Below are 55,491 nucleotides of genomic sequence, written 5' to 3'. Positions count from 1 at the left end.
GATCTTCGTCCTCGGGGAGCGGCGCACGTCGCCGTTGCACCATCAAAATCCCGGCCAAGCTTTCGGTTCCAGCGACGAAGCCGCGCAGGCGTCTCAGGCCGGTTCGGTCGCGCGCCAGTGGTCCATCCGACGCAGGAAGACCGCCGGATCCTTGGGCGTCACCAGATTGGCGGGATCGTGGAAAATGCGGTCGTGCAGCCGGGTCACGGTGAACCGCAGGGCCGCCGCTTCGCCCAGACGCGGCAAGGCCTCCCGCTCTGCGCCGTTAAGAGGCCGCACGGATTCATAGCCGCGCTGGAAGGCCGTCAGGGCGTCCGGCATGGGTCGCCCCTCGGCGTCGAAGCCCCAGGCGGACAGGGCGATGGCGAGGTCATAGGCAAAGGCGCCGGTGCAGCCGAAATAGAAGTCGATCACCGCTGACACGGCGCCGTCCTCGAACAGCACATTGTCGGGGAAATAGTCGGCATGGATCGCCCCGCCCGGCAGATCGTCCGTAAAGGGATCGCCCAGCCGCGCCAGCGTCACCTGGACCTGTCTCAGCAGCGCGCGATCTACCTCGGACGCCCGCCCTTCTCCCTCGACGCAACGATCGGCCAGCCCACGCCACATGGCCGGCCCGACCGGATTGACCCGTTTCAGGTGAAAATCAGCCTCCGTCAGATGAAGCCGCGCCAGCACCGCCCCCGCCGCCGCCTGATCGGCCGATGACGGCGCGCGCAGCCAGGCGCCGGTCTTCCATTCGATCACCGCCGCCGCCCGGCCGTTCAGTCGTCCAAGCCATACTCCCGACCGGTCCTCGATCGGCGTCGGGCAAGGAAAACCGCGCGCCGCCAGATGCGCCGTCAGCCCCAGACAGAAGGGCAGCGAGGCCTCGTCCGTCCGCCCCTCGAACAGGGTCAGCACGAACCGGCCGCGCGTCGTGTCCAGGCGATAGTTTGTGTTCTCCACCCCCTCGGCGATGGCCGTCAGTTCGACCACCTCGCCGATGTCGTAGCCGGCTAGGAACGCCTTGGCGTCGGCGATGGAAACGGGGGTGAAGACGGCCATGGCCTTAGTTTAGGCCCGCATCGGCGCGCCGTGCACGCACGATCTCGGCCAGGTCCGCCATGATGCTCTCGGTCGTGGCCCAACGCCCGGCGCCTCGGCCCCGGCAGCGCCACACGCGCCCGTCGGCGCCGTAGACCTTCAGCGCATTGCCCTCGCCGCGCAGGGTCGAGAACAGCGGATCGCCATGGTCGGCGTTCAGCGACACCGACGGGCGGATCACCCCGTCCTTCAGATGGGCGGCGCCGATCTGGCGCACGCCGCCTGCGGCTGAGGTCGCTTCGGTCAGGTGATCGCGCGGCACCTCGCCGTCGGGCGAACGGCCGAACGCTTCGTGGCACAGCAGCCGCACCTTGGCCGCCGCATCCAGACCTTCCAGATCCGAGGACGGGTCCTCCTCCGCAAAGCCTGCCGCCCGGGCGTCCGCCAGGGCTTCGTTGAAGGCCGCCCCGTCGCCGAGGCGTTCCAGCATGAAGTTGACCGTGCCGTTCAGCACCGCCTCGAAGCCGACCACCTCGCCGGCCGCGCGGGCGGCGCGCACCGTCTCGATCATCGGCGATCCGCCGCCGACCGAGGCCGACCAGAAGATGCGCCGTCCGTTGGCTTTCGCCAGTTCTTGCAGCCCGCCCGGATCGCGGCTGACCGCCTGCTTGTTGGCGCTGGCGACATCGCAGCCGGCCTCGAGCGCAGCGCGGATCACCGCGTGGCCCGCCTCGCCTTCCGACAGGGCCTCCAGCACAATGTCGGGCTTCTTGGCCCACAGGTCCGCCGGGTTGGAGGTGAACAACGAAGCCGGACAGTCCACGTCGCGCGCCTTTCCGGGATTGCGGACCAGCACGCCCACGACCTCGTAGCGAGGATCATCGAGCAGCTTGCCCAGCACGCCGCCGCCGACCACGCCGCATCCGGCGACCGCGACCTTCAGCGGCGGCAGGGCGGGCGCGGGACCGGGCGGCGCCGACTTGTCGCCGATGACCGTGCCGTCGGCGCGATCCAGCGCCGCCACCTCGATCTCGACCCCGCGGCTTTCGCCCAGGTCGATGGCGTCGTGCTGGACCAGAGCGCCGCCGAGCTTGCGCGCCACGTCCCACGATGCGCGGCGATAGCGCAGGGCTGGGGCCGTCTTGTCGTTGGGGTCGTGGTCGTAAAGGCCGTCCACGTCCTTGACCAATCGCACCTTCTTCAGCCCCAACTCGGCTGCGAGGAACACCGCCGTCAGGTCCGATCCGCCGCGTCCCAGCAGGGCCACCTTGCCGTCCGGCCGCACCGCGCCGAACCCGGGCACCACCACCACCTCGTGCCGATCCAGCGCCTGTTTCAGATGGTCGGGTCGCAGGCCGCAGGGGCGCGAATGCTCCGGCTCGCCCTCCGCCACGATGCCCAGTTCGCGCACCGACAGGGCGCAGGCGTCCAGGCCGATCCGGTCGCAGGCGATGGCCACGAGCGCGGCCGATTTCTCCTCGCCCAAAGCGACATAGCCGGGCAGCAGGTCGTTGGAATGGGCCAGGCCCAGCGCCCGCGCCTCGCCCAGCAGCCGGTCCGTCGCCCCGCCAAAGGCCGAGACCACCGCCACCACCTTTCGGCCCGCCCGCACGTGGCCATAGACGGCCGAGGCGACCAGCGGCGCCTCTGCCGGGCTGCGCAGGATGGACGACCCGAACTTCAGCACCACCACCTCGGGCCCAACCAAGTCGGGTGAAGGCTGACTGCTGGGATCGAGGCTTTCGGATTTTTCTACGACGGCGAGTTGGGCGGACATCGGGGTTCTCGGGAAAGGTCGGGATGGGGTGGGGTGAAAAGAAAAACCCCGCCTGGCGGACCGGGCGGGGTTCGGGTTCTGCGGTTGCCGGGGTTCGGCGCGCTAAACTCGTCCCGCCCGTTCGGGCATGGTGGTGGTGCCGGTGGTGCCGCCGATAATCGTGCCGCCGAGAGTCATGCCGAAACGTGTCGCGGCGAGGCCGGCGACGGTCGAAACTTCGGCGATGAGCGAGCGCTGTTGCACAGGGCAGGTCCGGTTGAAATCTGAGCCTAGGGTGATCGGACGACCATGACTCTGTCAAGTCGCATTGGATGATTTTTTCACGACACGTCGCTTATTGTGCGTTTTCACCCCCATCGCGTCGAGCCAAGCCGTCCATGAGGTTGAATTTTTCGCTTGACCGGCACCGCCTCGATCATCAACGTAAAGTCACTCATCAAGACCAGCCGAGGGATTAGGCCCTTTGACGCTGGGGCAACCATCGGGTCTCACAGCTCGAAACGGTGCCAACTCCTGCGGGGTCCTTCGGGGTCGCGAGAGATGAGTGGAGCATCGACGAGACGACGCTCCACGCTCTGTCACCGCATCGAGACTTGCTGAGCGAGAAGGATGCGGAACGACGATGACCCTGGCCGAAACCACCCTGCTCGAAGACCCCGACTGTCGCCGCGCGACAGCCCTTACCCCTGTCCGCGAACCGACGCGTGAGCGCGGCGGCGCCCGCGACGTCATCGTTCCCATTCCCGCCGACTTCCGCCTCGCCTCGGGCGAAAAGCTGAACCAGCCCAATATCGTCGGCCGCCTGCATGGCCGGATCGGCGCCCCTGTCGTCGTGGTCGCCGGCGGCATCTCGGCCGGGCGCTTCGTCCACCGGACGGAGACCAACGGCCTGGGCTGGTGGTCGGGCGCCGTGTCGGTGCGCGGGCCCATCGACCTGAGCCGGCTTCAGGTCCTGGCCGTCGATTTCGCCCCCGGCGCAGAGTTCCTGGACAAGCCCGTCACCATCACCACCCAGGATCAGGCGCGCCTGCTGGCCCTGGTGCTGAACCATCTGAAGATCGAGCGCGTCGCCGCCTTCGTCGGCTGCTCGTACGGCGGCATGGTCGGTCTGGCCTTCGCCGAACTGTTCCCCGACTGGGCCGAGCAGTTGATCATCGTGTCGGCCGCCCACCGCGCCCATCCCCAGGCCACCGCCTGGCGCGGCATCCAGCGCCGCATCCTGCAGTTCGCCGTCGCCGCCGGCCGTCCCGAGGAGGGCGTCGCCCTGGCCCGCGAACTGGCCATGACCACCTATCGCACGGCCGAAGAATTCGACGACCGCTTCGACACCACTGCGCCCACGGCTGTCGGCGGCGCCTATCCCGTCTGCGACTATCTGACGGCGCGGGGCCAGGCCTACCGCACCCACACCACCCCGGCCCGCTGGCTGTCCATGTCCGATTCCCTGGACCGCCACAGCGTGACGCCGGAAGCCATCACGACCCCCGTCACCCTTATCGGCTTCACCTCCGACCGGCTGGTGCCGATCGACGACATCCGTGAGCTGGCCGCGCGGTTGCCGACCCTGTGGCGCTTCGTCGAGGCGCCCTCTCTCTATGGCCACGACGCCTTTCTGAAGGAGGACGCCTTCGTCGGCGACATCCTCCGCGCCGCCTTGAAGGATATCAAAGCATGACCGCCCGTCCCGCCAATCCGCACACCATCGCCGCCCGCACGGGCGTGGATACGGACACGGCCCACGGCGCGGTCATGCCGCCGCTGTATCTGTCATCCAACTATTCCTTCGCCGGCTTCGACCAGAAGCGGAAGTACGACTACAGCCGTTCGGGCAATCCGACACGCGACGTGCTGGCCGAAACCCTGACCGAGCTGGAGGGCGGCGCCGGCTGCGTCATTACCGCCACCGGCATGGCGGCGGTCGACCTGCCCCTGACCCTGCTGGAGCCGGGCGACCTGCTGATCGCGCCGCACGACTGCTACGGCGGCACCTGTCGCCTGCTGAACGCCCGCGCCCGCAAAGGGCATTTCGAACTGTTGCTGGTCGATCAGGGCGATCCCGTCGCCTTCGAGGCCGCCCTGGCCCTGAAGCCCAAGCTGGTGCTGGTCGAGACCCCCTCCAATCCGCTGCTGCGTCTGGTCGATGTCGCCGACATCTGCACCCGCGCCCACGCGGCGGGCGCCAAGGTCGTGTGCGACAACACCTTCCTGTCGCCGGCCTTGCAGAACCCGATCAAGCTGGGCGCCGACTTCGTGGTGCACTCGACGACCAAGTTCATCAACGGCCATTCCGACGTGGTCGGCGGCGCCGTCATCTCGGCCGACGCCGAGGATCACCAGACCCTGGCCTGGTGGGCCAACTGCACCGGCGTGACCGGCTCGCCCTTCGACGCCTATCTGACCCTGCGCGGCGTGCGCACTCTGTTCGCGCGCATTGAGCGACAACAGGCCACGGCCGGCAAGATCGCCGAAAAGCTGGCCGCCCACCCAGCGGTCAAGGCTGTCCACTATCCGGGCCTGAAGTCCCACCCCAATCACGCCCTGGTCGCGGCCCAGCAGGCCGGACCCGGCGCCATGCTCAGCTTCGAACTGCAGGGCGGCACGGACGCCGTGCGCGATCTGGTCGAGACGCTGGAGATCTTCACCCTTGCGGAATCGCTGGGCGGCGTCGAAAGCCTGATCGCCCACCCCGCCACCATGACCCACGCCGCCATGACGCCGGAACAGCGCGCGACGGCCGGCATCGGCGACGGCCTGGTGCGCCTGTCGGTGGGTCTGGAGCATGTCGAGGATTTGATCGCCGACCTGTTCCCGGCGCTGGACGCCCTCGTGCCCGCAACCGCCGCGGCCGCGTAACTTTTTGCTTGCAGGAGGAGCCGAACCGGGGCAAATGCGCCGCCCCGGCCGCGGTCCCTTCGTCTATCGGTTAGGACGTCAGGTTTTCAACCTGAAAAGAGGGGTTCGACTCCCCTAGGGACTGCCACCGGCGGCGCTTTTTCAGCGCCTTTTCCCGACATCGTTGAGCGAACGCTCCGACCCCGGATTAAGATTTTGGTAACCATTTTGTCCGGAAACAGGCAGTAAGTCTTTCGATTCACGGACTTTTTTCGGACGCAGTCAGGAACTATCCACAGGGACTGTGGTTAACCCATCGTTAGCTCGGCGCAGAAGCGCCTCTCCCTCCTGCACCGAGATCCTCATGTTTATCGCCATCGCCCGCCCGGCGGTGGAGCCCAAAGGCCCCGACGCCGTCGCCGTCCCCGGCTCTCCCGCCATCGCCGAACTGTCGCCCCGCGCCCTGCATGCGCGCCTTCTCCAGAACGCCGCCCTGCGCCGCCTGCGCGGACTGGAGCGGCGCAGGGAGCAGCGTCTCGAAGACGCCGACTACTGGCTGCATGCCGCACCGATCGCCGTCCGGAAAGCCAGCGCCCTGCGCGAAGAGCGCAGCTTCTCGCCGATCCCCTGACAGTCGCCACACACCTCTGAATACATACGAGGGTGATTTGGGGTTGATTTACCGACCCTTGGTATCCGACAAAAGCGGATGGGCGAAGTCGGATCGGCGCTGACATCTGCGAAGGCGATCCTGGTCACGGGCGGCGCGGGCTATATCGGCGCCCATGTGTGCGAGGCCTTGGCGGCCGCCGGCTACCGGCCCGTAACCTATGACAATCTGTCGACGGGCCGACGCCGGTTCGTGCGCTGGGGGCCGCTGGTCGAGGGCGATGTCTGGGACGCGGACAAGGTGCGCCACACCCTGATCGCCCACGACATCAGCGCCGTCATGCATTTCGCCGGCTCGTCCGTGGTCCCTGAATCGGTGCGCGCGCCGCTGGACTACTACCGCAACAATGTCGGTGGTCTGTTGGGGCTGCTGGGCGGGATGCGGGAAGCGGGCGTGAACAAGCTGGTCTTTTCCAGCACCTGCGCCGTCTATGGCGATCCCGGCGGCGATCCGATCACCGAGGCCACGCCGCTGGCGCCCGTCACCCCCTATGGCCGTTCCAAATTGGGCTGCGAACAGATCCTGTCGGACGCCAGCGCCGCGCACGGGCTGAACGTCGTCGCGCTGCGTTACTTCAACGCCAGCGGCGCCTCGGCGTCAGGCCTGATCGGCGAAGATCGGCCGGTCGAGACCCATCTGATCCCGCGCGCCATGATGGCCCTACGCGGCCAGATCGACGATTTCGCCGTTCATGGGACCGACTATCCGACGCCCGACGGCACAGCGGTGCGCGACTACATCCACGTCTGCGACCTGGCTCAGGGTCATCTCGCCGCCATGACCCAGTTGCTCGGCGACCGACGCGGCTTCTTCGCCTGCAATCTGGGCGCAGGTCGCGGCCATTCGGTGCGGCAGGTGCTGGAAGCGATCATGGCGCACAGCGGCCTTCGACTGCCCGACGCAGCCGGAGCGCGCCGCGCGGGCGACCCGCCGCATCTTGTGTCTGACATCGCCCTGGCGCGTCAGGCCCTAAGCTTTGCGCCGCGCGGGTCGGATCTGGCCTCCATCGTCGCCAGCGCCTGGGCGTGGCACAGCCGGCTCACCGCAGTTCGGGCATCCGGCGGCGCAGCGAGGCTTTCAGCTTTTCGAACTTCTGCCCCGCCGACTTGGGCCTTACACGCCGACGCAGCTCAAGCCCTCCACCCCACAGCGCATGGACCGGCGCTTCAAGATGCGGATGGCGATCATGCTGATGGACGATGGGGCTGACGCTGGCGTCGGGATTGACGACCTTGCCGCCTTCGAACCTCAGCGTCTCGCCGGGCGTCAGGCCCAGGGTCGCCACGCGCCCGTAGTTGGGGCGCACGCACATCGCCGTCAGACCCTGATGGATCGCCATGTTGAAGGCTGCCTGATCGGCGCCGAACGCCCCGCCGATCTCGGATCGCGGCGTCGCCGCCAGCGACAGGATCAGCCGTGACAGGCGCGAGACCTCGGCGCGCGGCCCGACGATGGTGCCGACGCACAGACAGGCCTTGTCGGCCAGCTGCCGCGCCTGGGCCTCGCCGAACAGGGCGCGCAGATACTTCATGTTGAAGGCGTGATCGGCCAGCCGCGTCTCCGCCTCGACATAGACCTCAAGCCCCTCGGGCGCAGGATCGAAGGGCGGCGCCTGGAAGATCACGTCGCGCACGTCGCAGGCCAGGGCGGCGCCGGGCCGCTCGCCTAGCAGACCGGCGAAGGCCACGAACCGCTGCATCACCGGATGCGGTGCCCATCCGCGCCAGACCGGCGCATCGACGGCGGTCACCCGATGCTGGGCCAGAAAGGCGCGCAAATCCGGATCGGCGTCGACCACCAGGGCTGCCGGACCGTCGAACACGGCCCGCAGCGACAGGACGAAGGGCGCGATGTCGGCCGCGTCGTATCCGGTCGCATAGCCGACGACGACATCGCCGTCCGGCAGGGGCGTAAACCGGCGAGCGACCTCGAACGCCTCGGCCAGCCAGTCCAGATAGTCCGACCGAACCGCCCCCTGTTTCATGGCGTCAGCGATCGCCCATCAGATCGGCGAACCGGTCGAACAGATACAGGCTGTCGGTCGGCCCGGGCGAGGCCTCGGGGTGGTGCTGGACGCTGAAGATCGGCTTGTCCTTGACCGCGATGCCGCAGTTGGTGCCGTCGAACAGGCTGACGTGGGTCTCGGTCACGGCGTCGGGCAGGCTGTCGCGATCGACGGTGAAGCCGTGGTTCATCGACACGATCTCGACCTTGCCGGTGGTCAGATCCTTGACCGGGTGGTTGGCGCCGTGGTGGCCCTGATCCATCTTCACCGTCTTGGCGCCGAGCGCCAGGGCCAGCATCTGGTGGCCCAGGCAGATGCCCATCAGCGGCTTGCCGCTGGCGACCAGCTTCTGGATTTCAGGCACGGCGTATTCGCCCGTCGCGGCCGGATCGCCCGGACCGTTGGACAGAACCACGCCGTCGGGATTGCGGGCCAGAACCTCTTCCGCCGTCATCGTCGCCGGGACCACGGTGATGCGCGCGCCGGTCGAGGCTAGGGCGCGCAGGATGTTGCGCTTCACGCCGTAATCGATGACCACTACGTCCTTGCGGTCCCCCTTAGGATTTTCGGGGGTCTTGGGGTGCCCCTCCGGCCAGTCCCACAGACCCTCGTTCCATTCGAACGCCTGCAAGGTCGAGGCGGGCTTGGCTAGGTCCAGACCGACCAGCCCGGTCCAGCCCCTGGCCTGGGCGACCAGGGCCTCCAGGTCGAAGTTTCCGTCCGGGTCATGGGCGATGACGGCGTGGGGCGCGCCCTTGTCGCGAATAATCTTGGTCAGGGCGCGGGTGTCGACGCCGGCCAGGCCCACGACGCCGCGCCGCTTCATCCAGTCGTCGAAACTGGCGTCCGAGCGATAGTTGGCCGGATCGGTCGGCACGTCGCGGAAAATGGCGCCGCGCGCCGAGGTGTCGGACCCGCCGCCCATCTGTTCGATGTCTTCGACATTGGTCCCCACATTGCCGACATGCGGGAAGGTGAAGGCCAGGATCTGGCTCATGTAGGACGGGTCGGTCAGGATTTCCTGATAGCCGGTCATGGCGGTGTTGAAGACCACCTCGCCCAAGGCCGAGCCGACGGCACCCACGCCAATGCCCTGCAGGATCGTGCCGTCCGCGAGCGCGAGAACGCCGGTGGCGCCCGGAAGAATCTTCGTCGTCATGGGCGCGCTCCTAAAATCGAATCCGGCCGATACGAAGGCCGAAGGCAAACGGCGGCGTCGTTAAGCCCTGCCGCCTGCCCCGTCAACGTGGCGCGCGTCACCGCCCGTCGGTGATGGACGCCGGACCGATCAGCTGGAACGTCGCCTTCGCCCCGCCCTGGGCGTGCGGCGCCAACCAAACGTCGAACAGACCGGGCTCGATGCGCCAGGTCTCGTCCGCGCCGATGAAGCCCAGCTGACGGGCGTTCAGGGTGAAGGTCACCTTCGTGCTCTGGCCCGGCTTCAGCGACACGCGCTTGAAGTCCTTCAGCAATCGGCCCGGCTGGGTCAGGCTGGCGACCCGGTCGTGGATATAGAGCTGCACCAGCTCCTCGGCCGGATGCGATCCGGTGTTGGTCACGGTCACGGCCAGGTCCAGCGTGCCGGCCCAGGCCAGCTTGTCGCTCTCCATCTCGACCGGCCCATAGCTGATCGCGCCATAGGTCAGGCCATAGCCGAAGGGATAAAGCGCCGTATTGGTCGTCTCGCGATAGCGAGCCTTGTATTCCTCGCTCGCCAGATCGGGATTGGCCGGGCGGCCTGTGGTCTTGCGGTCGTAGGAATAGGGCTGCTGGCCCGACTTGTGCGGGAAGCTGACCGGCAGGCGCGCCGACGGGCCGTGATCGCCGAACAGGACGTCGGCGACGGCATGGCCCATCTGTTCGCCTAGGAACCAGGTCACGACGATGGCCTGGGCGTTCTTCACATTGCCTTCCAGCGCGAGCGCCCGGCCGTTCCTCAGCAGGATGACCATGGGCTTGCCCAGCGCCGCCATGGCGTCGACCAAGGCGACCTGCGGCGCGGGCACCACGATCTCGGTGCGCGACTGGGCCTCGCCCGACATGTTGGTCGCCTCGCCGATCGCCAGGACGATGACCTCGGCATCGCGGGCGGCGGCGACGGCCTGCTCGATCCCGCCGTCCAGCGGCGTCTCGACGCCCGAGCCGCGTGCGAGGGTCAGACGCTGGGGATCGCTCATGGCCGCACGGAAGCCGGCCTCCAGCGAGACACGACGCTCTGGCGCGCCCCAGATGGTCCACGGCCCCCAGACATTGTCCACGTCGTCGGCGAACGGGCCGACCAGGGCGATCTTCTGACTCTGCTTCAGCGGCAGCAGGCCGTTGTCATTCTTCAGCAGCACGACCGACTTGCGGCCCGCCTCGCGCGACAGCTCTACGTGTTCGCGCGACCCGACCACCGCCTTTTCACGCACCGGATCGGTGCCGCGGTAGGGGTCGTCGAACAGGCCCAGGGCCGCCTTGGTGTTCAGGACGCGGCGCACAGCCTCGTCCAGCCGCGCCATCGACACTTCGCCCGACGCGACCAGGCTGGGAAGATGTTCCAGATACAGGCCCGACACCATCGACACATCGACCCCGGCGTTGAAGGCCAGGCGGGCGGCGTCGCGGCCGTCCTCGGCGAAGCCGTGGGCCACCAGCTCCTGCTCGGAAGTGTAGTCGGAGACGACGAAGCCCTCGAAGCCCCATTCGCCGCGCAGGATGTCGGTCAGCAGCTTGCGGCTGCCCGACGCCGGCACGCCGTTGACGTCGTTGAACGCGCTCATGATCGACAGGGCGCCGGCGTCCACCGACGCCTTGAACGGCGGCAGGAAAACCCCGCGCAGCGTCTGCTCGCTCATGTCGGTGGTGTTGTATTCGACCCCGCCCACGGCGGCGGAATAGGCGGCCATGTGTTTGGCGGTGGCCAGGACCGCGTCACGGTCGTCCAGACCCTTTTCGCCCTGGAAGCCGCGCACGCGGGCGGCGGCGAGCAGGTTGTTCAGCAGAACGTCCTCGCCCGCGCCCTCGACGTTGCGGCCCCAACGCTGGTCGCGCGCCACGTCCACCATGGGGGCGTAGGTCTGGTGAACCGCCGACGCCGCCGTCTCGACCGCCGCGGCCCGCGCCGTGCGCCGGGCCAGTTCGGTGTCGAAGGCCGCCGCCTCGGCCAGAGGCACCGGGAAGATTGTCGACAGGCCGTGGATTACGTCCGCCGCGAACAGCAGCGGGATCTTCAGCCGGCTCTCCTCCATCGCCACGCGCTGGATGCGACGGCCCGCCTCGGCGCCGATGCCGTTGAACAGGCTGCCGACCTTGCCTTCGCGGATCAGGGCCGTCACGCGCGCGGGATCGCCCGTGCCGTCCAGCGGGTTCACCGCCGTCGGCATCCAGCGGAACGGATCAGCCAGCAGGTTCAGCTGCCCCGCCTTCTCCTCGACCGTCATGGCCGCGATCAGATCCTCGATCTTCTGGCGGTGACGGGCGACGGTGCGGGACGCTTGGGCGGAAACAGGCATGGGGAACACTCCGGCGCCCATCAGGGCCAAAAGCCCCAGGCCAGACAAGAAATTTCTACGGGAAGCCGCAGGCTTGAGAGGTCGCGTCATTTAGGCTGGCGCTCCTTTCGAGGGACAATCGAGCAGCGAAGCGAGAGGCCTAGCCTCTCGGCCCCGACGGCTTCAACCCCTGCCTGCCATGTAAATCGATGTAACGCCCCGCTGCGCGGTCACGCCGCGTTTCGCCGCCATCATCCCAGGGCGATGTCCAGGAACATCATTCCGACCAGGCCGATCATCAGGCCGATCATAGATCCCTCGCCCTTGGACTTCTCGCGGGTCTCGGGAATGATCTCCGCAGTGACGACATAGATCATGGCCCCCGCCGCCAGGCCCAGCCCCCACGGCAGGACGCCGGGCAGCAAATCGACCACACTGGCCCCGATCAGCCCCCCGACCGGCTCGACCAGGCCCGAGGCCAGCGCCGCCGCGAAGGCGGGCCAGCGCCCGTATCCCAGGGTCGCCATCGCCGCCGATACGGCCATACCCTCGGGCATGTTCTGGATGCCGATGCCGAGCGCCGTGGACAGCCCTTGGTGCATGTCGCCGCCGCCGAAGCTGACGCCCACGGCCGCACCCTCGGGGAAATTGTGCAGGGTGATGGCGATGATGAACAGCCAGATGCGCCGCGACAGGTCGCGCGATCCCGCCGGTCCGATGGCCAGCATGTCCACCGGCGCGAACCGGTTCATCAGGCCGATCACCGTCGCCCCGATCAACACCGCCGCCCCCATGACGCCGGCCGCCGCCGCCTGGCTGGCCCCGCCCGCCTGCAACACGTCGACGCCGGGAATGATCAGCGAGAAGAAGGAGGCCGCCAGCATGACCCCGGCGGCGAAGCCCAACAGGGCGCTCTGGGTCTGCACCCCCGCCTTGCGGAAGAACAGCAGAGGCACGGCGCCCACCGCCGTCATCATGCCCGCCGCCAGACTGCCCAGACCGCCCGCCGCGATCGGAGGAAGAGATTCCATCATCCGCCTGCATTGCGGCGAGACACGGCAAGAGACAAGCCCGAACCGTGGCGTTAGAGAAAGCTTCATGTCCCAGCGCGCCGCCCTCCCCGTCGGCCCGAACGCTGCGTCGGCGCTGGGCGCCGCCCGGCGGGTCGTGGTCAAGATCGGATCCTCCCTGCTGATCGACGCGGCCACGCGTCAGCCGACGCGTGATTGGCTGGCCGCCGTCGCCTCGGACCTGGCGGCGCTGAAGGCCGAAGGGCGCGAGGTCATCGTCGTCTCGTCCGGCTCGATAGCTCTGGGCCGGGGCCGGTTGCCCGCGCTGGGCGCACGGCTGGAGGACAAGCAGGCGGCGGCCTCGGTCGGACAGTCCCTGCTGATGGCCGCCTGGTCCGGTGCGTTGGACCCGCACGGCCTGATCGCGGGCCAGGTTCTGCTGACACGCGACGACACAGAACGCCGTCGGCGGTGGCTGAACGCCCGCGCGACCGTCGAGGCCCTGTTGACCCACGGCGTCATGCCCATCGTCAACGAGAACGACACGGTGGCGACCGAGGAAATCCGTTACGGCGACAACGACCGGCTGGCGGCGCGCACAGCCCAGCTGGCGCGAGCGGACCTGCTGGTCCTGCTGTCGGACGTGGACGGCCTCTATACCTCGGACCCGCGCCGCGATCCGGACGCCGCCCATCTGCCCCTGATCGAGACGCTGAGCCCCGACATCCTGGCCATGGGCGGGGGCGCCAATGCGGATGCGGGCGTCGGAACCGGCGGCATGGCGACCAAGCTGGCGGCGGCCCAGATCGCCCGCTCGGCCGGATGCGCCACCATCATCGCCTCGGGTCAGACCCTGTCGCCGCTCATTGCCATTCGCGACGGCGCCCGCGCCACCCTGATCGCCGCCCCTGACGGGCCGATGGCCGCCTACAAACAATGGATCGCCGGCAGCCTGTCTCCCGCTGGAACCCTGACGCTGGACGCCGGCGCAGTCACGGCGCTGAAGGCGGGCAAGAGCCTGCTGCCTGCCGGGGTGACGGGCGTGTCCGGCGGCTTCGAGAAGGGCGACTGCGTCCGTCTGATCGACCCGAACGGTCGGGCCGTGGGCGTGGGTCTGGCCGCCTATGCCGCCGACGAGGCTGCGCGCCTTCGCGGCCGCCGCTCGGACGAGATCGAGACCCTGCTGGGCTATCGCGGGGCCTCGGTCCTGATCCACCGCGACGACATGGTGCTGGACGACCGATGACCGACCTCTCGACCCGAATGCTCGACTTGGGCCGGCGCGCCCGCACCGCAGCCGTGCTCTTGCGCGAAGCCCCCGCCGCCGCCCGCACCCGCGCGCTGGAAATCCTGTCCGCAAAGCTGATGCCGGCCGAACCCGCCCTGATCGCGGCCAACGCCCGCGACGTGGAGGCCGCCCGCGAGGGCGGCATGACCGAGGCCCTGATAGACCGCCTGTCGCTGAGCCCCGCCCGCATCGCCGGCATGGCCAAGGCGGTGGCGACCATCGCCGCCGTGCCCGATCCGCTGGGCGTCGAGACCGAACGCTGGACCCCCGCCAACGGTCTGAACATCGCCCGCGTCCGCACCCCGATCGGCGTGCTGGGCGTGATCTACGAGAGCCGCCCCAACGTCACCGCCGACGCCGCCGCCCTGTGCATCCGCTCGGGCAATGCCGCCATCCTGCGCTGCGGCTCGGACTGCCTTCAGTCCTCCCTGGCCATCGCCGTTCTGATTGCGGAATCTCTCGCCGAGGCCGGCCTGCCCGCCGATGCGGTGCAGCTGGTCGACACCCCCGACCGTGAGGCGGTCGGCCTGATGCTGACCGGGCTGAACGGCGCCATCGACGTGATCATCCCGCGCGGCGGCAAGAGCCTGGTCGCCCGCGTCCAGGCCGAGGCGCGAACCGCCGTGCTCAGCCACCTGGAAGGCCTGAACCACACCTATCTGCATGAGGCCGCCGATCTTGAGACCGCCCGCGCCATCGTCCTGAACGCCAAGATGCGCCGCGTCTCGGTCTGCGGAGCGACCGAGACGCTGCTGGTGGATCGGGCGGCCGCCCAGCGCCTGCTGCCCCCCGTCGCCTCCGACCTGATCGCCGCCGGCTGCGAACTGCGCGGCGACGCCCACGCCCGCGCCCTGGTCCCCGCCATGACGCCCGCGACCGAGGCCGACTGGACCACCGAATATCTGGCCCCGATCCTCGCCGTCCACGTCGTCGAGGACCTGGACGCCGCGACCGACCACATCGCCCGCTACGGCTCGGGCCATACCGAGGCCATCGTCACCACCGACGCCGACGCCGCCGAACGGTTCGCGGCCAAGGTCGATAGCGCCATCGTCCTGATCAACGCCTCGACCCAGTTCGCCGACGGCGGCGAGTTCGGCTTCGGCGGCGAAATCGGCATCTCCACCAACCGCCTGCACGCGCGGGGCCCTGTCGGGGCCGAGCAACTGACCACCTACAAATATGTGGTGCGCGGCCAGGGCCAGATCAGGCCGTAGGTCGCGCACGCTCTCCCTCGCCATTCGGGGAGGGTGGCTGAGCCGAAGGCGAGGCCGGGTGGGGGCGGCAGGCGACATCCCGATGAACGAGAAAAGGCGGCTCGTTTCCGAGCCGCCCCCACCCTGTCGCTGGCGCGACCACCCTCCCCTGCTGGGGGAGGGAGATTTTAGCGCCTTACGTCACCCCCACTGCGGCAGCGCATAGGCGATGACGTAATCGCCCTCCGGCGTTTCCATAAAGTGATGGCCGGCGGCGACGATCACCAGATACTGGCGGCCGTTCTGCTCGTAGATCATCGGGTTCGCCTGGCCGCCGGCGGGCAGGACGTCGGACCAGACGGTCTTGCCAGTCTCGATATCGATGGCGCGGATTAGGTCGTCGGTCGCTGCGGCGATGAAGATCAGGCCGCCGGCCGTGACCACCGAGCCGCCGTTGTTCGGCGTGCCGATCTCCAGCGGCAGCATCGAGGGGATGCCGAACGGGCCGTTCTTGCGCGCCGTGCCGAACGGACGGTCCCACAGAGTCTTGCCGCTCTGCACATCGATGGCGCGGATCCCGCCATAGGGAGGCTCCTTGCACAGCAGGCCAGTGAACGGCATCCGCCAGCCGGCGTTGACGTCGATCGCATAGGGCACGCCCATCTGCGGATCGCCCGCGCCCTCGGCCTTGGCGCCCTCGCCGGTCGTTTCTTCCTGATAGCGGGGGTCGTCGCGGGGGAACCAGCCTAACCTGTTCGCCTCGGCGCGCGACACCAGACGATTGTAGTTGGGCATGTCGTTATAGTTGGCGATGATCACGCCGCGACGCGGATCGAGCGCCACGCTGCCCCAGTCTGAACCGCCGTTGTAGCCCGGATATTCGATAAAGCGACGGTCGGCGGTCGGGGGCGTGAACTGGCCCTGATACGACGCCTTCTTGAACTGGATGCGGCAGATCATCTGATCGATCGGCGACATGCCCCACATGTCGACTTCGCGCAGGTCAGGCTTGGCCAAGGTGTTGAACAGCGAATAGGGCTGGGTCGCCGCACGCTGCGCCGGTTCGACGCCGCCGCGCGGGGCCGGACGATCCTGAACGCCGTGCAGGGGCTGGCCCGTGCGGCGATCCAGCACGAAGATTTCGCCGCGCTTGGACGGCAGGATCACCGCCGGCGTCACGCCTCCTGCGGTCGGCATGTCGACCAGCGTCACCTGTGAACCCAGGTCATAGTCCCAGACGTCGCGGCGGACGGTCTGATAGCGCCAGCGCGGCTTGCCGGTCGTGACGTCCAGCGCGACCAGGGCGCTGGAATACTGGTTCTCCTGGGGCCGGCGCAGCGACGAATAGTAGTCGGCGGCCGAGTTGCCCATCGGCAGATAGACCAGGCCCAGGGCTTCGTCGCCCGTCGCCGTCGTCCACATGTTCGGCGTGCCCGGCGTATAGGTCTGACCGGCCGGCGGAGCGGTGGTGATGTCGGGACGCATCATGTCCCAGGCGAAGCGCAGCTGACCGGTGACGACGTCATAGCCCTGGATGACGCCCGAGGCGTTCCACCGTTTCTGGCCGTCCAGCACCTGATGGCCCGTGACGATGACACCTCGCACGACGACGGGCGGCGAGGTGATCGACACCATGCCGGGATAGGGATTGCCCATCCCTTCCTTGATGCTGACGGCGCCGTTGGTTCCGAAGGCGGGGCAAGGCACGCCGGTGCGCGCATCGACCGCGATGATCCGGCCGTCCAGCGTGCCTTCGATGATGCGCGTCGCGCAGGGCTGGGCCTGGTCGACGTTGGGTGTGGCGTAATAGGTCACGCCCCGGCAGGCGGCGGTGTAGGGGATCTGCTCGTCCGCCACCTTGGGATCATAGGCCCATTTCTGCCGACCTGTGTCAGCGTCCAGGGCGAACATCTTGTTGCGACCCGAGCAGAGATAGACGGTGTCGGCGATCTTCAGCGGCGTGGTCTCGGCGCCGAACCGTTCGCCGGGCAGATCGCCGGTGCGGAAGGTCCAGGCGCGCTCCAGCTGGCCGACGTTGGTCTTGTTGATCTGGTTCAGCGGCGAATAGCGCTGGGCGGCGTCCGATCCGCCATAGGCGGGCCAGTCCAGGCCGGCCTTGATCACGGCGGGATCGCCGAACGGTCCCCGCGCGCCGGGCACCGGGCTATCGACGCCGGGCGCGTTGATCTGTCCGACCACCAGGCCGAACACGACCGTCAGGGCCGCCAGCCCGAGCGCGCCGAGGCCCGCCGTCTTGCCGCCGCCGCGCGACCGCAGCACAGGCAGCGTCGCGAGCACCAGGAACATCAGCACCAACGGTCCCACCAGGCGCGGGATCATGGCCCAGCCGTTCAGGCCCTTCTCCCACAGCGCCCAGATCACCGTGGCGACGAAAACCGCGCCATAGAGCCAGGCCCCGCGCACGTCGCGCCAGACCAGCAAAAGGCCCGACACGATCAGCGCCAGGCCTGCAATCAGATAATACCAGGAGCCGCCCAGCATCGCGAGCTGAACGCCGCCGACCGTCAACACCAAACCGATCACGGCCAGCAGGACCCCAAGAAGCAACGTCAGCCATCCCCCAAGGCCGGTCGGGGTTGTCCATCGGGGCATGGGCGCACTCTCTGTGGTCTGCTGAAATCAGTCTTTCGAACGCCTCGAGGCCGCGCCGGTTCCTATTGTCGCACCCCTGGAACAAAATCCTGTTGCGGCGCAAACGGCCACCATCAGCAACTTTTGACGATGAAACGCGTCCGATTGGATGATTTATTCTTTTTGTTTCGCTGAGAACGCCTCGCGGCAATAATATTTGCCTCTAACGCGTCGTTTGCGGCATATGCGAGATATGCATAAGACCCTGAAGCAAGGCGGGACATTCGTCGTCGAACCCCGCCGCCTGTCCAAGGCCTCGGCCGAACTGCGTGCACGCGGTTTCGGGGAGATCACGATTGCGCCCTCCACCGAGACGGCCGAGAAACAGGCGTCGCGCTGCACCGACTGCGGCGTGCCCTTCTGCCAGAACGCCTGCCCGCTTCAGAACAACATCCCCGACTGGCTGCGCCTGTCGGCCGAGAACGAGCCGCGCGAGGCCTGGCGCGTCGCGTCCCTGACCTCGACCATGCCCGAAATTTGCGGTCGCATCTGCCCGCAGGACCGGCTGTGCGAAGGGTCGTGCACATTGAACCAGTCCGGCTGGGACGCCGTGACCATCGGCTCGGTCGAGGCCTGGCTGGGCGACCAGGCCTTCGCCAACGGCTGGGTCGAGCCGATCCGCCCGGCCGCCGAACGCGGCGAAACGGTCGGCATCGTCGGCGCCGGCCCGGCCGGTCTGGCCGCCGCCGACCGCCTGCGCTGCGAGGGCTATCAGGTGACGGTCTATGACCGCCACGACCGGGCCGGCGGGCTGCTGATCTACGGCATCCCCGGCTTCAAGTTGGAAAAGCACGTCGTGCAGCGCCGCGTGGACCGGTTGATCGACGGCGGCGTCCAGTTCGTTCTGGGCTGCGAGGTCGGCAAGGACGTGACCCTGACCGAGCTGCGCGACCGCCACGACGTCGTCCTGCTGGCTATGGGCGTCTATCAGCCGCGCATCCTGTCCGCGCCCGGTCGCGGGCCGGATTCGACTGTCGCCGCCCTGTCCTATCTGACCCATCAGAACCGGCGCGACCTGGGCGACGCCGAACAGGACGGCTGGCACGAGGCGCGCGGCAAGCGGGTTGTCGTGATCGGCGGCGGCGACACCGCCATGGATTGCGTCCGGACCGCCGTCCGGCAAGGCGCGGCCAGCGTCACCTGCCTGTATCGTCGTGATCGCGAGAACATGCCGGGCTCGGCCCGGGAGGTCGTCAACGCCGAGGAAGAGGGCGTCGTCTTCGAATGGCTGGCTGCGCCCAAGGCTTTGCTGTCGCAAGGCGACCAGGTCACGGGCGTGCGCGCCGCCCGCATGCAGCTGACCGAGGCCGCTCCGGGCCAGCGTCGCGACATCGTGCCGGTTCCCGGCGCCGACTTCGACGTGCCGGCCGACATCGTCATCGAGGCCTTGGGCTTCTCGCCAGAGCCGTTCGCGGCGCATGAGGCCGATTTGCGCCTACGCGACGACGGCACCATCAAGGTGGGCTCCATCAGCTTCGCCACCAGCCTGCCCGGCGTCTTCGCCGCCGGCGACGCTGTGCGCGGCGCCTCCCTGGTCGTCTGGGCCGTCCGCGAAGGCCAGGACGCCGCCGCCGAGATCGACCGCTACTTCAAGACCCGCACCGAGGAGGTCGCGGCATGACCTGGCTGAACAAATACGAACAAACCCGCGACCGGCTGGAAGCCGGCCACGCCTATGACCGCGCCTCCGAGCGCGACGCCTGCGGCGTGGGTCTGGTCTGTTCGATCGACGGCACGCCGCGCCGCGACGTGGTCGAATATGCGATCCGCAGCCTGAAGGCCGTGGCCCACCGCGGCGCGGTCGATCCCGACGGCCTGTCGGGAGATGGGGCGGGCATCATGGCCGAGCTGCCGCAAGGCTTCTTCGCCGAACAGGTGGCCTCGATCGGTCAGTCCCTGCGTCCCGGCCCGATCTGCGTCGGCCAGGTCTTCCTGCCGCGCACCGATCTCGGCGCCCAGGACCGCGCCCGCGCCATCGTCGAGACCGAGGCCCTGCGCGGGGGCTTCTGGATCTACGGCTGGCGTCAGACGCCCATCGACCTGTCGGTCGTGGGGACCAAGGCCGGCGCGACCCGGCCCGAGATCGAACAGATCATGCTGGCCCCGCCGCTGGACGACGCGGGCCAACCACTGGACGGCGAGGCGCTGGAGCGCGAACTGTATCTGTGCCGCCGCCGCATTGAAAAGACGGTCAAGACCGAGAACCTGGCCGGCGTCTATATCTGCACCCTGTCCGCGCGTTCCATCGCCTACAAGGGGATGGTGCGGGCCGAGCTACTGGGCGACCTGTATCCCGATCTTGAGGACCCGCGCTTCGTCTCGGCCTACGCGGTCTTCCACCAGCGCTATTCGACCAACACCTTCCCGGAATGGAAGCTGGCCCAGCCCTTCCGCATGATGGCCCACAACGGCGAGATCAACACGCTGAAGGGCAATCTGAACTGGATGAAGTCGCACGAAATCCGCATGGCCGCACAGGCCTTCGGCGACCGCGACGGCGAGGTGAAGCCGGTGGTTCAGCCGGGCGGATCGGACAGCGCGGCCCTGGACAATGTCATGGAGGTGCTGGTCCACGCCGGTCGCCCCGCGCCGATGGCCAAGGCCCTGCTGATCCCCGAGGCCTGGGCCAAGGACGACGTGGTCATGCCTGCCGAACACCGGGCCTTCTACGCCTATTGCAATGCGGTGATGGAGCCGTGGGACGGCCCGGCCGCCATCTGCGCCGCCGACGGCCGATGGATCGTGGCGGGCAAGGACCGCAACGGCCTGCGTCCCCTGCGCGCCGTCGAGACGGTCGATGGTCTGCTGATGGCAGGCTCCGAAGCCGGCCTGGTGCCGATCCCCGAGAGCCGGGTGAAGCGCCGCCTGCACATCGGCCCCGGCAAGCTGATCGCCGTCGATCTGAAGCATGGCCGCGTCTATGACGAGCATGAGGCCATCGACGCCCTGTCCGCCGCCCACCCCTATGAGGCGTGGCTGGACAATATGGTCGATCTGGAGCCGATCATCGGCCCCGGACCCGAGCCGCGCTCGGCCTCGGGCGAGGCCCTGACCCGTCGCCAGATCGCCGCCGGCTACAGCCGCGAGGACCTAGATCTGCTGCTGGACGCCCTGGTCCGCGACGGCAAGGAGGCGGTCGGCTCCATGGGCGACGACGCCCCGCCCGCGGTGCTGTCGGCCCTGCCCCGCCCGCTGTCGCATTACTTCCGCCAGAACTTCAGCCAGGTCACCAATCCGCCCATCGACCCCTTGCGCGAAGCGGGGGCCATGAGCCTGAAGACCCGGTTCAAGAACCTGGGCAACATCCTGGCCGAGGAAGAGGCCCAGACCGACGTCTTCGTGCTGGACAGCCCCGTCCTGACCAACGGCATGTACGAGCGGATGATCGAGACGGTCGGCGCCGGCTCCACTGTGGTCATCGACTGCAGCTACGCCCTGCCGTCCAACGACGCCCGTCCGGGCGCCGGCCTGCGCGCCGCGCTGGACCGGATCATGGACGAGGCCGAGGCCGCCGCCCGCGACGGCGCCGCCTTGATCGTTCTGACCGACCAGGCCGGGTCGGCGGATCGGCTGGCCGCACCGATGATCCTGGCCACCGCCGGGGTCCACGGCCGCCTGACCAAGGCGGGCCTGCGCTCCTACTGCTCGATCGTGGTCCGCACCGCCGAAACGCTGGACCCGCACGGGTTCGCGGTCCTGGTGGGGGTCGGCGCCACCACCGTCAACGCCTGGCTGGCCCAGGATCTGTTTCAGGAGCGTCTGGACCGGGGCCTGTATCCCGGCCTGACGCTGCGCGACGCCTGCCTGAACTACAAGGCCGGCATCGAGGCGGGCCTGCTGAAGACCCTGGCCCGCAAGGGGATCAGCGTCATCTCCGCCTATCGCGGCGGCTGCGAGTTCGAGGTGTTGGGCCTGTCGCGCGCCCTGACCGCCGAGTTCTTCCCCGGCGCCCCGTCGCGCATCTCCGGCATCGGCCTGGCCGGTCTGGAGCAGGCGGCGATGAAGCGGCACCGCATCGCCTGGGGCGAGGCCGTGCCGTCGCCCGCCATCGGCGGCTTCTTCAAGATCCGGTCGGGCGGCGAGGCCCACGCCCACGAGGCCAAGACCATCCACCTGCTGCAGGACGCCTGCAACCGCGGCGACTATCGCCGCTTCAAGCAGTTCTCCGAAGTCGTCCGCGCCCAGGCCGACCTGTCCCTGCGCGACCTCCTGGACTTCCGCGAAGGCACGCCCATTCCGCTGGACCAGGTCGAGAGCGTGTCGGACATCCGCCGCCGCTTCCTGACCCAGGCCATGTCGCTGGGCGCCCTGGGGCCAGAGGCGCACGAGACGCTGAACATCGCCATGAACCGCATCGGCGCCCGCTCGGTCTCGGGCGAGGGCGGCGAGGATCCGGAGCGCTATCACCCGCGTCCGAACGGCGACGACGCCAACTCGGCGGTCAAGCAAGTGGCCTCGGGCCGGTTCGGCGTCACGGCCGAATATCTGAACCAGTGCCGCGAGATCGAGATCAAGGTGGCCCAAGGCGCCAAGCCCGGCGAGGGCGGCCAGCTGCCTGGCTTCAAGGTCACCGAGTTCATCGCCCGGATGCGCCACGCCGTGCCCGGCACGACCCTGATCTCGCCGCCCCCGCACCACGACATCTATTCGATCGAGGACTTGGCCCAGCTCATCTACGACCTGAAGGCCATCAACCCCGATGCGCGGGTGACGGTGAAACTGGTGTCCGCCTCGGGCATCGGCGCCATCGCCTCGGGCGTGGCCAAGGCCAACGCCGACGCCATCCTGATCGCCGGCCACAACGGCGGCACCGGCGCCTCGCCCCAGACCTCGATCAAGCACGCCGGCCTGCCGTGGGAGATCGGCCTGGCCGAGGCCCACCAGGTGCTGACGCTGAACAATCTGCGCGGCTCGGTCACGCTGAGAACCGACGGGGGCGTCCGCACCGGCCGCGACGTGGTCATCGCCGCCATGTTGGGCGCCGAGGAATACGGCGTCGGCACCGCCGCCCTGATCGCCATGGGCTGTCTGATGGTGCGGCAGTGCCATTCCAACACCTGCCCAGTCGGCGTCTGCTCCCAGGACGAGCGGCTGCGCGAGAAGTTCACCGGCACGCCTGACAAGGTGGTGAACCTGTTCACCTTCATCGCCGAAGAGACGCGCGAGATCCTGGCCTCCATCGGCGCGCGCACGATGGACGAGATCATCGGACGCACCGATCTGCTGCGTCAGGTCCGTCGCGGCGGCTCGCACCTGGACGACCTAGATCTGAACCCGCTGCTGGTTCAGGTGGACGAGGGCGCGGCCGGCAAATGGGCCGACAAAACGACCCGCAAGCCCATCGCCGACAGCCTAGACGCCGCCGTGCTGAAGGACGCCGTCCGCTTCCTGGATCGTGGCCAGACGCTGGAGCTGTCCTATCCGCTGAACAACACCCAGCGTACGGTCGGCGCGGCCCTGTCCTCGGCCATCGTGCGGCGCTTCGGCGCGCAAGGCCCGGCGGGCCGGCTGAAGCTGCGGCTGGAAGGCATCGCAGGTCAGAGCTTCGGCGCCTTTGCGGCCAAGGGTCTGGAACTGCACCTGACGGGCGAGGCCAACGACTATGTCGGCAAGGGGCTGTCGGGCGCCGAAATCTCGATCCGCACGCCCGAATGGCGCGAGGATCAGCTGATCTGCGGCAACACCACCCTGTATGGCGCGACCTCCGGCCGACTGTTCGTCGCCGGCGCGGCGGGCGAGCGGTTTGCGGTCAGAAACTCCGGCGCCGAGGCCGTGGTCGAGGGCCTGGGCGCGCACGGCTGCGAATATATGACCGGCGGACGCGTGGTCGTCCTGGGTTCGGTCGGCTGGAACCTGGCGGCGGGCATGAGCGGCGGCGAGCTGTTCGTGCTGGACCATCCGGGCCATGCCGAGCGCGCCCTGAACGGCGACCTGGCGGGCGTGACCGACATTGACGCACAGGCGACAGATCGACTGAAGGGCCTGATCGAGGCCCATCTAGCCGCGACGGCCTCGCCCCTGGCGAGGCGTCTGCTGGCGGATTGGGACAACAGCCTGAAACGCTTCGTCCGCATCGTGCCCCTGACCGACATCGTCGCCCGCACGGAACGCCTGAAGACCTCCGCCTGACACCGAACCGCCTGCCTTAGAAAGCCACCATGACCCGATCCGCCGCCCTCGCCGTCACGCTCGTCGCCGGGGCGGCGGCCTTCGCCTCACCGGCCCTGGCGGCCCCGGCGCTGCTGGCGCATCAGTCGCCGCTGGTCATCAATACGGCGGCGACCGCCTGGATCCTGACCTCGACGGCGCTGGTGCTGCTGATGACCCTGCCCGGCCTGGCCCTGTTCTACGGCGGCATGGTCAGGAAGAAGAACATCATCAGCGTCGTCGCCCAGTCGACGGCCGCCTTCGCCATCGTCTCGGTCCTGTGGTTCCTGGTCGGCTACAGCCTGTCGTTCGGCAAGGGACCGGAGGCGATCAATGGCTTCATCGGCGGCGTGCAGGCCGCCTTCCTGAACGGCGTCACCGCCCGGACGGCCCACAGCCTGCTGCCCGGCCTGCCCGAACTGCTGTTCGTCGCCTTCCAGATGACCTTCGCCATCATCACCCCGGCCCTGATCGCCGGCGCCTTCGCCGAGCGGATGAAGTTCTCGGCCAGCCTGCTGTTCTTTGGCCTGTGGCACCTGATCGTCTATGCGCCGATCTGTCATCAGGTCTGGGGCGGCGGCTATCTGGGCGGACTGGGCGTGCTCGACTTTGCGGGCGGCGCGGTCGTCCACGTCAACGCCGGGATCGCCGGTCTGGTCTGCGCCCTGGTGCTGGGGCCGCGTCACGGCTTCGGGCGCGACAACATGGCCCCCGCAAACTTGGTCTATAGCGCCATCGGCACCGGCCTGCTGCTGGTCGGGTGGCTGGGCTTCAACGCCGGGTCAGCAGGCGCGGCGGATGCTCTGGCCGCGACCGCCGCCTTCAACACCATCCTGGCCGCCGGCAGCGCCGCCCTGGGCTGGATGACCATCGAATGGTTCGATCGCAAACGTCCGACCTTGCTGGGCCTGCTGTCGGGCGTTGTCGGCGGTCTGGTCGCCATCACCCCCGCCGCCGGTTTCGTCGACCCCAAGGGCGCCTTCTTCATCGGCCTGATCGGCGGTCCGGCCTGCTATGCGGGCGCGGTCTGGCTGAAGCACGCGCTGAAATACGACGACAGTCTGGACGCGTTTGGCGTGCACGGCGTCGGCGGCATCGTCGGCGCCCTGCTGACCGGCGTCTTCGCCACCACGACCGTCAACGCCCTGTCGGAGGGGGCGACCGTGTGGAAACAGGCCGTCGGCCTGGTCGGCGTCATCGCTTGGAGCGCCGCCGGCACCTTCGTCGTCCTGATGATCTGCAAGTTCACCACGGGCCTGCGCGTCACCAAGGATGAAGAGGTCGAGGGGCTGGACTATACCCAGCACGGCGAGGCCATCCACTGACCCCACAGGCGCTGCCGGTTGATCCCGCCCTCGCCAGCCCCCATCTTCATCTGTGACGGACGGTCTTGCCGATTGCGGGAGACCGACCGCTCGGTCGCTGACGCAAGGACCCCAGATGACGACGACGCGCACCCTCCTGTTCGACAGCCCCTTTCTGCTGGGCTTCGACCACACCCGCGCCCTGATCGACCGCGCCGCCAAGGCCGCGGCCGAAAGCTATCCGCCCTACAATGTCGAACAGATCGGCGATGCGGGCGTCCGCATCAGCCTGGCCGTCGCCGGGTTTGCGCCGGACGAACTGGCCATAACTTTGGACGGCCGCCAACTGACCATCGCCGGCAAACGCGACGACGCCGGCAGGGGTGAACAGGCCTTTCTGCACCGCGGCATCGCGGCGCGTGGCTTCGTTCGCAACTTCGTCCTGGCCGACGGGCTGGAGGTCGAGAGCGCCCGACTGGAGCACGGCCTGCTCCACGTCGACCTGATCCGGCCCGAGGCCGAGCGCCAGGTGCGGCGCATTCCGATCACGGCCGGCTGAAAACCACAGCCATTCGAACCGCCCGGCGATCCGGGCGTTGTCAAATATGAAGGAGGCGGTCCTAATGACGCCGATGACGATGACCAAGGAAGACTTTGCCGGACTGGGCGCCCCCGACCTGGTGTATGTGCGCGAGATCAAGGCTTCGGACCTGCTTGAAGAGGCGGTCGAGATCAAGGACGTGGATCTGAATCCCGGCCAGATGCTCTATGCCGTTCACAGCGCCGACGGCGAACGTCTGGCGGTCATGATCGATCGCGACACCGCTTTCGCCGCCGCCGTGGCGCACGAGCTGGAGCCGGTTTCCGTTCACTGATTTTAGGGATGGCGGCGCGCAGGCGCCGCCGTTCACTAAGTAATCAGGCCGCCGTCGCGGCCGTCGCGTCCTTGACGAACAGGGCGCGGATGGCATCGGTCGTGCGCGCCTGTCTCAGCTGCTCACGCAACTCGGGCGACCGCAGCGCGCGCGACACCGCCGCCAACGCCCTCAGATGCTCGGCGCCCGCCTTGGGCGGCGCGAACAGGCCGACGATCAGATCGACCGGCCGGTCGTCCACCGCATCATAGGCCACAGGCGTATCCAGTCGCACGAACACCGCCGTCACCTTCTCGACCTCGGTGAGACGCGCGTGCGGCACCGCGACCCCGGACCCCAGCCCGGTCGATCCCAGCGTCTCGCGTTCCATCAAGGCGTCGAAAATACGGGCTTCGTCGAGGCCCAGCGCATGCGACGCCGCCTCCGCCAGCGCGTGAAGCGCCTGTCGCTTGGACGACGCGCCGCTGCGCAGCACCACGCCCTTGGGCGCGAGCAGATCACCGATGTCCATTACACAACCTCGATACACGCAGCAGACAACGGCGCGGCCGCCCGTTTAGAGACAACCGCGCCGAAGTCAAACTGAGGCTTAGTTCACCGAACCGTTGGACTTGGCCGTCCGTTCGGGATCGATCCATCCCACATTGCCGTCAGGGCGACGATAGACGACCGCCAGACCGCCGTGGGCCGCGTTGCGGAACAGCACGACCGGATAGCCCGTCATGTCCAGTTCCAGCACAGCCCGTCCGACCGTGATGGTGCGGATTTCGTGCTCGGTCTCGGCGATGACCATCCCCACCGGCGGCGGGCCGTCGTTCTCGCCGGTGTCGCCGAAGACATCGTCTTCCACGCTGTCGGGATCACGCAGCACAATGCTGCGTGCAACTTCGCGGGCGGCGTTTTCGGTCTTCTCGGGCGAGAGACCCTTAGGTCCGATGTGGTGGTCCTTAAGCCGGCGCTTGTAGCGGCGAACGCGCTTTTCGAGCCGATCCAGCGCCTCGGTGAAGGCCGAGTGGGCGTCGCCGCCCATTCCGGTCGTCACCAGGGTCTGGCCCGACGCGAGGCGGACCCAACAGTCCACCTTGAAGTTGTGGCCGTCCTTGGACACCACGACCTCGGCGTCTTCACCGCCTCGGGCGAAGTATTTTCCAACCCCGTCTTCGAGTTCCTGGGAGATGCGCGAGCCTAACGCTTCGCCGACATCCACTTGCTTGCCGCTGACTTGGACTTGCATGCCGATAGAACGCGCCCGACCCGATTTGGTGTCAATCCAGATCACCGATTTGTGGTCACGCTTGGCTGTGGATGTCAGCCGGTCTTCATCATCCGGCGGCGCTCGACCGAGGACGGAATCCTCAAGGCTTCCCGATATTTGGCCACGGTGCGGCGGGCGATGTCGATGCCCGTTTCCTTCAGGATTTCGACGATCCGGTCGTCGGACAAAACGTCACCCTCCAGCCCCTCGCCGTCGATCATGGATTTGATCTTGTGACGGACGGCTTCGGCCGAATGGGTCGATGCGCCGTCCACCGACTGGATGGCGGCGGTGAAGAAGAATTTCAGCTCGAACACGCCCCGCGGCGTGGCGATATATTTGTTCGAGGTGACGCGGCTGACGGTCGATTCATGCATGCCGATGGCGTCTGCGACCGTCTTCAGATTGAGCGGCCTCAGGAACTCGACGCCGAAGGCCAGGAAGGCGTCCTGCTGGCGCACGATCTCGGATGAGACCTTCAGAATGGTCTTGGCCCGCTGATCCAGCGACTTGACCAGCCAGTTGGCCTGGGCGGCGCAGTCGGCGACGAAGGTCTTTTCGGTATCCGATCGCGCGCCGGCCTGAACCAGGCCGTGATAGCGCTTGTCGACCAACAGACGCGGCAGGGTGTCGGCGTTCAGCTCGACCCGCCAGCCGCCGGCGGGGTCCGGCCTCACATGCACATCGGGCACGACAGTCTGGGCCGGCTCGCCGCCGAAGCCTGCGCCCGGACGCGGCGTCAGCGCCCGCAGTTCGGCGATCATGTCGGTCAGATCCTCGCCATCGACCTCGCAGACGCGGCGCAGGCCCGCCAGATCACGCTTGGCCAGCAGGTCCAGGTTGTCCAGCAGCGCCGCCATCGCCGGGTCGAACCGATTGCGCTCGATCAGTTGCAGCTTCAGGCATTCCGGCACCGACCGCGCCATGATCCCGGTCGGCTCGAAGCCGTGACAAACGCTCAGCACCGCCTCGATCCGCTCCAGCGGCACGCCCAGCCTGTCGGCGAATTCGGTCAATTCCCCCCGCAGATACCCGCCCTCGTCGGTCGCATCGATCAGGGTCAGGGCGATGCCGTGGTCGGCCGGCGTCAGGCCCGCGCTCGACGCCTGGGCCTGAAGATGTTCCCAGAGGGTCAGCTCGTGCGCATCGGGCCGCTCGCCCTCGCCCTCGAACATCTGGCCGCCCTTGCCGGCGCTGGACCAGTCCGACAGGCCCGGCTGGGCTTCGTCAGTCATCCGGTCGCTGGTCCGCTCGCCCGGCGCGGCGTCGCCATAGACATCGTCCGAACCCGCATCCATGCCGGACACGGCCTCATGGCCGACCCCGTCGCCGAACGACATTTCACCGTCCACCGTCGCCTCGACGCGCTCGACCGGCTCGGGCGCGTCGCCCTCCGGCTCCTCGCGTTGCAGCAGCGGATTGCGTTCCAGCTCGGCCTCGACGAAGTCCTCCAGCTCGAGGTTCGACAGTTGCAGCAGCTTGATCGCCTGCTGCAGCTGGGGCGTGATGACCAGCCCCTGCCCCTGCCTGACCTCTAACCTTTGCCCGATCACGTTCGAAATCTTCCCGCCCGGCCGCCGAGTGGCCCGGAACTTGCTGGGACAGAATGTCGCCGAACCGGTTAACGCGAGACGAACGCGCTTTTTGTCTCCTCCTGTTCGCGCAACGATGGGGAGGTGACGCGGCGCTTTTCGCGCCGTGACGGAGCGGCTCTTCACCGTCTTGAAAGCGCCGGTGGGACTCACTGAGCCCCTCCACCGCTAATCGTCAGATGTAGTTTTCGCCCAGATACACCCGGCGCACTTCGGCGTCGTGGATCGCCTCGTCGGACGTGCCTTCGAACAGCACCGCGCCGTTCGAGATGATCGACACCCGGTCGGTGATGTCCAGGGTCTCACGCACATTGTGGTCGGTGATCAGCACGCCGATGCCCTGGCTGGCCAGATAGCGGATCACGGTGCGGATGTCGGCGATGGCCAGGGGGTCGATGCCGGCGAAGGGTTCGTCCAGCAGCATGAAGGACGGCCGTCCGGCCAGCGCCCGCGCGATCTCCACTCGCCGACGCTCGCCGCCCGACAGCGCCGTGGCCCGCGCATGGCGCAGATGGTCGATGTGCAGTTCGTTCAGCAGCCGGTCGGTCTCGGCGCGGATCTGGTCGCGCGGATAGTTCAGCTCGACCACCGCCTTGACGTTCTGCTCGACCGTCATGCCGCGAAAGATCGAGGCTTCCTGCGCCAGATAACCCAGGCCCATGCGGCTGCGCTGATACATCGGCTGGCCGGTGATGTTCTCGCCGTCCAGCCAGATCGCGCCCGAATCCGGCGGGATCAGGCCGGTGATCATGTAGAAGCAGGTGGTCTTGCCCGCGCCGTTCGGGCCAAGCAGGCCCGCGACCTCGCCGCGCTGGACCGTCAGGGACACGTCGCGCACGACCTGACGCTGGCCGAACGACCGCGCCAGGTTCATCACCCGCAGGCCCTTTTCCGCAGGCGCGGGCGCCACGGCGGCCGGCTGCGGCCGCTCGTCCAGGTTCAGGGCTGACAGTTCCTTGCGCGCCAAATGCTCAGGTCCGTGACGGCCAGACGGCCTCAGTTCGAGTTGGGATAGAAGACGCCCTGCACGCGGCTTCCGGCGGCGCCGCGCGGCGCGCCGTCCATGCGGGCGGTCTCGGTGTTGATGTTGTAGACCAGGCGCGAGCCGGTCAGGACGTTCTTGCCCTGGGTCAGGATGACGTTGCCCGTCACCACGATCTCGCCGTTGCCCAGGTTGTAGACGGCGCGGTCGCCGCGCATCGACTGGTCGGGCGTCACGAAATAGACGGTGCCGCTGGCCTCGGCGCGTTGCAGATCGCCGCCCTCGCCGCTGACCAGGGTCAGGGTGTCGGCGCGAAAGCGGTTGCCGCCCTGCGTCGCCTCGGCCCGGCCGCGCAGGATGATGCGGTTGGGGGCGTATTCGACCGAGTCTGCGCCATAGGCGACGGGCTGATTGGTCGCCTGAGCCTGCGCGTCCACCAGGGCCGGCATGCCCACGACGGCCGCCGCCGCGACGACAGCCAGCGCCTTCGAAATCTTCGTCACGATCATCCGCCTGACCCCTTGGGCGTCAGAACGCCCTTCACCTTGTTGTCGCCTGCGCCGTCGAACACGACGCGCTGTCCCTGATCGTAGATCGCATAGGACGATGCGTTGATGGTTCCAATAGGGCCGGAACCCTGAACGCCCTTTGAACCGGTGACGTTTCCGGTCGAGGTGTCGACCACCGCCTCGGGCGTGGTCAGGACAAAGCCCGTGCCGCCGTCCGAAATGCGAACGTTCGGACCGATCGTCACCGTCTTCGCCTGCTCGTCATAGATGCCGCCGTCGGCGGTCAGTTCGGTGACCTTGCGCCCGCCCAGGTTCAGCTTCAGCGCCGGGCCGATCAGTTTGAACTTGCCGGTATTGGCATCGCGCACGGCTCCCTGGGCGCCGACGGTGAAGGCGCGGCCCTGCGCGTCCTGACCGTGGAACAGGGGCGCATCCAGGCGAACTTCCTGGCTCTGGCTGGCCTTGCGCTCAACGCCCGACATGACGGTGCGGAACACGGTCCAGGTCAGGGCGCCGCCCGCCAGCACCAGGATGACGATCGGCAGGACGCGGCGATAAAGCTTCACCCGCCGCGAGCGCGCACGCCAGCGGGCGCCGGCCAGGGCGACCCTGGCCTCGTCGGCCTCGATGCGGGACTGTTCGCCGTGTTCGGTCAAGCGCGCCTCAGCTGTGGGCGAAGATGTCGGTCTCGTCCCAGCCGGCCAGGTCGAGCGCCGACCGCGTCGGCAGGAAGTCGAAACATTCAGCGGCCAATTCGGTTCGCCCTTCGCGCGCCAGCATCATATCCAGCTTGGCCTTGGCCGCATGCAGATACAGGACGTCCGACGCCGCATAGTCCAGTTGCGCCTGGCTCAGCGTCTCGGCGCCCCAGTCCGAGGACTGCTGCGCCTTGGACAGGTCCACGCCCACCGTCTCGCGCACCACGTCCTTCAGCCCGTGCCGGTCGGTATAGGTGCGCGCCAGCTTGGAGGCGATCTTGGTGCAATAGACCGGCCGCGTCTCGACGCCGAGGTGCAGCAGGAACATGCCGATGTCGAACCGGCCGAAGTGGAAGATCTTGGTCACCGCCGGATCGGTCAGCACCCGCTTCAGGTTCGGACAGTCATAGGCCGGCCGGTTCAGCCGCACGACATGGGCGTTTCCATCGCCCGACGACAGTTGCACCACACACAGCGGATCGCGGCGAAAACGCAGGCCCATCGTCTCGGAATCGATGGCGACCTCGGACCCCAGGTCCAGATCGTCGGGCAGGTCGCCCTCATGCAGGTAAACGGTCATGCTCAGGCTCTTACACGGCGAACGCGGCGCGCGAAACGGGCAAGCTCAACCACGAACGGGCCTCAAGCAGCGGAGCGGCGCGCGCGGGGGCGATAGGCCAAAACAAAGAAAGCGCCGCACCGTTCGGTGCGACGCTTTCTGAAAGATGGTGCCCAGAAGAGGACTCGAACCTCCACGGCCGTTAAGCCACTGGCACCTGAAGCCAGCGCGTCTACCAATTCCGCCATCTGGGCCCCGTCGGCAGCGCCTTGCGGCGTTTCCATCGGGAAGGCGCGGACCTCTAAGGGAGGCTCCGGGCGGGGTCAACAAGGATTTTTCGCCTTTGCGAGATTTCTTGCTCAGGCGACGGGGCAAGCCTGGCCGCACGTCGTTTTCGATCCGCGTTCGGCGGCGACTTAATAAGCGCTAAGCCTGTTTTCTAACCCCGTCTTGAGGCGAGGTCGCCTACAAGCGCCTGATGGCGGACCCGTCTCTTAGCCCCTCTGCGCCAGAGCGCTTCGCCACGGAGCGCCGCGCCCGGCCGCGCGCGCCGTTCCGCCAGAACCGCCGCGCCCGCGAGCGAGTGACGATCCTGGGTCAATCGATGGATCTGGTGAAGCCCGAAGAGGTGCTGCACCATATTCAGCAGGCGGTGCGACACGGGGCAAAGAGCCTGATCGCCAATCACAATCTGCACAGCCTGTATCTGATGCAGAAGCGGCCTGAACTCGGCGCCTTCTACGATAGGGCCGATCTGATCGAGGTCGATTCGACGCCGCTTCTGGCCTTTTCGCGCGTCCTGGGCCTGCACAGCCGGGGCTTTCATCGCTGCACCTATCTGGATTGGCGCGACCATTTCTGGAGCGTGGCGAACCGCGAGGGCTGGCGCGTCCTGTCCGTCGGCGGCGCGCCCTGCGTCGGCGACGAGGCGGCTCGCCGGCTGAAGCTCCGCTATCCCGACGTCGACATCGCCATCCACCACGGCTTTTTCGACGCCCGGCCCGGTTCGTCCGAGAACGCCGCCGTCCTGGATCGGATCACGGGCTTTCAGCCCCACATCCTGTTCGTCGGCATGGGAATGCCGCGCCAAGAGCTGTGGATCGCCGAAAACTTCGAGCGCCTGCCCGACTGCGTCATCCTGTCGGTCGGCGCCGCCTTCGACTATGAGGCGGGCGTCCAGAGCGCGGCCCCGCGCTGGATGGGACGCGCGGGCGTCGAATGGGCCTATCGCCTGCTGCACGACCCGAAACGGCTGTTCGTCCGCTACTGCGTCGAGCCCTGGACGCTCCTTCCGCTGGCCCTGCGCGACATCCGCCAGGCCAGGGGTCGCAACCGCTGATCACGTTATTCCTACTGGTCAGATAGATATTTATCGCCATGATCCCTCTGGACCGGCGCGTGTTATCGACAGCGACGGAAACGGAAAACGGGGGTGCGCGTGCCGCAGCAGAATGGACCGCATGTCGCCATCGTCGGCGCGGGTTTCAGCGGCCTGCTGACCGCCGTCAACCTGCTGAAGGCCTCGCGCGATGTGCGCGTCACCCTGATCGAACGGCGCGGCGTTTTCGGTCCCGGCACCGCCTATGACACCGGAAACCCCGGCCATCTGCTGAACGTCCGCCTGGACAATATGAGCGCCTTTCCCGATCAGCCCAGTCACCTCGCCGACTGGTTGGCCGAACAGCCGTCGTGGCGCGCCCAGGACGGCTTCATCACCCGCGGCGTCTACGGCGACTATCTTCAAGCCCTGCTGGACGAGGCGCTGGACGACGCCCCCGACCGCCTGAACCTGATCGGCGCCGAGGCTCAGTCCATCGATCGCCAGGACGACGGCTGGCGTATCGTGACCAGCGACGGAGAGGTCGCGGCCGATCAGGTCGTGCTGGCGCTGGGCAATCTGGAGCCTGCCTCGCCCCCTGGCGTCGAGAACGCGGTGCGCGCCTCCCCTGCCTATGTCGAAAACCCCTGGCGGTTCGATCCTCAGACGGCGCGCGACGCCCGCAACGTCCTGCTGATCGGTTCGGGCCTGACGATGGTGGATGCGGCCATCACCCTGCGCCGGCCCGGACGCCGCCTGACCGCCCTGTCGCGTCACGGCCTTCTGCCCCGAGCCCACGCGACCGTTCCGCCGACGCCCTATGTCGGCGCGTTTTCGGGCAGCCCGGCCGAAATCCTGCGCCAGATCCGCGCCGCGACAGCCGAGGCCGACTGGCGCGCCGTGTTCGACCGCCTGCGCCATTCCGCGCGCGACATCTGGCGCGGCTGGTCGCGGGTGGAGCGCAGCCGCTTTCTCCGCCATCTGCGCCCCCTGTGGGACGTGCATCGCCACCGCCTGTCGCCCGGTCCGGCCCGCGACATCCATTCCATGCTGGCCGGCGGCGAACTGACGATCCTGGCCGGCAAGCTGACCGAGCTGAAGGCCACCGACGTCATCGAGGTCTCGTGGCGTCCACGCGGAAAGAAGCGCGCCATCAAGGAGCGGTTCGACCTGGTCGTGAACTGCACCGGGCCCCTGGGCGTGATCTCAAAAAGCACCGAACCGATGATCCGCGACATCCTCGACAAGGGTTATGGTCGCCCCGACCCCTTGGGCCTGGGCCTGCAGGTCGATGACGAGGGCGGTCTGCTGGACGGCGCTGGCGCACCCGCGCGCGGTCTTCACGCCATCGGCCCCCTGACGCGCGGCGCCTTCTGGGAGATGACGGCCGTGCCCGACCTGCGCGGCCAGGCCCGCGATCTCGCCGCCCGTATCCTGTCGGACAGCCCCTAGACCGGAACAACCGACACGTTTAGCCTTCACACCCGGAACGATCGGGGGCGATGACGGTGGGGGCAAAAAGAGGCATCGGCCTGCTGGTCGCGATCCTGTCGCTGGGGCTGACGGCCTATGCGCCTCAGAGCGTATCGGACTATCGGCTCGCCTCCGCCGACAAGGTGCGCATCGACGTCTTCGGCGAGGCGGCGCTGGGCGGCGAGTTCGTCATCGACGCCAACGGCCGGATCGCCCTGCCGCTGATCGGCGAGGTTCAGGCTGCCGGCTTGACGGGCGCCCAGCTTCAGGACGCCGTCGCTCAAGCCTTGAGCCAGGGCTATCTGAACCAGCCGCGCGTCACCGCCAAGGTCCTGACCTATCGGCCGATCTACATCCTGGGCGAGGTCAATCGGCCGGGTGAATACCCCTATCTGCCGGAACTGACGGTGCTGAACGCCGTGGCGACGGCCCAAGGCTTCACCTATCGCGCCAACACGCGCCGCGTCTTCGTGCGTCGCGCCGGATCACCGGTCGAAGAAGCCCAGCCGCTGACCGCCGATGCGCGTGTTTCGCCCGGCGACACTTTGCGGATCGGCGAACGCTACTTCTGACCTGCCGTCAGATCGGCATCGCCATGATTTCCTTATAGGCGGAAATCACCTGATCGCGGACCGAGATCACCGTTTCCAGCGACGCCTCGGCCGAGCTCAGCGCCGTGACCACGTCGATCAGATTGCCCTGGCCCTGGACCGAGCGGGTCATCTGGGTTTCGGCCGCGCGCGACTGCTGGGTCATGTCGGTCATGGCGTTCTTGACCAGGTCGGCGAAGCCGCCGTCCCCGACGCCGGGCGCCTGGGCTGCTGTCGGCATGGCGCCGCCCTGAACGGCGGCATAGGCCTTGGCGGCCATCATCGGGTTCATGGCCTAGCCCTCAGCGTTTGATGATGTCGAGGGTGCGGCTGTCCATCGACCGCGCCGTCTCGATGACGTTCAGATTGGCCTCATAGGCGCGCTGCGCCTCGCGCATGTCCATCGCCTCGACCAGGGTGTCGACATTGGGCCGCATCACATAGCCCTGCGCGTTCGCGGCCGGGTGCGACGGGTCATAGTCCATCTTGAAGTCGCCCTGGTCGGGCCGAACCTCGGCCAGGGTGACGCCGGTCGCCCCATCGACCTCGCGCGCCTGGAAGACCGGGATCTGGCGGCGATAGGGCTCGCCGCCCGGCGTGCGCGCCGTCGACTGGGCGTTGGCGATGTTCTCGGCGATCACGCGCATGCGCGACTGCTGCGCCTTCAGGGCCGAGGCCGCCACCGCCATGGCGCTGTTCGAAGGGGGGATGGGATCAGGCATGGGTCAGTCCTTCTCGGCCATCAGCTCAGGCGCCCGGCCGCTTGGCGGCCATGCGGATCATCGACATGGATTTCTGGTAGAAGCCGATGGCGGCGTCATAGGCCATGCGGCTCTCGGCCATTTTCAGCATCTGCTCTTCGACCACCACCGAATTGCCGTCCAGCGTGGTCTCCGAATCGGGCGCCTTGGTCGGAGCGAACCGCACCGGCGAACCGGCCGGCGCGATATGGGCCGCATTGGTGCGCACCATCTGCAGACCCCCGCCCGAGCGCATGGCGGCGGCGAAGTCGGTCGGCTGTTTCAGGTCGCGCCCAACGAAGCCCGGCGTATCGGCGTTGGCGACGTTCTCGGCGATGACCCGCTGGCGGGCGTCCAGCCAGCCTAGTCGGCCCTTGATCTGCCCCAGCAGCGGTATGTCGGCGACGCCCATGGCGGTCTCCCGTGCGACGCGAATGCGCGCGATGGGCAGAAAATGCCGCCTGGATGGTTAATAGGGGGTTATCTCAACGGCTCGTTAACCGTGCTGGTTAACATTCAGGGTCTAAGCGCGACTGCGCGGGGCCTTTGCAGCGTCATGAATTTCCTCGATCTCGCCCGGGCGGTCTTCGGCCTGGCCTTCACCCTCGGCCTGATCGGGATCGCGGCCTGGGCTGCGCGCCGCTATGCCCCGCAAATCCTGGCCCGGCTGAACGCGGAGCGCGGCGAGCGCCGGCTTCAGGTCGTCGAGACCCTGGTGCTGGACCCCGCCCGTCGCCTCGTTCTGGTCCGCGTCGACGACGAGGAGCGGCTGATCCTGCTGGGCGAAGGCCGCGAACTGATCGAACCGCGTCAGCCCACTATCGGCAAAATGGGAGGCGGCCAGTGAAGCCCGCCGTCTTCGTCAAGCCGACCGGCGCCGAGCTGAAACGCGCGGCCCTGCTGTCGCTGTTCACCACTCTTGTCTGCCTGGCCTGGCCTGTCGCGGCCCTGGCTCAGCAGGCGGCGCAAAGCGGCTCGGCCCTCAACATCGATCTGGGCACCGGCGCTGGCCTGACCCAGCGCGTGGTCCAGTTGGTCGGTCTGATGACCGTCCTGTCCTTGGCGCCGTCCATCGTCATCATGACCACCAGCTTCGTGCGGATCATCGTGGTCCTGTCGCTGCTGCGCACGGCGCTGGGCCTGCAACAGTCGCCGCCAAACGCCGTCTTGGTGTCTCTGTCGCTGTTCCTGAGCGCCATCGTCATGGCCCCGACCTGGCAGGACGCCTATGATTCGGGCATTCGTCCGCTGATGGATCAGCAGATCGAACTGCCTCAGGCCTTCGATCAGGCGTCCGAACCCGTAAAAACCTTCATGCTGGCCCAGGTGGACCGTGGGGACCTCGCCCTGTTCACCCGGCTGTCGAAGATCGACCCGCCCCAGAACGTCCAGGACCTGCCCCTGCGCGTGGTCACCCCGGCCTTCATGATCAGCGAGCTGAAGAAGGCGTTCGAAATCGGATTTCTCCTTTTCGTTCCGTTCCTTGTGATCGATCTGGTGGTGGCCAGCGTGCTGATGTCCATGGGCATGATGATGCTCCCTCCGGTGGTGGTTTCCCTCCCCTTCAAGTTGATCTTCTTCGTGCTGGTGGACGGCTGGCGACTGGTCGCCGGAAGCCTGGTCGAGAGCTTCCAGCGGGCGTCCGGTACCGGATAATCCCCCGCCCCATATGGCTTTAAGCGTCATCGGCGCTTGCAAAGCGTATGGAAATCCGTGTTGATCCCCCGGTCCTCGCTCGGAATCGGGCGACTAACACTGGAAACGCTTCTTATGACCACTCAAGCCGAACTGATCGCCGCCGTCGCCAAAGACGCTGGTGTTTCGCAGGCCGACGCCGGCAAGGTGCTGACCGCGATCGTCGAAAACATCCACTCGACCCTGAAGTCGGGCGGCGACATCCGCATCTCGAACCTGGGCGTCTTCGACACCGCCGACCGCGCCGAGCGCGAAGGCCGCAACCCGGCTACCGGCGCGACCATCAAGATCGCCGCCTCCAAGGCCGTGCGCTTCCGCGTCTCCAAGCCGCTGAAGGACGCTGTCAACGGCTAAGCCTTTTCGGTCCTGCGATGCAGGACCGGCAATGCTCGACGGGCGGGGGTCGCGATGCGATCTCCGCCCGCTTCAATTTCAGGCGGCGCTCTTGGCGTCAGCTTCTTTTCTGAACGCCTGTTTGGCGCTGTTGACCCAGCCGACGAAGGTGTCGGCCTGGCTGGACAGATTGGCGAAGTCGCCCGTCCCCGCCACGCCCGACAGATTGTCGTCCAGCGCGACCCGCAGCGCCGCCGCCGAACGCGCGCCGGGAACCATCGGCCCAAAGCGCCCGCTCAGCCGCTGCAACGCGGCCCGATCGCCCGCCAGCGAATAGCCGACGCCCGCCCGGATCAGCCAGCTTTCCTCGGCCGGCGTCAGCGGCGTGGTCGCGGTCTTGTAGCGATCGCCCAGCCGCGCCTCATAGATCGGCGCCGCCTCGCCCCACTTCTGCTGCTTCCAGAAGATGTCGGCCCGCACCTCGCGCGCGGGGTTCGACTGATCCCGGTCCAGCACCTCGAGCGCATGGTCGAACCGGCCCAGATCCATCAGGGCGCGCGCCTCCAGCGCCCGACGCTCGCTGTTCATCGCATTGGGCAGCAGGGTGGTGCGCGAGCCCCAGATGGCCTGCAACGCCTTCTCCGGCTGACGGTCCATCAGATAGACGGTGGCCAGATTGGTTGCGACCTGGGCCTTGGCCACCCCGTCCAGACGCTCATCCACCTGGTGCTTCAGGAGCTCGGCGGCCTGATCCAGCAGATCCACGTCGATCAGCCGGCGCGACAGACGCCGCACCATCTCGTCGCCGTCCGCCCCGATCGGGGTCAACTCGCGGAAGTCATAGAACAGCGCCAGCGCCTGCACCGGCTGCAAACCGTCCGCCGCCCCGTCCAGGAAAAGGGCGCGGAAGGCGTTGGCCTGATCCGCCTGCACCTCGGCTGCGCCCGGCACGCCCGCCATCCGCTTGCCCGCGCCGCGCAGGGCGTCCAGCGCCTCGGGGTATCGCCCCTGCTGCAGATAGATGCCCGACAGTTTGCGCACGACCGCCATCTCGGTCGCGTCCCCGCGCCAGCGCCATTTCAGTTGTTCCAGCTGGGCCGTCGCCTGATCCGGCGTGATCGCGCCCTTGTCCAGCTCCAGGCTGATGGCGCCCAGTTTCGCCGGCGTCGCGATCCCGTCCAGCGGCGCGCGCGCCACGGCCTTGTAGACCGCCAGCGCCCGGTTCTTGTCGCCGTTCAGCTCGAACATCCGCGCCTGCACCAGCCGCGCGGTCAGTTGATCGACCGCCGGCGCATCCTGGCTGAACACATAGGCCAACAGTTGCTGGGCGGCGGCGAGATCATTCAACTGGATCGCGGCCATGGCATGGGCCGCGCCGAACCGCGCGCGCCATTCCTTGGGGAAGCTGTCGATGGCCGGGGCGCCGGCGGCGAAGTTGCGACGCGCCCCCTCCCAGTCGCCCATCTCCGAAGCGATATAGCCCAGCCAGACCTTGGTCGCCGGATCGTTGGCCAGGGCCGCGCCCGCGAAATCGACCTGGGCCTCCTCCAGACGCCCGACGCCGACCCGCGCCACGCCGCGCAGGCCCCGGACTTCGGGCTCGCCTTGCAGGTTGGGCGCCTTGGCGATCAGGGCGTTCAGCACCCCGATGGCCTCATAGTTCAGGCCCGACCCGACCAGGAACCGCGCCAGCGCCATCCGCGCCTCGATCGGCGCGCGCGGATTGTCCGCCGCCGCGATCGTCTCCAGCCCGGCCGCGTCTTGCAGGCGGCGATAGCGGTCCGAGAACCCCGCCTCGCCTGTCGCGGCCCAGGTTTCGTCGATCAGCGCCGGATAGGCCGCCCGCTTGGGCGCATCCGCATTGTGGTCGCCCGTCTCCAGCCCGGCCGCCGGCGACGACAAGGCCAGCCCCTTGGGCCGGCTCAGCGTCACCAGATCGCCCGCCGCCTCGATCTTCAGGTCGTCAGCCGCCGTCTCCACGGCCAGACCCTGCGCCGTCGGGATCAGGCTCAGATCGACCGTGCGCCGTCCGCCGGCGTAACCCTTGCCGGGCGCCAGGGCCGTCACCGCCGCGAACCGGTCCCCAACCAGCGGATCGGTCAGCCAGACCGCCTTGGTCGCCCCGGCCATCTGCGCCACCAGCACCGGCGCGCCGTCGTCGGACCGGCCGACCTCGACTCCGCCCGCCGCACCGTCTGAGCCGCCCAGGGTCACGGTCCAGGTCCCGCCCTGCCCCTGCGCCGAGACGCCCAGCCCTTCGGGTTCGGCGATCCTCAGGGCCGTATAGCCCGGCCCGGCCGCCCACTGGGCGTTCTTGGCCGATCCCAGCGCCTTGGCGCCGCTCATATCCATGCGGGCGGCGGTGTCGAACACGACCCATACTGCATCGCCACGGCGGAAGACGGCCGCCCCCACCGGCGCGCCCCAGTCGAAGGTCAGGACGGTCTTGCCGCCGGCCGTCTCGGCCCGCACCGGCACCACGGCCTTGGTCGTCTGCGGCGCGGCGGCGTCCCCGCCCTCCGGCGCCTTGCCGGGCGCATAGAGGTTCAGCCACACCGCCCCGTCCGCCACGCCCGAGCGCGCATCCGCACCCTGTTCCAGCGTCAGGATCAGGTCCGTGCCGCCCGCGCCCCGGCTCGGCCGCGTCTCGACCGACTTCACCCCGGCCGGCGGATCGACCTTCAATCGCGAGACGTCGGGCGCGGCGGTGGTCCCCAGCCGAACGACAACCTTGTCGCCCTCGCGGCTGATGCGCGAGCGCACCCCGATGACGCCGCCGAACTCGACCCGCGTGAACTCGGCGTTGGCGCCGATATTGATGGACAGCGGATCGCGCGACCGCCCGACTTCCTGGGCCAGCGGCGCCATCGGCGCGAACACGACGGCGCCGGCCGTGGCGGCGGCCACGGTCGTCTTCAGGATGCGCTTTGTCGGCGAGGCCCCGGACATATCTCCCGACCCATGCCGCACAAGGCCTTTAATCGCGGTTAACCGCCGTTCACCGTGATGATGGATGGCGTTAGGACAACCGGTCCACGCGACAGCGCCGTATTAAGCGCCCATAGTCGTCCCATGACCGATTATCCTCGCCTCAGCACCCTGAAGACCGGCCTGGCCTGTCGCTGCCCCCGCTGCGGCAAGGGTCCGCTGTTCAAAGGCTACCTGACGCTACAGACGGAATGTCCTCAGTGCGGGCTCAGCTACGCCTTCGCCGATCCGGCGGACGGCCCGGCCTTCTTCGTCATGACGGCCGTCGGGGTGGTGGGGATGATCCTGCTGATGGTGTTCGACTTCACCGTCCACCCGCCGATATGGGTGCATCTGGTCGTGACCCTGCCGATCCTGGTCGCCCTGTGCCTGGGCTGCCTGCGCCCCTTCAAGGCCTGGCTGGTCGCCGAACAATATGTCCACAAGGCCGCCCCGCCAGAGTTCTCCTCGAACGGCAAGCACGGGCCCTTCTAGGGTTCGATGACCGTCAGCTCGGGCCAGCGCGCCCGCGCGCTGTCGACGGCCTTGGCCCAGCCCTTGGCCACCGGCCGGTTCGGGTTGGGCCGGATCGTCATCGCGAACACGTCATCCAGCCCGAACGGCGCGGCGACGCTGAGGCTGTCGTCCGCCTCCAGCCGCACCCCGACCGCAAAGGTCGGCGCCACGAACCGCCCCAGCGCCTCATCCGTCGAATGCAACGGCGCATAGGGTTCGCCGAACCGGTTTTGGAACCACAGATGCACCCGCGCCTGGTTGCGGACCTCGACCTGGCTGCGGAACGGTTCGTCGAAGGCGGCGGCGACGCGTTTGATCACAACGTCCTCGGCCTCGTAGGACAGGTCCGACGCGTCGAAATAGGCCAGGTCGTAGTCCTTGACCCCATAGCCCGCCGGCCGGCCCGTCCTGGCGTTCCACACGGCCTGATAGACCGCTCCCGACACCAGCCGCCAGTCGGGCAGGTCCAGCGCCCGGACGGTCGTCAGGACGTGCATCAGGCCAGCGTCGGCGCGCACGATGGCGGTCAGTTCCGCCTCCAGCTCGCTCATCCCCGCACCGGCCAGCCGTGGTCCAGCGGCCCGTGTCCGCCGCCCAGGCCTGGCGCCCGGCGGATCGCCTCGCCGACATAGGCCCAGGCTTCGGCCACCGCGACCTCCAGCGGCCGCCCCATCGCCAGCCCGGCTGCACAGGCGCTGGCCAGGGTGCAGCCGGTGCCGTGGGTGTGGCGGGTGTCGACCCGTTCAGCCTCCAGCACCGTCTCGCCGTCTGCGGTCATCAGCAAGTCGATCACCGTCGGCCCCGACACGTGACCGCCCTTCATCAGCACCGCCCGCGCCCCCATGACCAGCAGGGCCTCGCCCGCCCGCCTCTGGCCGTCCAGATCGTGGACCGCAAGGCCCGTCAGGGCCTCGGCCTCGGGCGCATTGGGCGTCAGCAGGGCCGCGCGCGGGATCATCAGGCGCTTCACCGCTTCGACCGCCGCATCCGGCAACAGGGGATGACCGCCCTTGGCCACCATGACCGGATCGACGACCGCCGGGGCGTCCGCCTCGTCCAGCAGGGCCGCGACCGTCTCGACCACCTCGACCGAGCCCAGCATGCCGGTCTTGACCGCATCGGTCCCGATGTCCTCCAGCACGGCCCGCGCCTGGGCCGCGATCAGGTCCAGCGGCAACGGATAGACCCCGTGAACCCCCAGGGTGTTCTGCACCGTGATGGCCGTGATGGCGGTGGCGGCGAACCCGCCCATCATCGTCACGGCCTTGATGTCGGCCTGGATGCCCGCGCCCCCGCCGCTGTCCGACCCGGCCAGAATGAGCACCCGACCTTGATGAAGCGCGCTCATGCCGCCGCTCCCGAAAACAGTTTTAGTCCGACAATGCCCGCCACGATCAGCAGGATGCACACGGCCCTGATCGCCGTCGCCGGCTCGCCATAGACCAGGATGCCCACCACGGCCGCGCCCACCGCCCCGATGCCGGTCCACACCGCATAGGCCGTGCCGATCGGCAGCTTCTGCGTGGCGACCCACAACAGGATCATGCTGCCCGCCAGCGTGATCAGAACCCCCAGCGAGGTCAACGGCCGGCTGACGCCCACATTCTTGAGGCCCGAGGCCCACAGGACCTCCAGCAGACCGGCGACGACCAGCGTCGCCCACGGATTGATCGACATCACCCAGGACATGGCGACCAGATGGAACAGGCCGCGGTCCGGAGCAAGCCGCGATCAGCCGCCCAGCGGCCCCTTGAAGATGAAGAAGGCCCCAAGCGCGATGAAGGCGAAGCCGACCAGATGGTTTACCGTCAGCTTCTCCCCCAGATACAGGACCGAAAAGCCGGCGAAGACCAACAAGGTGATCACCTCCTGCATCGTCTTCAGTTCGGCCGGCGAATAGACCTGGATGCCGATGCGGTTGGCCGGCACCGCCAGCCAGTATTCGAAGAAGGCGATGCCCCAGCTGGCCATGACCAGCAGCCACAGCGGCTTGTGATCGAACTTCAGATGGCCGTACCAGGCGAAGGTCATGAAGACGTTCGACAGGCACAACATGACGATGGGGGCGATGTAGGCGGTCAGGGGCATGGGCGGATCAGGGCTGTTGCAGACCTGCCCTCTACACCGGCTGCGACCGTCCGTCGCGGGCCTTCAATCCGCCGCCGTCACCGCCGCCTGGACCTTCAGCGCCTGCACCGTCTCGCGCACGTCGTGGACCCGCACCATCCGCGCCCCGCGCCGCGCGCCTTCCAGCGCCAAGGCCAGCGACCCGCCCAGCCGGTCCGTCGCCGCGACCGCCGTCGCATCGATGGCCTGGATCGTGCGCTTGCGACTGGCGGCGTACAGCACCGGAAAGCCCAGATCGACCAGCGCGTCCAACCGCGCCGTCAGCGCCATGTTATGCGCCAGCGTCTTGCCGAAACCGATGCCGGGATCCAGCCAGATCCGCTCGCGCGCCACGCCCGCCGCCATCGCCGCCGCGGCCCGCTCGTGCAGATAGTCGCGCACTTCACCCACCACGTCATCATAGCGCGGGTCCGCCTGCATCGTCCGGGGTTCGCCCTTCATGTGCATCAGCACCACGGCGCACCCCAGCTCGGCTGCGACCGCCGCACTGTCGGGCGCATGGCTCAGCGCCGTCACGTCGTTCCACATCGTCGCCCCGGCCGCGACGGCGGCGCGCGCGACGGCGGGCTTCATCGTATCGATGCTGATCGCCCCGCCCCAGCGCGCGCGGACGCCGGCGATGACCGGCGCGACGCGGTCGATCTCCTCGGCCTCGCCCACCGGCTCGCCCCCCGGCCGGGTGCTCTCCCCGCCGATGTCCAGCACGTCCGCTCCGTCCACGACCAGCCGCATGGCCTGATCGATCGCGCCTTCGGTCGAGGCCCACCGCCCCCCGTCCGAGAAGCTGTCGGGCGTCACATTGACGATGCCCATCACCTGCGAAGACGACACGGTCATGCCCTCTTCTGCGGGTGGGGCGTCTCGCCCCGTTTCAGCATCTCCACCAGACGATCGATGGCCTTGGCGCGGCCCGCCGGGGTCTTCGGCGCCTCGGCGCGATAGGTCAGGGCGAACCGGTTCTGTGCCGTCAGGGTGTCGAACGTCGCCCGTGCCTGCGGCTCGGCGTCGATGGCGGCCATCAGGTCGTCCGGCGCGGTCGAGCCCTTGATGCGGTAGGCCGCGTCCCAGCGCCCGTCCGCCTTGGCCGCCTCGACGTGTTTCAGCCCGTGCGGCGTCATCCGCCCTTCCTCAATCAGACGCGCGACATTGGCGACGTTGATCTGGCTCCAGACGCTCTTCTTACCGCGCGGCGAGACACGTTGCAGGAAGCTGTCAGCATCCAGGCTTTTCTTGATCCCGTCGATCCAGCCCCAGCACAGGAGCACATCCACCGCCTCGACCCAGGTGATCGAGGCGACGCCCGACTTGACCTTGAAGATGCGGATCCAGAGCTCGGTCTCGCGGTCGTGGTTCGCCGCCAGCCAGGCCTCGAACGCCACGGGCGTCTCGAACGCCCGCACCTTGTCCGGATCAACGACCATCGGCGCCATCAGGCCGACCGCCCGATCAGACCGCCCAGCGCTTCCAGATAGGCGGCGAAGGCCTTGCGGCCGGCGGGGGTGATGGACACGCGGGTCAGGGGCTTGTTGTTCACGAAGCTCTTGGCCACGGCGACGTATCCCGCCTCCTCCAGCTTCTTGATGTGGACCGACAGATTGCCCTGCGTCGCCTCCAGCACGGTCTTCAGCTCGGTGAAGTCGGCGGCCTCGGCGTCGGCCAGATAGACCATGATCCCCAGCCGCATCCGGCCGTGGATGACCTCGTCGATCTTGCCGAGCGCGTCCAGTCCCATGGATCAGCCGGCGTCCGCATCGATGGCGCGGGCCTTTAGCGCCGCACGCGTCATGATCCAACCCGGCCCTGCGAACAGCACGAACAGGGCGAGGGTGCAGACGTAGAGATAGATCATCGTGTCACGCACCAGCACGCCCAGCGCGACCGCCGTGAGCCAGCCGCCCAACGACGTCGCCAGCATCCATGGCTTCTTCTTCAGACTGTAGGCCACGAACCAGGCCGCCGACTGCAGCGCGAAGATCATCGCCGGATAGTAGAGCCAGACCGCGAAGTCCTGATCGCGGCGGGCCCCCACGCCGAACACGATGATGATCGCCAGATTGGCCATGCCCGCGCCGCTGAACGCCGCATTCAGTGTGCGAGTGACGATGGGGCCGGCCGTGCCCGTCTTGCGGTCCTCACGCACGGCCCAGGTCAGGACGATGAGGAAGGCGACCGTGATGGCGACCACAAAGCAGAGATTTCCCAGAGGCGGCCAGCGCACGACGCCCCACACCTGACCGATATGGAACAGGCATTGCAGACCATAGAGCAGACCGCCCGCCAGATAGGCGACGCCCAGTGTCAGGGTCGCCCTGGGATTATTGCCGCCCTGAACAATGGCCTTCATGAAGGCCAGGTCGGCCTCCGGGCCGGTGCGGGACTTGTCGGACATCGCTGTGTGATTCCTGTGCGACGGGCGCGTCCCTCGGATGGACGCCGCCGGAAGGGTTTGCAAATTATTCGGCGGGGATCAGCGCAGGCGCAGGCCGGTTGCGCCACGGCACGCGCCGGCCATTCAGCCACCGTCCCATAAAGCTGTGGCGGATCAGCAGTTCGTAGGACGCCAGGCACACGGCAAAGACGCCCGCCGACACGCCGATCAGCTTCACCCACCACGGCCCGGCCCAATCCTGCACCCAGACCTGAGCCAGCATGACCAGCGGCAGGTGCACGATATAGATCCAGTAGGAGGCGTCGGACAGGTAGCGCCGAACCGGACTATGGTCCGAGGCGAACCGCAGGCACAGCCCCATGGCCGCCAAGGCCGAGGCATAGACGGCGACCGCCGTGACGGCGGCGGCCAGGGCCTTGCCGGCCGTCGGCTCGCCCATCGGCGCGATGCTCGGTCCGCCCGCCAGCACATAGGCCGCGACGCCCGAAACCAGCGCCATGCTCAGGAACAGCGGCGCCCCCTGCGCGATGCGGCCCAGCAGATCACGCCGCCGGTCCAGCGCGAACCCCAAGCCGAAGGCGAGGCCGAACCCGACCAGGGCGGAGGTGTTCGGGATCACGCCCGCGTCTGGCGTCGGCACGGCGAAGAAGGCGATCCACTTCGGATCCAGCCACAAGGCCACAGCCAGCGGGGCGGCCAGCACCGCAGGCGTCCACGGGCCAATCAGCGCGCCGGTGATCCTGTCCACGACCGGACCCGCTTGCCCCCCGCGATCCAGCATGCCGAGCACGGCCCGCACGATCAGGACGACGGCGTAGAAGAGCGTCAGCACCCACAGAAACCACAGGTGGGTCAGCGGAAAGTTGGTCCAGTCATACGTCGGTGGCGGTGGCGGCGGCGCGCCGGGCGTCACCAGACCATTGGCATGAGCGTTCCAGACCAGGGCCGTAACGATCCCCGCCATGACCGGAAACCAGAAGGCCGCCAGCGGCCCGGCGATCCGCACCACCCGATCCTTGGCGAAGGCGACCCAGCCCCGCCGCGCCAGCATCCTATGGGCGAACAAGCCCGCGATGAGGAAGAAGGCCGTCATGCGAAACAGATGGATGGCGAAGAATAGCCAGGCGGCGCCGATCGACCGGCTGTCGTCCGCCACGATCCAGATCTGCTGCGGAAAGAAGGACAGGCTGGCGTGAAGCAGCACCCCCAGCAGCAGCGCCCCGGCGCGCAACGCATCCAGTCCGTGCAGCCGCTCCACCTGCTCTGCTTGCGATATCACCATGACGTCCCTCCCAAGATCGAGACCGCCATATCTCACAGATAGGTTTGCAGTGCAAACTTGTTCGTCATGATGCTTTGGGTGGGCCAGTGGGTCAGCCAGACGCCCAAAGAAAAAACCCGCCGGGAGAGCCATCTCCCGGCGGGTCCATCTTCAGATCAGGCCTGGGTTCAGTGAACCGTGGGCACGCTGGTCGCGGCCGGCGCGGCGACCGGGACCTCGATGTCCGTGCCGTCCGACACCGGCGTCACCGGCACCGAGACCGAAGGCCCGGCGTTGGGGAAGTTGTTCTCGTCGCGGTTCGGCGCGACGCCCTTCTCCAGCAGGTCCTTGATCTCCTCACCCGACAGGGTCTCGTATTCCAGCAGGGCCTGAGACAGCTTCTCGTGGTCCTCGGCCTTGGTCGTCAGGATCGTGCGCGCCTCGTCCCAGCCCGAGGTCACCAGGCGACGGACTTCCTCGTCGATGGTGCGCGCCGTCTCTTCGGAGATGTTCTGGCTGCGGGCGACCGAGTGGCCCAGGAAGACCTCTTCCTGGTTCTCGCCGTAGGCCACCGTGCCCAGCTTGTCCGAGAAGCCCCAGCGGGTGACCATGGCGCGGGCCAGCTTGGTCGCCTGTTCGATGTCCGAGCTGGCGCCCGAAGTGATGTTCTCCGGTCCGAAGATCAGCTCCTCGGCGACGCGGCCGCCCGCCATGATGGCGATCCGGTCGATCATCTGCTGATACTTCATCGAATAGCGGTCGCCTTCCGGCAGCTGCATCACCATGCCCAGCGCCCGGCCGCGCGGGACGATGGTCGCCTTGTGCACGGGATCGGCCATCTTGACGTTCATGGCGACGATGGCGTGACCGGCCTCGTGATAGGCGGTCAGGCGCTTTTCTTCCTCGTTCATCGCCATGGAGCGACGTTCGGAGCCCATCAGCACCTTGTCCTTGGCGTCTTCGAAGTCGCGGTGAGTGACCATGCGACGGTCCTTGCGCGCCGCCGTCAGGGCCGCCTCGTTGACCAGATTGGCCAGGTCGGCGCCCGAGAAGCCGGGCGTGCCGCGCGCGATCGTCTTGACGTTGACGTCGGCCGCCAGGGGCACGTCCTTCATGTGGACGCGCAGGATGCGTTCGCGGCCCGAGACGTCGGGGTTCGGCACCACAACCTGACGGTCGAACCGGCCGGGACGCAGCAGGGCCGGGTCCAGCACGTCGGGACGGTTGGTCGCGGCGATCAGGATGATGTTCTCGGACGCCTCGAAGCCGTCCATCTCGACCAGCAGCTGGTTCAGCGTCTGTTCGCGCTCGTCATTGCCGCCGCCGAGACCCGCGCCGCGATGACGACCAACGGCGTCGATTTCGTCGATGAAGATGATGCAGGGCGCGTTCTTCTTGGCCTGTTCGAACATGTCGCGCACGCGGCTGGCGCCGACGCCGACGAACATCTCGACGAAGTCCGAACCCGAGATCGAGAAGAAGGGCACGCCCGCCTCGCCCGCGACCGCGCGCGCCAGCAGCGTCTTGCCGGTGCCGGGAGGGCCCACCAGAAGCGCGCCCTTGGGGATCTTGCCGCCCAGACGCTGGAACTTGCCCGGATCTTTCAGGAAGTCGACCACCTCCTGCAGCTCGTCCTTGGCCTCGTCCACGCCCGCGACGTCGTCGAAGGTCTTGCGTCCCTTGTGCTCGGTCAGCAGCTTGGCCTTGGACTTGCCGAAGCCCATGGCGCCCTTCGCCCCGCCCTGCATCTGGCGCATGAAGAAGATCCACACCCCGATCAGCAGCGCGATCGGCAGGATGCCCAGCAGCAGGCTCATCCAGATCGACTGGCCGCCCGACTTGGCGTCGATCTCGACGTTGGCGGCCAGCATCTGGGCCACCAGCTGTTCGTTCGGATAGACGGTGGTAGAGGTGAAGCGTTCGCCGTTCTTCAGCTCGCCGTTCACCTTGTCCAGGCGGATGGTCACCTGTTTGACCTCACCCGCGTTCACGCGCTGCACCAGTTGGGAATAGCTGATGGCCTCGGGCTTGCCGGCCGGCTGGCCCGTCACGCCGTTCATGGCGCCGCCCTGCGACAGCGCCGCATAGCCCGCCAGCAACGCCAGAATGATCACGCCGGTGATCGCCAGATTACGCAGGTTCATTGAGGTCCTCGGTCGTCCGCGACCCCGGTGGGATCGACGGTCTGGATGTGTCTGTCTGGGAAAATAGGGGCTTAATCAGCGTTACGCTATCGGGTGGCGGAAATCAGGTCGTCTTCGTGCGTCGTTTCGTCCAGCGCTAGCCTGAGCCGTTCCGCGACAAGGCCGCACCGTTCGACCCCCTCGCCTGCAAGAACCGGGGCCACCGCGTCGTCCCTGATCAACACAGGCCAGGCCCCGCGCGTCGCCGCGGGCAGCCGATTGATCCCGGCCCTGTCGGCGTCCGACAGGCTGGCCAACCGCCCCAGCGCCGGAATCGCAGACCAGCCGGGACGATCGGCGCAGAAGACGAACCGCCCGTCCCAAACCGTCTCGACGCCGGGCGTCAGCGCCAGCGGCGAAATGTCTCGCCTGCGCAGCTCGCCGGCCTCGCGCATCAGCCGCGCCGTCGCGCCGACGGCCTCGATCCGCGCCCCGCACAGGGTCGCCGCGAAATCCTCACCCGCCTTCAGCCGCGCCGTCAGGGCTTCCAACCGCGCGCCGCGAGGCGGCGTCGATCCGCCGCCGACGCAGACCAGGGCCGCCGCCAGCGCCCGCGCGCCCACGTCGCGGTCCACACGCGCCATAGCCTCGCCGTCCATCGTCGGCCGCGCGCCGGTTTTCGACGGCGCCTGATCGATCGACCGGGGCGCCGCGCCCGCCAGCGCCTGCCGCGCCCGGCTGCGACCGAAGCCGGGATCGGCGTTGGCGGGGTCCTCGATCCAGTCGGCCCCCTGCGCCGCCAGCCAGTCGCGCAACCCCGTCCGCCGCTCGCCCAGTAGCGGCCGCAATAGCATCAGGCCTCGACCCTCGGGCCAGGCCGGCGACGGCGACCATTCGCGCACCCGTCCCAGCGTCGAGCCTTCGCTGCGCATCAGATCGGCCTCGGCGATATCGTCGGCGGTATGGGCGAACAGGACGACCGATGCCCCCGCCTCGCGCGCCGCATCCGCAATCAAACCATGCCGAGCCGCCCGCGCCGCCGCCGTCAGACCGGTCGCGGGCTTGTCTCCGCCCCAACTCAACCCGCGCCAGTCGGCTCCGGCGTCCCGCGCCGCCCCGGCCGCAAAGTCGGTCCAGCGGCCGCTGTCCGCATTCAGCCGATGATCGACGGTCAGAGCCAGCACCGAACGCCCGCGCGTCCGCGCCCAGTCTGTCGTCAGCCGCAACAGGGCGATGGAATCTCCGCCCCCCGACAGGGCCAGCGCCAGCGGCCGGCCCGTGTCCCGCGTCAGTCGCGCATCCAGCCGCGCGAATGCTCGCGCCGTCAGATCGTCCCCAATCGCTGGGCTGGGCGTCAGGCGCAGGAACCCGTGGTCTTCAACTGCGCCGCCCGCGAGTTTTGCGGATCAGAGGCGGCGGGCGCATAGCGGCGCGTGAACTCAGCCAGGGCCGCGCACCCTTGCGGCTTCCGCTGCGTCGCGAACAGGGCGTCGGCCAGTTTCAGCGTCGTATCCGCCGCCCAGCCGATGCGCGGCCAGTCCTTCAGCGCGGCGGCGTAATAGGGCACCGCCCCCGCCTTGTCGTTCGCCGCGACCCGCAGGTCGCCCAGGCGCGAGTTGGCCTCGCGCGACTGCGGCGTATCGGGCCAGGCCGCGATCACCGTTTCCAGCGCCCGCTCGCCGCGCGGCTTGTCGGTCGACAGCAGGGCCACCGCCGCCGCCAGATCCCGCGTCGCATCGCCGGTCGGCGAGGTCGCCTCGATCGGCGCATTCAGTTCGGCCTGGGTCTCCAGCTTCTGCAACCGGCCCTCGGCGTCCGCCAGACGCGTCTTCAGCGTCTCGTTCTCGCGCGTGGCCTCGTCCAGTTGGAAGGTCAGCCGCTCGTTGTCGCCGTTGATCCGGCGCACCGTGGCCTCCAGGTCGCCCAGGCGTCGGTCCATCAGGGCGAACTGCCCCTGCAGCGTCACCACCTCGGGGTCCGGCTCGACCAGCACGGGCTGGCCGGCGGCGTTTCTCTGGGTCAGGGCGCGCTCAAGCCGCCGCACATTGCGGTCCAGTTGGTCCAGGCGGCGGTTGTCCCACTCGGTCCGCTCCATGATGTTGGGCTGGGCCTGCTGGGCGACCGCGCCGCCCCCAACCAGTAGGACGCCGAGGGCGGCGGCGGCGAGCAGATGAACACGAGAGATCGAGAGCTTGGTCATGCGTCTAGCTTTCACCGATTTGGGGCCGCCGCAAGGCCGAGCTAGTGGCCGAGACCCAGATAGACGATGGCCGTGACGAACAGGCCGACCACGATGTTGCAGAACACCAACAGCGCGATCGTCCGCCACAGGGCCGAGAACCACGATAGCGAATAGGCGCCCTTCATCTGGGCGAACACATGAACGGGAACGGCCAGCAGCCCCAGCGGAATGACGATGCCGCCCAACCACCCGGCGATCGTCGCCGACAGCACCATCAACATCAGCAGCATGGCCATAAAGGTTAGCGAATACAGAACGAACACCCCGTGGTCGTACAGGGTGAAGCCGCGCTTCCACAGGAACAGCAGGGCCACGAACGGGATGGACAAGGGCACCAGCAGGAAGGCGAACTTGTACATCGTCTGCTGCAACTTATAGACCGCCAGGTCCGGGTTCTGCAGCTTCTTCAGCACGGTGGCGCCGATGCCGTGGCCTTCCTTCTCGGCGTCCTTGCCCATGACCTTCAGCTTGGTCTCGCCGCTCTCGCCGGTCGCCATGTCCTTGATCCCGGCTTGCCAGCTGCCGGGCTTCAGACCGTCGGCGCGGCCGTCGCGCTGCTCGATCTCCAGCCGGGCCAGGGCCGCGCGGCGGTCGTCGACCAGCTTCTGTCCGGCGTTGATCGCCATCTGCATCGTCGGGTCCGGCTGGGCGCCGCTTTCGGCCCGCATCTGGACCAGGGCCTTTTCGGCCTCGGCCAAGCCGACGCGCTGAGACGCGATCCGTTCGCTCATCTCCGAAGCCTCGCCGGACTTGGATTCCGGATGCGGCATGAAGCTGAGCGCGAAGAACATCACGAACAGGGTGAACAGGAAGATCGCCAGCGGCGAGACGTAGCGCGTGCGTTTGCCCTCGACCCACTCGCGCGTCAGTCGGCCGGGGTTCAGCCACAGCAGCGGCAGAGTGCGCCAGATGCGGGCGTCGAAATGCATGACCCCGTGCAGCAGCTCTTCGCCCAGATGCAGCAGGCTGCGATGGACGTGCGTCGGCTGGCCGCAGTTTGCGCAGAAATTGCCGCTCGTTTCAGCCCCGCAGTCGGAACAGACGCCATGGGCGTGATCCTCGCCGGCCTTGCCCGTCGGCTTTTCGATCGCGCCCGCCGCCAGGCCGCTCGTGACGACCGCGCCCGCCCCTTCGATATCCATTCGCTGATCCCCCGATCCCTGTGACGACTTATCTGCCGCCCGCCCGGCGTCAGGACAAGCGCCGAAGCGAAAAGAGGCGCCGACCCTGCGGCCGGCGCCTCCTTCAGATCAGCCGATCAGCCGGTCGTCAGCGCGGCGCGCCCGAGACGATGGCGGTGTGGGCGTTGCGGTTGCGGGCGAAGGCGTCCTCGTTCGAGCCTTCCGCGATCGGCCGCTCCTTGCCGAAGCTGATGGTGTCGATCCGGCCGGCCGGAATGCCCCGGTTGATCAGATAGGTGCGCACCGATTCCGCACGGCGGGCGCCCAGCGCCAGATTGTATTCGCGCGTGCCGCGTTCGTCGGCGTTGCCCTCGATGCGGACTGTCACGGACGGATAGCGCTGCAGCCATTGGGCCTGGGCGTCCAGACGCGGGATGGCCTCGGGCCGGACCTCATAGGAATCCAGATCGAAATAGATGCGGTCGCCGACGTTGACGACGAAGTCCTGTTCGGTGCCCGGCGCGGCCGAACCCATGTTTCCGCCGGTCACCGGACCGGTCGGCGCGGTCGGATAGGCCGGACCCGTCGGTTGCGTCGTGCCGTCGTTCGGACCGGGCACGCCGGTCTCGACCGGGGGCTTTCGGGTGCAGGCGGCCATGGCGGCGACGGCGCAGCCGACCATCGCCAGTTTGAGAATGCGGGAAGTCTTCATGGGGTCGTCTCCTGACGTATCGTTTCTGGCAAGGGGCGGGCCTCAAGCTTGGCTTTACTGTCTGCCTCGGCCGATTTTTCGACGCTAGAGGCGATAACGCACAGTTGAGCTTTAAGGCTCCGACGGTGTCGGTGCGGCGTTTAGGCGGGGCAGCTGTCGGCGCCCTGGTTCACGCCCAGATTGCTCGGGCCACGGTCGAGCAGCGGCGACCAGGCCGGGTCGGTCCCGCGTCCGTTATAGCCCGCCTGCGACACCACGCGCCCCGACAGGTCCACGGTCCACAGACGCGTGTCTCCGCCCGGCGTCTGGCGCGCGAACATCACGTAGCGGCCATTCGGCGCCCAGTTTGGGCCTTCCTCGAAATAGCTGGAGGACAGGATGCGCTCGCCCGAACCGTCGGCGTTCATCACCCCGGTCGAGAACCGGCCGCCGCCCTGCTTAGTGAAGGCGATCAGATTGCCGGTCGGGCTCCACGACGGGGCGGTATAGATGCCGCCGCCGCGCGAGATCGGCCGCTGGCCCGATCCGTCCGACCGCATAACGTACAGCCGCGCCGAACCCGAACGGTCCGAGGTGAAGACGATCTGGCTGCCGTCCGGGCTGAACGACGGCGAGGTGTCGATGCCCGGATCGCTGGTCAGGCGCGTGATCTGGCGGCTGCGCAGGTCCATCACATAGACGTCGGTATTGCCGCCCCGGATGATCGAAAACGCGATCTTGTTGCCGTCGTTGGAGAAGCGCGGCGCCAGCACCTGACCGTCGAACTCGCCCAGGCTCTCGCGTCGGCCGGTCGTCAGATTATACAGGTAGATGCGGCTGTAATCCTTGCCCAGCGCCACATAGGTGATCTCGTCTGGCTGCGACAGCGAGAAGCGCGGCGACATGATCACCTCGTCGCCCTGCGTCAGATAGGTCGGGTTGAACCCGTCCTGATCGGCGATGGTCAGGCGGTTGATCCGGTTCAGCTGCGTGCCCTCCTCGGACACGAAGATCACGCGGGAATCGAAGAAGCCGGCCTCGCCAGTCATGCGCTGGTAGATGACGTCGGAAATCTTGTGCGCGATCCGACGCCACTGTTCCTGGGTCGCCGTGAACTGATAGCTGACCAGCTGGCACTGGCGGTAGGGATCATACAGCCGGAAGCCCACGTCCAGCCGCCCGTCTCCCCGCGTCGTCACCCCGCCATACAGCACCGCCTGCGCGCCGATCTGGGTCCACTGCGGAAAGTTCGGCGCATTGGCCAGGGTCAGGCCGGTCTCGATGAAGCTGGAAGGGTTCAGCGGCTCGAAAAAGCCCGACCGCTTCAGATTGGCGCTGACGACATTGGAGATGTCCGACCCATGCGTTCCGGCGAACGGCACGACCGCGATCTGAAGGGGACGCAGCACGCCCTGATCGATCTCGACCTCGACCGGCTGGTTCTGCTGAGGCGTCTGCGCCGCTGTCGTCAGAGGAGCCGCCATCGCGACAGCCGCCACGGAGGCCAGAAGAAGGTTCAGACGCATCAGATGCTCCCATAAGTCTCGAAGGATCGCCGCCCCTTATCGCCGGGCCGTTCGACTTTCGCCAGCTTCACGGGGAATGGGGCGACATTTGGGACGGCGGTTTGCAGGCGTGGCGGATCAGCGATTGCGGCACGCCCGTTCGGTGTTGAAGGTCGGGCGATAGACCCCGCCGGGGAATCCTTGCGGCACGTCGAAGGGCGCGGTCTGGCGCAGGGCGCGCAGGGCGCCGTCGGCGGCGGCGCGATAGACGTTCGACGACTGGGCGTTGATCAGGCTGGGGCCGCGCGTGATCCGCCCGTCGGCCGACAGGGTCAGCTCGACCTGGATGCGCAGCTGATCCGCGCCGGGGATGTCGCAGGGCAGGATCCAGTTCGGATAGACCTGATTGAAGATGGCCGTGATCTGCGGGCCCGTGGCCTGGGACGCCGCGCCCGCCCCCTGCTGCCCCGTCGCCGGGCGGCCGCGATTGTTGGTCGGGCGCGTCGGTCCCGCCAGGGCGTCCAGGTCCAGGCTCGGCTCTGTGCGCTGG

General features: G+C 68.1%; 52 protein-coding genes, 2 tRNA genes, 1 pseudogene and 1 riboswitch. Of the genes and pseudogenes, 19 read left to right on the top strand and 36 right to left on the bottom strand.

Features of this window, described 5'->3' with window-relative positions; translation table 11 throughout:
* Positions 1-93: 93 nt before the first annotated feature.
* The 3 genes from thrB to GGC30_RS16235 all read right to left on the bottom strand — a co-directional run bounded on the left by thrB (position 94) and on the right by GGC30_RS16235 (position 3,046).
* Positions 94-1,047: a homoserine kinase gene (gene thrB / locus GGC30_RS05635; RefSeq protein WP_153923064.1), complete on the bottom strand. Its 954-nt coding sequence runs from the start codon at positions 1,045-1,047 to the stop codon at positions 94-96.
* Positions 1,048-1,051: 4 nt separating this feature from the next.
* Positions 1,052-2,803: a Gfo/Idh/MocA family oxidoreductase gene (locus GGC30_RS05630; RefSeq protein ID WP_153923063.1), complete on the bottom strand. Its 1,752-nt coding sequence runs from the start codon at positions 2,801-2,803 to the stop codon at positions 1,052-1,054.
* Positions 2,804-2,905: 102 nt separating this feature from the next.
* Positions 2,906-3,046, bottom strand: a complete 141-nt coding sequence (locus tag GGC30_RS16235; protein WP_184279405.1) for a hypothetical protein — start codon at positions 3,044-3,046, stop codon at positions 2,906-2,908.
* 187 nt (positions 3,047-3,233) lie between these two features.
* Positions 3,234-3,350: riboswitch (SAM riboswitch) on the top strand.
* A gap of 75 nt (positions 3,351-3,425) precedes the next feature.
* On the opposite strand from GGC30_RS16235, the gene GGC30_RS05625 reads away from it, so the two are divergent.
* From GGC30_RS05625 to galE, 5 genes and pseudogenes are all read left to right on the top strand, one after another.
* Positions 3,426-4,478 carry a homoserine O-succinyltransferase gene (locus GGC30_RS05625; protein ID WP_153923062.1) on the top strand — a complete coding sequence of 351 codons (1,053 nt, stop codon included), beginning with the start codon at positions 3,426-3,428 and terminating at the stop codon, positions 4,476-4,478.
* Entirely contained in the window at positions 4,475-5,656 is a 1,182-nt protein-coding gene (gene metB / locus GGC30_RS05620) for a cystathionine gamma-synthase (RefSeq protein WP_153923061.1), read from the top strand. The genes GGC30_RS05625 and metB overlap by 4 nt, the downstream gene beginning before the upstream one ends.
* Positions 5,657-5,708: 52 nt before the next feature.
* Positions 5,709-5,783: transfer RNA gene (locus GGC30_RS05615), tRNA-Glu, on the top strand.
* A gap of 216 nt (positions 5,784-5,999) precedes the next feature.
* Positions 6,000-6,266 (top strand): hypothetical protein, encoded by a 267-nt coding sequence (locus GGC30_RS05610; protein WP_039244738.1) that lies wholly within the window; start codon positions 6,000-6,002, stop codon positions 6,264-6,266.
* A gap of 78 nt (positions 6,267-6,344) precedes the next feature.
* Positions 6,345-7,289, top strand: a pseudogene (galE, locus tag GGC30_RS05605) (UDP-glucose 4-epimerase GalE); the annotation flags it as partial.
* 55 nt (positions 7,290-7,344) lie between these two features.
* Here the strand turns inward: galE and GGC30_RS16480 are convergent.
* The 4 genes from GGC30_RS16480 to GGC30_RS05590 form a co-directional block, all read right to left on the bottom strand.
* On the bottom strand, positions 7,345-8,289 hold the full coding sequence (locus tag GGC30_RS16480; RefSeq protein ID WP_228763619.1) for a hypothetical protein: 945 nt from the start codon (positions 8,287-8,289) through the stop codon (positions 7,345-7,347).
* A 4-nt stretch (positions 8,290-8,293) separates the two neighbouring features.
* On the bottom strand, positions 8,294-9,469 hold the full coding sequence (carA, locus tag GGC30_RS05600; RefSeq protein WP_153923059.1) for a glutamine-hydrolyzing carbamoyl-phosphate synthase small subunit: 1,176 nt from the start codon (positions 9,467-9,469) through the stop codon (positions 8,294-8,296).
* Between the two features lie 97 nt (positions 9,470-9,566).
* A complete protein-coding gene (locus GGC30_RS05595) occupies positions 9,567-11,804 on the bottom strand; it encodes a glycoside hydrolase family 3 N-terminal domain-containing protein (protein WP_153923058.1) in 2,238 nt (745 codons plus the stop codon).
* A 230-nt stretch (positions 11,805-12,034) separates the two neighbouring features.
* The gene (locus GGC30_RS05590; protein WP_194943533.1) at positions 12,035-12,814 is read right to left on the bottom strand and encodes a ZIP family metal transporter; all 780 of its coding nucleotides are present in this window, start codon (positions 12,812-12,814) and stop codon (positions 12,035-12,037) included.
* A 67-nt stretch (positions 12,815-12,881) separates the two neighbouring features.
* Here GGC30_RS05590 and proB point away from each other — a divergent pair, with 67 nt between their 5' ends.
* Together proB and GGC30_RS05580 are read left to right on the top strand one after the other, a co-directional pair.
* A complete protein-coding gene (proB, locus tag GGC30_RS05585; protein ID WP_153923057.1) occupies positions 12,882-14,039 on the top strand; it encodes a glutamate 5-kinase in 1,158 nt (385 codons plus the stop codon).
* The gene (locus tag GGC30_RS05580; protein ID WP_153923056.1) at positions 14,036-15,298 is read left to right on the top strand and encodes a glutamate-5-semialdehyde dehydrogenase; all 1,263 of its coding nucleotides are present in this window, start codon (positions 14,036-14,038) and stop codon (positions 15,296-15,298) included. Before proB ends, GGC30_RS05580 begins: the two co-directional genes overlap by 4 nt.
* Before the next feature lie 180 nt (positions 15,299-15,478).
* Here the strand turns inward: GGC30_RS05580 and GGC30_RS05575 are convergent, their stop codons facing one another.
* Complete coding sequence (locus tag GGC30_RS05575) at positions 15,479-17,890, bottom strand: membrane-bound PQQ-dependent dehydrogenase, glucose/quinate/shikimate family (RefSeq protein ID WP_153923055.1); 2,412 nt, start codon at positions 17,888-17,890, stop codon at positions 15,479-15,481.
* Positions 17,891-18,122: 232 nt separating this feature from the next.
* Between GGC30_RS05575 and GGC30_RS05570 the strand changes: the two genes are divergently transcribed.
* From GGC30_RS05570 to GGC30_RS05550, 5 genes are all read left to right on the top strand, one after another.
* The gene (locus tag GGC30_RS05570) at positions 18,123-19,550 is read left to right on the top strand and encodes an NAD(P)-dependent oxidoreductase (RefSeq protein ID WP_153923054.1); all 1,428 of its coding nucleotides are present in this window, start codon (positions 18,123-18,125) and stop codon (positions 19,548-19,550) included.
* Positions 19,547-24,058, top strand: coding sequence for a glutamate synthase large subunit (gltB, locus tag GGC30_RS05565; RefSeq protein ID WP_153923053.1), 4,512 nt, complete (start codon positions 19,547-19,549; stop codon positions 24,056-24,058). Before GGC30_RS05570 ends, gltB begins: the two co-directional genes overlap by 4 nt.
* Before the next feature lie 29 nt (positions 24,059-24,087).
* Entirely contained in the window at positions 24,088-25,401 is a 1,314-nt protein-coding gene (locus tag GGC30_RS05560) for an ammonium transporter (RefSeq protein WP_153923052.1), read from the top strand.
* A 115-nt stretch (positions 25,402-25,516) separates the two neighbouring features.
* A complete protein-coding gene (locus GGC30_RS05555; RefSeq protein WP_153923051.1) occupies positions 25,517-25,939 on the top strand; it encodes an Hsp20 family protein in 423 nt (140 codons plus the stop codon).
* 64 nt (positions 25,940-26,003) lie between these two features.
* A complete protein-coding gene (locus GGC30_RS05550) occupies positions 26,004-26,255 on the top strand; it encodes a DUF1150 domain-containing protein (protein ID WP_017506777.1) in 252 nt (83 codons plus the stop codon).
* 43 nt (positions 26,256-26,298) lie between these two features.
* On the opposite strand, the gene ptsN is transcribed toward GGC30_RS05550, so the two are convergent.
* The 8 genes from ptsN to GGC30_RS05510 all read right to left on the bottom strand — a co-directional run bounded on the left by ptsN (position 26,299) and on the right by GGC30_RS05510 (position 32,104).
* Positions 26,299-26,766, bottom strand: coding sequence for a PTS IIA-like nitrogen regulatory protein PtsN (ptsN, locus tag GGC30_RS05545; protein ID WP_039244754.1), 468 nt, complete (start codon positions 26,764-26,766; stop codon positions 26,299-26,301).
* 78 nt (positions 26,767-26,844) lie between these two features.
* Positions 26,845-27,489 carry a ribosome hibernation-promoting factor, HPF/YfiA family gene (gene hpf / locus GGC30_RS05540; RefSeq protein WP_055754032.1) on the bottom strand — a complete coding sequence of 215 codons (645 nt, stop codon included), beginning with the start codon at positions 27,487-27,489 and terminating at the stop codon, positions 26,845-26,847.
* 74 nt (positions 27,490-27,563) lie between these two features.
* Positions 27,564-29,063, bottom strand: a complete 1,500-nt coding sequence (gene rpoN, locus GGC30_RS05535; RefSeq protein WP_370451893.1) for an RNA polymerase factor sigma-54 — start codon at positions 29,061-29,063, stop codon at positions 27,564-27,566.
* Positions 29,064-29,277: 214 nt separating this feature from the next.
* The gene (lptB, locus tag GGC30_RS05530; RefSeq protein WP_174087076.1) at positions 29,278-30,069 is read right to left on the bottom strand and encodes an LPS export ABC transporter ATP-binding protein; all 792 of its coding nucleotides are present in this window, start codon (positions 30,067-30,069) and stop codon (positions 29,278-29,280) included.
* Between the two features lie 29 nt (positions 30,070-30,098).
* Complete coding sequence (locus GGC30_RS05525; protein WP_055754030.1) at positions 30,099-30,593, bottom strand: LptA/OstA family protein; 495 nt, start codon at positions 30,591-30,593, stop codon at positions 30,099-30,101.
* Positions 30,590-31,249 (bottom strand): LPS export ABC transporter periplasmic protein LptC, encoded by a 660-nt coding sequence (lptC, locus tag GGC30_RS05520; RefSeq protein ID WP_153923050.1) that lies wholly within the window; start codon positions 31,247-31,249, stop codon positions 30,590-30,592. Before lptC ends, GGC30_RS05525 begins: the two co-directional genes overlap by 4 nt.
* Positions 31,250-31,256: 7 nt before the next feature.
* Positions 31,257-31,871 (bottom strand): ribonuclease D, encoded by a 615-nt coding sequence (locus GGC30_RS05515; RefSeq protein WP_153923049.1) that lies wholly within the window; start codon positions 31,869-31,871, stop codon positions 31,257-31,259.
* A 146-nt stretch (positions 31,872-32,017) separates the two neighbouring features.
* Positions 32,018-32,104, bottom strand: a tRNA-Leu gene (locus GGC30_RS05510).
* A gap of 224 nt (positions 32,105-32,328) precedes the next feature.
* Between GGC30_RS05510 and GGC30_RS05505 the strand changes: the two genes are divergently transcribed.
* From GGC30_RS05505 to GGC30_RS05495, 3 genes are all read left to right on the top strand, one after another.
* Positions 32,329-33,189: a WecB/TagA/CpsF family glycosyltransferase gene (locus GGC30_RS05505; protein WP_153923048.1), complete on the top strand. Its 861-nt coding sequence runs from the start codon at positions 32,329-32,331 to the stop codon at positions 33,187-33,189.
* Between the two features lie 99 nt (positions 33,190-33,288).
* Complete coding sequence (locus GGC30_RS05500) at positions 33,289-34,620, top strand: FAD/NAD(P)-binding protein (RefSeq protein ID WP_153923047.1); 1,332 nt, start codon at positions 33,289-33,291, stop codon at positions 34,618-34,620.
* Positions 34,621-34,670: 50 nt separating this feature from the next.
* A complete protein-coding gene (locus tag GGC30_RS05495) occupies positions 34,671-35,213 on the top strand; it encodes a polysaccharide biosynthesis/export family protein (RefSeq protein WP_194943532.1) in 543 nt (180 codons plus the stop codon).
* A 7-nt stretch (positions 35,214-35,220) separates the two neighbouring features.
* Here GGC30_RS05495 and GGC30_RS05490 read toward each other — a convergent pair whose 3' ends face one another.
* The 3 genes from GGC30_RS05490 to flgB are packed head-to-tail and all read right to left on the bottom strand — an operon-like array spanning position 35,221 to position 36,383.
* Positions 35,221-35,523 (bottom strand): flagellar hook-basal body complex protein FliE, encoded by a 303-nt coding sequence (locus GGC30_RS05490; protein ID WP_045809720.1) that lies wholly within the window; start codon positions 35,521-35,523, stop codon positions 35,221-35,223.
* A 10-nt stretch (positions 35,524-35,533) separates the two neighbouring features.
* Positions 35,534-35,953, bottom strand: coding sequence for a flagellar basal body rod protein FlgC (flgC, locus tag GGC30_RS05485; protein ID WP_369796239.1), 420 nt, complete (start codon positions 35,951-35,953; stop codon positions 35,534-35,536).
* A 25-nt stretch (positions 35,954-35,978) separates the two neighbouring features.
* The gene (gene flgB / locus GGC30_RS05480) at positions 35,979-36,383 is read right to left on the bottom strand and encodes a flagellar basal body rod protein FlgB (RefSeq protein WP_017506835.1); all 405 of its coding nucleotides are present in this window, start codon (positions 36,381-36,383) and stop codon (positions 35,979-35,981) included.
* A 144-nt stretch (positions 36,384-36,527) separates the two neighbouring features.
* Here flgB and GGC30_RS05475 point away from each other — a divergent pair, with 144 nt between their 5' ends.
* The 3 genes from GGC30_RS05475 (at position 36,528) to GGC30_RS05465 (ending at position 38,020) form a co-directional block, all read left to right on the top strand.
* Complete coding sequence (locus GGC30_RS05475) at positions 36,528-36,818, top strand: flagellar biosynthetic protein FliO (RefSeq protein ID WP_153923046.1); 291 nt, start codon at positions 36,528-36,530, stop codon at positions 36,816-36,818.
* Positions 36,815-37,627 carry a flagellar type III secretion system pore protein FliP gene (gene fliP, locus GGC30_RS05470; protein ID WP_039244769.1) on the top strand — a complete coding sequence of 271 codons (813 nt, stop codon included), beginning with the start codon at positions 36,815-36,817 and terminating at the stop codon, positions 37,625-37,627. The genes GGC30_RS05475 and fliP overlap by 4 nt, the downstream gene beginning before the upstream one ends.
* A 114-nt stretch (positions 37,628-37,741) precedes the next feature.
* Positions 37,742-38,020: an HU family DNA-binding protein gene (locus tag GGC30_RS05465; RefSeq protein WP_017506838.1), complete on the top strand. Its 279-nt coding sequence runs from the start codon at positions 37,742-37,744 to the stop codon at positions 38,018-38,020.
* Positions 38,021-38,098: 78 nt separating this feature from the next.
* Here GGC30_RS05465 and GGC30_RS05460 read toward each other — a convergent pair whose 3' ends face one another.
* Positions 38,099-40,948, bottom strand: coding sequence for a lipopolysaccharide assembly protein LapB (locus GGC30_RS05460; protein ID WP_153923045.1), 2,850 nt, complete (start codon positions 40,946-40,948; stop codon positions 38,099-38,101).
* A gap of 123 nt (positions 40,949-41,071) precedes the next feature.
* Here GGC30_RS05460 and GGC30_RS05455 point away from each other — a divergent pair, with 123 nt between their 5' ends.
* Positions 41,072-41,461 carry a DUF983 domain-containing protein gene (locus GGC30_RS05455; RefSeq protein WP_153923044.1) on the top strand — a complete coding sequence of 130 codons (390 nt, stop codon included), beginning with the start codon at positions 41,072-41,074 and terminating at the stop codon, positions 41,459-41,461.
* Here GGC30_RS05455 and GGC30_RS05450 read toward each other — a convergent pair.
* The 16 genes from GGC30_RS05450 to GGC30_RS16230 form a co-directional block, all read right to left on the bottom strand.
* On the bottom strand, positions 41,458-42,033 hold the full coding sequence (locus tag GGC30_RS05450; protein WP_153923043.1) for a nucleotidyltransferase family protein: 576 nt from the start codon (positions 42,031-42,033) through the stop codon (positions 41,458-41,460). The two genes, GGC30_RS05455 and GGC30_RS05450, sit on opposite strands and share 4 nt — an antisense overlap.
* Positions 42,030-42,830 (bottom strand): bifunctional hydroxymethylpyrimidine kinase/phosphomethylpyrimidine kinase, encoded by an 801-nt coding sequence (thiD, locus tag GGC30_RS05445; RefSeq protein WP_153923042.1) that lies wholly within the window; start codon positions 42,828-42,830, stop codon positions 42,030-42,032. Before thiD ends, GGC30_RS05450 begins: the two co-directional genes overlap by 4 nt.
* Positions 42,827-43,171 (bottom strand): multidrug efflux SMR transporter, encoded by a 345-nt coding sequence (locus GGC30_RS05440; protein ID WP_153923041.1) that lies wholly within the window; start codon positions 43,169-43,171, stop codon positions 42,827-42,829. Before GGC30_RS05440 ends, thiD begins: the two co-directional genes overlap by 4 nt.
* A 42-nt stretch (positions 43,172-43,213) precedes the next feature.
* Positions 43,214-43,570, bottom strand: coding sequence for a DMT family protein (locus GGC30_RS05435; protein WP_055806433.1), 357 nt, complete (start codon positions 43,568-43,570; stop codon positions 43,214-43,216).
* A gap of 63 nt (positions 43,571-43,633) precedes the next feature.
* The gene (folP, locus tag GGC30_RS05430; protein WP_153923040.1) at positions 43,634-44,446 is read right to left on the bottom strand and encodes a dihydropteroate synthase; all 813 of its coding nucleotides are present in this window, start codon (positions 44,444-44,446) and stop codon (positions 43,634-43,636) included.
* Positions 44,443-45,039: a YdeI family protein gene (locus tag GGC30_RS05425; protein WP_153923039.1), complete on the bottom strand. Its 597-nt coding sequence runs from the start codon at positions 45,037-45,039 to the stop codon at positions 44,443-44,445. The genes folP and GGC30_RS05425 overlap by 4 nt, the downstream gene beginning before the upstream one ends.
* A complete protein-coding gene (locus tag GGC30_RS05420; RefSeq protein ID WP_153923038.1) occupies positions 45,039-45,341 on the bottom strand; it encodes a transcriptional regulator in 303 nt (100 codons plus the stop codon). Before GGC30_RS05420 ends, GGC30_RS05425 begins: the two co-directional genes overlap by 1 nt.
* A 3-nt stretch (positions 45,342-45,344) precedes the next feature.
* Entirely contained in the window at positions 45,345-45,998 is a 654-nt protein-coding gene (locus GGC30_RS05415) for a hypothetical protein (protein ID WP_153923037.1), read from the bottom strand.
* A 64-nt stretch (positions 45,999-46,062) separates the two neighbouring features.
* On the bottom strand, positions 46,063-47,280 hold the full coding sequence (locus GGC30_RS05410; RefSeq protein WP_194943531.1) for an acyltransferase family protein: 1,218 nt from the start codon (positions 47,278-47,280) through the stop codon (positions 46,063-46,065).
* Positions 47,281-47,447: 167 nt separating this feature from the next.
* The gene (gene ftsH, locus GGC30_RS05405; RefSeq protein WP_055753954.1) at positions 47,448-49,403 is read right to left on the bottom strand and encodes an ATP-dependent zinc metalloprotease FtsH; all 1,956 of its coding nucleotides are present in this window, start codon (positions 49,401-49,403) and stop codon (positions 47,448-47,450) included.
* A gap of 86 nt (positions 49,404-49,489) precedes the next feature.
* Complete coding sequence (gene tilS, locus GGC30_RS05400) at positions 49,490-50,674, bottom strand: tRNA lysidine(34) synthetase TilS (protein ID WP_370451899.1); 1,185 nt, start codon at positions 50,672-50,674, stop codon at positions 49,490-49,492.
* Between the two features lie 62 nt (positions 50,675-50,736).
* Positions 50,737-51,582: a tol-pal system YbgF family protein gene (locus GGC30_RS05395; RefSeq protein WP_153923034.1), complete on the bottom strand. Its 846-nt coding sequence runs from the start codon at positions 51,580-51,582 to the stop codon at positions 50,737-50,739.
* A 41-nt stretch (positions 51,583-51,623) separates the two neighbouring features.
* Positions 51,624-52,766 (bottom strand): DUF3667 domain-containing protein, encoded by a 1,143-nt coding sequence (locus GGC30_RS05390; protein WP_153923033.1) that lies wholly within the window; start codon positions 52,764-52,766, stop codon positions 51,624-51,626.
* Between the two features lie 127 nt (positions 52,767-52,893).
* Entirely contained in the window at positions 52,894-53,457 is a 564-nt protein-coding gene (pal, locus tag GGC30_RS05385) for a peptidoglycan-associated lipoprotein Pal (protein WP_153923032.1), read from the bottom strand.
* A gap of 140 nt (positions 53,458-53,597) precedes the next feature.
* Positions 53,598-54,962 carry a Tol-Pal system beta propeller repeat protein TolB gene (gene tolB / locus GGC30_RS05380; RefSeq protein WP_112861281.1) on the bottom strand — a complete coding sequence of 455 codons (1,365 nt, stop codon included), beginning with the start codon at positions 54,960-54,962 and terminating at the stop codon, positions 53,598-53,600.
* A 117-nt stretch (positions 54,963-55,079) separates the two neighbouring features.
* The coding region (locus GGC30_RS16230) for a cell envelope integrity protein TolA (RefSeq protein ID WP_194943530.1) at positions 55,080-55,491 on the bottom strand (412 nt) is incomplete at its 5' end.

This window comes from Brevundimonas sp. SPF441, assembly GCF_009661015.1.
Classification (GTDB): Bacteria; Pseudomonadota; Alphaproteobacteria; order Caulobacterales; family Caulobacteraceae; genus Brevundimonas; species Brevundimonas vesicularis.
The sequence above is the reverse complement of the archived record's forward strand: the minus strand, read 5'-3'. Positions and strand labels throughout refer to the sequence as shown.

Excerpts from the sequence above, each read along its gene's own strand:
- GGC30_RS05490 (WP_045809720.1), bottom strand. The coding sequence starts at position 35,523 with ATGAACCCGATGATGGCCGCCAAGGCCTATGCCGCCGTTCAGGGCGGC.
- carA (WP_153923059.1), bottom strand. The coding sequence starts at position 9,469 with ATGACGACGAAGATTCTTCCGGGCGCCACCGGCGTTCTCGCGCTCGCG.
- GGC30_RS05610 (WP_039244738.1), top strand. The coding sequence starts at position 6,000 with ATGTTTATCGCCATCGCCCGCCCGGCGGTGGAGCCCAAAGGCCCCGAC.
- hpf (WP_055754032.1), bottom strand. The coding sequence starts at position 27,489 with ATGCAAGTCCAAGTCAGCGGCAAGCAAGTGGATGTCGGCGAAGCGTTA.
- GGC30_RS05525 (WP_055754030.1), bottom strand. The coding sequence starts at position 30,593 with ATGATCGTGACGAAGATTTCGAAGGCGCTGGCTGTCGTCGCGGCGGCG.
- GGC30_RS05630 (WP_153923063.1), bottom strand. The coding sequence starts at position 2,803 with ATGTCCGCCCAACTCGCCGTCGTAGAAAAATCCGAAAGCCTCGATCCC.
- GGC30_RS05415 (WP_153923037.1), bottom strand. The coding sequence starts at position 45,998 with ATGTCCGACAAGTCCCGCACCGGCCCGGAGGCCGACCTGGCCTTCATG.
- GGC30_RS05465 (WP_017506838.1), top strand. The coding sequence starts at position 37,742 with ATGACCACTCAAGCCGAACTGATCGCCGCCGTCGCCAAAGACGCTGGT.
- tolB (WP_112861281.1), bottom strand. The coding sequence starts at position 54,962 with ATGCGTCTGAACCTTCTTCTGGCCTCCGTGGCGGCTGTCGCGATGGCG.
- thrB (WP_153923064.1), bottom strand. The coding sequence starts at position 1,047 with ATGGCCGTCTTCACCCCCGTTTCCATCGCCGACGCCAAGGCGTTCCTA.
- metB (WP_153923061.1), top strand. The coding sequence starts at position 4,475 with ATGACCGCCCGTCCCGCCAATCCGCACACCATCGCCGCCCGCACGGGC.
- proB (WP_153923057.1), top strand. The coding sequence starts at position 12,882 with ATGTCCCAGCGCGCCGCCCTCCCCGTCGGCCCGAACGCTGCGTCGGCG.
- GGC30_RS05410 (WP_194943531.1), bottom strand. The coding sequence starts at position 47,280 with ATGGTGATATCGCAAGCAGAGCAGGTGGAGCGGCTGCACGGACTGGAT.
- flgB (WP_017506835.1), bottom strand. The coding sequence starts at position 36,383 with ATGGGCGTCGCCGACATACCGCTGCTGGGGCAGATCAAGGGCCGACTA.
- GGC30_RS05570 (WP_153923054.1), top strand. The coding sequence starts at position 18,123 with ATGCATAAGACCCTGAAGCAAGGCGGGACATTCGTCGTCGAACCCCGC.
- folP (WP_153923040.1), bottom strand. The coding sequence starts at position 44,446 with ATGACCGTGTCGTCTTCGCAGGTGATGGGCATCGTCAATGTGACGCCC.
- GGC30_RS05595 (WP_153923058.1), bottom strand. The coding sequence starts at position 11,804 with ATGCCTGTTTCCGCCCAAGCGTCCCGCACCGTCGCCCGTCACCGCCAG.
- GGC30_RS05440 (WP_153923041.1), bottom strand. The coding sequence starts at position 43,171 with ATGTCCTGGGTGATGTCGATCAATCCGTGGGCGACGCTGGTCGTCGCC.
- GGC30_RS05435 (WP_055806433.1), bottom strand. The coding sequence starts at position 43,570 with ATGCCCCTGACCGCCTACATCGCCCCCATCGTCATGTTGTGCCTGTCG.
- GGC30_RS05590 (WP_194943533.1), bottom strand. The coding sequence starts at position 12,814 with ATGGAATCTCTTCCTCCGATCGCGGCGGGCGGTCTGGGCAGTCTGGCG.
- GGC30_RS05560 (WP_153923052.1), top strand. The coding sequence starts at position 24,088 with ATGACCCGATCCGCCGCCCTCGCCGTCACGCTCGTCGCCGGGGCGGCG.
- GGC30_RS05395 (WP_153923034.1), bottom strand. The coding sequence starts at position 51,582 with ATGACCAAGCTCTCGATCTCTCGTGTTCATCTGCTCGCCGCCGCCGCC.
- GGC30_RS05505 (WP_153923048.1), top strand. The coding sequence starts at position 32,329 with ATGGCGGACCCGTCTCTTAGCCCCTCTGCGCCAGAGCGCTTCGCCACG.
- GGC30_RS05575 (WP_153923055.1), bottom strand. The coding sequence starts at position 17,890 with ATGCCCCGATGGACAACCCCGACCGGCCTTGGGGGATGGCTGACGTTG.
- GGC30_RS05450 (WP_153923043.1), bottom strand. The coding sequence starts at position 42,033 with ATGAGCGAGCTGGAGGCGGAACTGACCGCCATCGTGCGCGCCGACGCT.
- GGC30_RS05455 (WP_153923044.1), top strand. The coding sequence starts at position 41,072 with ATGACCGATTATCCTCGCCTCAGCACCCTGAAGACCGGCCTGGCCTGT.
- GGC30_RS05420 (WP_153923038.1), bottom strand. The coding sequence starts at position 45,341 with ATGGGACTGGACGCGCTCGGCAAGATCGACGAGGTCATCCACGGCCGG.
- GGC30_RS05460 (WP_153923045.1), bottom strand. The coding sequence starts at position 40,948 with ATGTCCGGGGCCTCGCCGACAAAGCGCATCCTGAAGACGACCGTGGCC.
- pal (WP_153923032.1), bottom strand. The coding sequence starts at position 53,457 with ATGAAGACTTCCCGCATTCTCAAACTGGCGATGGTCGGCTGCGCCGTC.
- ftsH (WP_055753954.1), bottom strand. The coding sequence starts at position 49,403 with ATGAACCTGCGTAATCTGGCGATCACCGGCGTGATCATTCTGGCGTTG.
- ptsN (WP_039244754.1), bottom strand. The coding sequence starts at position 26,766 with ATGGACATCGGTGATCTGCTCGCGCCCAAGGGCGTGGTGCTGCGCAGC.
- GGC30_RS16480 (WP_228763619.1), bottom strand. The coding sequence starts at position 8,289 with ATGAAACAGGGGGCGGTTCGGTCGGACTATCTGGACTGGCTGGCCGAG.
- GGC30_RS05495 (WP_194943532.1), top strand. The coding sequence starts at position 34,671 with ATGACGGTGGGGGCAAAAAGAGGCATCGGCCTGCTGGTCGCGATCCTG.
- GGC30_RS05515 (WP_153923049.1), bottom strand. The coding sequence starts at position 31,871 with ATGACCGTTTACCTGCATGAGGGCGACCTGCCCGACGATCTGGACCTG.
- gltB (WP_153923053.1), top strand. The coding sequence starts at position 19,547 with ATGACCTGGCTGAACAAATACGAACAAACCCGCGACCGGCTGGAAGCC.
- flgC (WP_369796239.1), bottom strand. The coding sequence starts at position 35,953 with ATGCCTGATCCCATCCCCCCTTCGAACAGCGCCATGGCGGTGGCGGCC.
- thiD (WP_153923042.1), bottom strand. The coding sequence starts at position 42,830 with ATGAGCGCGCTTCATCAAGGTCGGGTGCTCATTCTGGCCGGGTCGGAC.
- GGC30_RS05390 (WP_153923033.1), bottom strand. The coding sequence starts at position 52,766 with ATGGATATCGAAGGGGCGGGCGCGGTCGTCACGAGCGGCCTGGCGGCG.
- GGC30_RS05475 (WP_153923046.1), top strand. The coding sequence starts at position 36,528 with ATGAATTTCCTCGATCTCGCCCGGGCGGTCTTCGGCCTGGCCTTCACC.
- GGC30_RS05550 (WP_017506777.1), top strand. The coding sequence starts at position 26,004 with ATGACGCCGATGACGATGACCAAGGAAGACTTTGCCGGACTGGGCGCC.
- GGC30_RS05425 (WP_153923039.1), bottom strand. The coding sequence starts at position 45,039 with ATGGCGCCGATGGTCGTTGATCCGGACAAGGTGCGGGCGTTCGAGACG.
- GGC30_RS05555 (WP_153923051.1), top strand. The coding sequence starts at position 25,517 with ATGACGACGACGCGCACCCTCCTGTTCGACAGCCCCTTTCTGCTGGGC.
- GGC30_RS05580 (WP_153923056.1), top strand. The coding sequence starts at position 14,036 with ATGACCGACCTCTCGACCCGAATGCTCGACTTGGGCCGGCGCGCCCGC.
- GGC30_RS05625 (WP_153923062.1), top strand. The coding sequence starts at position 3,426 with ATGACCCTGGCCGAAACCACCCTGCTCGAAGACCCCGACTGTCGCCGC.